This window comes from Paenibacillus silvestris, assembly GCF_009882985.1.
Taxonomy (GTDB): Bacteria; Bacillota; Bacilli; order Paenibacillales; family NBRC-103111; genus Paenibacillus_E; species Paenibacillus_E silvestris.
Window position 1 is genome coordinate 182,348 of the sequence record NZ_WTUZ01000014.1, and the last position, 57,671, is coordinate 240,018.

At 48.1% G+C, this 57,671-nt stretch carries 54 protein-coding genes and 1 riboswitch (2 of these 55 running past the window's edge); of the genes, 21 read left to right on the plus strand and 33 right to left on the minus strand.

What is annotated here, in order from left to right:
• A protein-coding gene (locus GQF01_RS10695) for an S-layer homology domain-containing protein (RefSeq protein WP_161406767.1) crosses the window boundary here: on the plus strand, positions 1 to 678 show its final stretch. 927 nt of this gene lie to the left of the window's left edge; the window shows 678 of its 1,605 coding nt (coding positions 928-1,605); its start codon lies off the left edge, out of view; it ends in the stop codon at positions 676 to 678.
• 164 nt (positions 679 to 842) lie between these two features.
• Complete coding sequence (locus GQF01_RS10700; protein WP_161406768.1) at positions 843 to 1,319, plus strand: hypothetical protein; 477 nt, start codon at positions 843 to 845, stop codon at positions 1,317 to 1,319.
• Positions 1,320 to 1,329: 10 nt separating this feature from the next.
• Here the strand turns inward: GQF01_RS10700 and GQF01_RS10705 are convergent, their stop codons facing one another.
• The 4 genes from GQF01_RS10705 to GQF01_RS10720 all read right to left on the minus strand — a co-directional run bounded on the left by GQF01_RS10705 (position 1,330) and on the right by GQF01_RS10720 (position 5,893).
• Positions 1,330 to 2,127, minus strand: a complete 798-nt coding sequence (locus tag GQF01_RS10705; protein WP_161406769.1) for an energy-coupling factor transporter transmembrane component T family protein — start codon at positions 2,125 to 2,127, stop codon at positions 1,330 to 1,332.
• Complete coding sequence (locus GQF01_RS10710; protein ID WP_407945401.1) at positions 2,118 to 3,584, minus strand: ABC transporter ATP-binding protein; 1,467 nt, start codon at positions 3,582 to 3,584, stop codon at positions 2,118 to 2,120. Before GQF01_RS10710 ends, GQF01_RS10705 begins: the two co-directional genes overlap by 10 nt.
• A gap of 5 nt (positions 3,585 to 3,589) precedes the next feature.
• On the minus strand, positions 3,590 to 4,186 hold the full coding sequence (locus GQF01_RS10715; RefSeq protein ID WP_161406771.1) for an ECF transporter S component: 597 nt from the start codon (positions 4,184 to 4,186) through the stop codon (positions 3,590 to 3,592).
• A 99-nt stretch (positions 4,187 to 4,285) separates the two neighbouring features.
• Positions 4,286 to 4,395: riboswitch (TPP riboswitch) on the minus strand.
• A gap of 52 nt (positions 4,396 to 4,447) precedes the next feature.
• On the minus strand, positions 4,448 to 5,893 hold the full coding sequence (locus tag GQF01_RS10720; RefSeq protein WP_161406772.1) for a methyl-accepting chemotaxis protein: 1,446 nt from the start codon (positions 5,891 to 5,893) through the stop codon (positions 4,448 to 4,450).
• 185 nt (positions 5,894 to 6,078) lie between these two features.
• Between GQF01_RS10720 and GQF01_RS10725 the strand changes: the two genes are divergently transcribed.
• The gene (locus GQF01_RS10725) at positions 6,079 to 6,810 is read left to right on the plus strand and encodes a DUF3105 domain-containing protein (RefSeq protein WP_161406773.1); all 732 of its coding nucleotides are present in this window, start codon (positions 6,079 to 6,081) and stop codon (positions 6,808 to 6,810) included.
• A 20-nt stretch (positions 6,811 to 6,830) separates the two neighbouring features.
• Here GQF01_RS10725 and GQF01_RS10730 read toward each other — a convergent pair whose 3' ends face one another.
• The gene (locus GQF01_RS10730) at positions 6,831 to 7,613 is read right to left on the minus strand and encodes an AraC family transcriptional regulator (protein WP_161406774.1); all 783 of its coding nucleotides are present in this window, start codon (positions 7,611 to 7,613) and stop codon (positions 6,831 to 6,833) included.
• 119 nt (positions 7,614 to 7,732) lie between these two features.
• Between GQF01_RS10730 and pyk the strand changes: the two genes are divergently transcribed.
• The 3 genes from pyk to GQF01_RS10745 all read left to right on the plus strand — a co-directional run bounded on the left by pyk (position 7,733) and on the right by GQF01_RS10745 (position 10,419).
• A complete protein-coding gene (pyk, locus tag GQF01_RS10735) occupies positions 7,733 to 9,145 on the plus strand; it encodes a pyruvate kinase (protein WP_161406775.1) in 1,413 nt (470 codons plus the stop codon).
• A 124-nt stretch (positions 9,146 to 9,269) separates the two neighbouring features.
• Positions 9,270 to 10,226 (plus strand): UV DNA damage repair endonuclease UvsE, encoded by a 957-nt coding sequence (gene uvsE, locus GQF01_RS10740; RefSeq protein ID WP_161406776.1) that lies wholly within the window; start codon positions 9,270 to 9,272, stop codon positions 10,224 to 10,226.
• On the plus strand, positions 10,204 to 10,419 hold the full coding sequence (locus tag GQF01_RS10745) for a hypothetical protein (protein ID WP_161406777.1): 216 nt from the start codon (positions 10,204 to 10,206) through the stop codon (positions 10,417 to 10,419). Before uvsE ends, GQF01_RS10745 begins: the two co-directional genes overlap by 23 nt.
• A 417-nt stretch (positions 10,420 to 10,836) precedes the next feature.
• On the opposite strand, the gene GQF01_RS10750 is transcribed toward GQF01_RS10745, so the two are convergent.
• The gene (locus GQF01_RS10750; protein ID WP_161406778.1) at positions 10,837 to 11,712 is read right to left on the minus strand and encodes a YihY/virulence factor BrkB family protein; all 876 of its coding nucleotides are present in this window, start codon (positions 11,710 to 11,712) and stop codon (positions 10,837 to 10,839) included.
• A 78-nt stretch (positions 11,713 to 11,790) separates the two neighbouring features.
• Between GQF01_RS10750 and GQF01_RS10755 the strand changes: the two genes are divergently transcribed.
• Together GQF01_RS10755 and GQF01_RS10760 are read left to right on the plus strand one after the other, a co-directional pair.
• Positions 11,791 to 14,103 (plus strand): UvrD-helicase domain-containing protein, encoded by a 2,313-nt coding sequence (locus GQF01_RS10755; protein WP_161406779.1) that lies wholly within the window; start codon positions 11,791 to 11,793, stop codon positions 14,101 to 14,103.
• A gap of 64 nt (positions 14,104 to 14,167) precedes the next feature.
• Positions 14,168 to 15,070, plus strand: a complete 903-nt coding sequence (locus tag GQF01_RS10760; RefSeq protein WP_161406780.1) for a manganese catalase family protein — start codon at positions 14,168 to 14,170, stop codon at positions 15,068 to 15,070.
• Positions 15,071 to 15,115: 45 nt separating this feature from the next.
• Here GQF01_RS10760 and tpx read toward each other — a convergent pair whose 3' ends face one another.
• The 3 genes from tpx to trxB form a co-directional block, all read right to left on the minus strand.
• Positions 15,116 to 15,652: a thiol peroxidase gene (gene tpx / locus GQF01_RS10765; RefSeq protein WP_161406781.1), complete on the minus strand. Its 537-nt coding sequence runs from the start codon at positions 15,650 to 15,652 to the stop codon at positions 15,116 to 15,118.
• A 65-nt stretch (positions 15,653 to 15,717) separates the two neighbouring features.
• On the minus strand, positions 15,718 to 16,029 hold the full coding sequence (gene trxA / locus GQF01_RS10770; protein ID WP_161406782.1) for a thioredoxin: 312 nt from the start codon (positions 16,027 to 16,029) through the stop codon (positions 15,718 to 15,720).
• Positions 16,030 to 16,060: 31 nt separating this feature from the next.
• A complete protein-coding gene (gene trxB, locus GQF01_RS10775; protein ID WP_161406783.1) occupies positions 16,061 to 17,005 on the minus strand; it encodes a thioredoxin-disulfide reductase in 945 nt (314 codons plus the stop codon).
• Between the two features lie 366 nt (positions 17,006 to 17,371).
• On the opposite strand from trxB, the gene GQF01_RS10780 reads away from it, so the two are divergent.
• A complete protein-coding gene (locus GQF01_RS10780; protein ID WP_161406784.1) occupies positions 17,372 to 18,304 on the plus strand; it encodes a peptidyl-prolyl cis-trans isomerase in 933 nt (310 codons plus the stop codon).
• A gap of 197 nt (positions 18,305 to 18,501) precedes the next feature.
• Here GQF01_RS10780 and pdaA read toward each other — a convergent pair whose 3' ends face one another.
• From pdaA to GQF01_RS10800, 4 genes are all read right to left on the minus strand, one after another.
• The gene (pdaA, locus tag GQF01_RS10785; protein ID WP_161406785.1) at positions 18,502 to 19,272 is read right to left on the minus strand and encodes a delta-lactam-biosynthetic de-N-acetylase; all 771 of its coding nucleotides are present in this window, start codon (positions 19,270 to 19,272) and stop codon (positions 18,502 to 18,504) included.
• A gap of 137 nt (positions 19,273 to 19,409) precedes the next feature.
• The gene (locus tag GQF01_RS10790; protein WP_161406786.1) at positions 19,410 to 20,528 is read right to left on the minus strand and encodes an HD-GYP domain-containing protein; all 1,119 of its coding nucleotides are present in this window, start codon (positions 20,526 to 20,528) and stop codon (positions 19,410 to 19,412) included.
• Complete coding sequence (locus GQF01_RS10795; protein WP_161406787.1) at positions 20,525 to 20,953, minus strand: response regulator; 429 nt, start codon at positions 20,951 to 20,953, stop codon at positions 20,525 to 20,527. Before GQF01_RS10795 ends, GQF01_RS10790 begins: the two co-directional genes overlap by 4 nt.
• Positions 20,946 to 22,499, minus strand: a complete 1,554-nt coding sequence (locus tag GQF01_RS10800) for a sensor histidine kinase (protein WP_161406788.1) — start codon at positions 22,497 to 22,499, stop codon at positions 20,946 to 20,948. Before GQF01_RS10800 ends, GQF01_RS10795 begins: the two co-directional genes overlap by 8 nt.
• 158 nt (positions 22,500 to 22,657) lie before the next feature.
• On the opposite strand from GQF01_RS10800, the gene GQF01_RS10805 reads away from it, so the two are divergent.
• Positions 22,658 to 23,299: a response regulator gene (locus GQF01_RS10805; RefSeq protein WP_161406789.1), complete on the plus strand. Its 642-nt coding sequence runs from the start codon at positions 22,658 to 22,660 to the stop codon at positions 23,297 to 23,299.
• A 54-nt stretch (positions 23,300 to 23,353) separates the two neighbouring features.
• On the opposite strand, the gene lepB is transcribed toward GQF01_RS10805, so the two are convergent.
• The 4 genes from lepB to GQF01_RS10825 all read right to left on the minus strand — a co-directional run bounded on the left by lepB (position 23,354) and on the right by GQF01_RS10825 (position 25,935).
• A complete protein-coding gene (gene lepB, locus GQF01_RS10810) occupies positions 23,354 to 23,914 on the minus strand; it encodes a signal peptidase I (RefSeq protein WP_161406790.1) in 561 nt (186 codons plus the stop codon).
• Between the two features lie 35 nt (positions 23,915 to 23,949).
• The gene (locus GQF01_RS10815) at positions 23,950 to 24,570 is read right to left on the minus strand and encodes a hypothetical protein (RefSeq protein ID WP_161406791.1); all 621 of its coding nucleotides are present in this window, start codon (positions 24,568 to 24,570) and stop codon (positions 23,950 to 23,952) included.
• 71 nt (positions 24,571 to 24,641) lie between these two features.
• Positions 24,642 to 25,415, minus strand: a complete 774-nt coding sequence (locus tag GQF01_RS10820; RefSeq protein WP_161406792.1) for a hypothetical protein — start codon at positions 25,413 to 25,415, stop codon at positions 24,642 to 24,644.
• 58 nt (positions 25,416 to 25,473) lie between these two features.
• Positions 25,474 to 25,935 (minus strand): hypothetical protein, encoded by a 462-nt coding sequence (locus GQF01_RS10825; RefSeq protein ID WP_161406793.1) that lies wholly within the window; start codon positions 25,933 to 25,935, stop codon positions 25,474 to 25,476.
• A 229-nt stretch (positions 25,936 to 26,164) separates the two neighbouring features.
• On the opposite strand from GQF01_RS10825, the gene GQF01_RS10830 reads away from it, so the two are divergent.
• The 6 genes from GQF01_RS10830 to GQF01_RS10855 all read left to right on the plus strand — a co-directional run bounded on the left by GQF01_RS10830 (position 26,165) and on the right by GQF01_RS10855 (position 31,313).
• Positions 26,165 to 26,572, plus strand: coding sequence for a DUF1761 domain-containing protein (locus tag GQF01_RS10830; protein ID WP_161406794.1), 408 nt, complete (start codon positions 26,165 to 26,167; stop codon positions 26,570 to 26,572).
• Between the two features lie 223 nt (positions 26,573 to 26,795).
• Positions 26,796 to 27,074 (plus strand): hypothetical protein, encoded by a 279-nt coding sequence (locus GQF01_RS10835; protein WP_161406795.1) that lies wholly within the window; start codon positions 26,796 to 26,798, stop codon positions 27,072 to 27,074.
• 345 nt (positions 27,075 to 27,419) lie between these two features.
• The gene (locus tag GQF01_RS10840) at positions 27,420 to 28,217 is read left to right on the plus strand and encodes an AraC family transcriptional regulator (protein ID WP_161406796.1); all 798 of its coding nucleotides are present in this window, start codon (positions 27,420 to 27,422) and stop codon (positions 28,215 to 28,217) included.
• A 108-nt stretch (positions 28,218 to 28,325) separates the two neighbouring features.
• Complete coding sequence (locus tag GQF01_RS10845) at positions 28,326 to 29,303, plus strand: ABC transporter substrate-binding protein (RefSeq protein WP_161406797.1); 978 nt, start codon at positions 28,326 to 28,328, stop codon at positions 29,301 to 29,303.
• 4 nt (positions 29,304 to 29,307) lie between these two features.
• Positions 29,308 to 30,321 (plus strand): FecCD family ABC transporter permease, encoded by a 1,014-nt coding sequence (locus GQF01_RS10850; RefSeq protein ID WP_161406798.1) that lies wholly within the window; start codon positions 29,308 to 29,310, stop codon positions 30,319 to 30,321.
• A gap of 50 nt (positions 30,322 to 30,371) precedes the next feature.
• Complete coding sequence (locus GQF01_RS10855; protein ID WP_161406858.1) at positions 30,372 to 31,313, plus strand: FecCD family ABC transporter permease; 942 nt, start codon at positions 30,372 to 30,374, stop codon at positions 31,311 to 31,313.
• 51 nt (positions 31,314 to 31,364) lie between these two features.
• Here GQF01_RS10855 and GQF01_RS10860 read toward each other — a convergent pair whose 3' ends face one another.
• The 4 genes from GQF01_RS10860 to GQF01_RS10875 form a co-directional block, all read right to left on the minus strand.
• Positions 31,365 to 34,934, minus strand: a complete 3,570-nt coding sequence (locus tag GQF01_RS10860; protein ID WP_161406799.1) for an Npt1/Npt2 family nucleotide transporter — start codon at positions 34,932 to 34,934, stop codon at positions 31,365 to 31,367.
• A gap of 151 nt (positions 34,935 to 35,085) precedes the next feature.
• Positions 35,086 to 35,526: a DUF6526 family protein gene (locus tag GQF01_RS10865; RefSeq protein ID WP_161406800.1), complete on the minus strand. Its 441-nt coding sequence runs from the start codon at positions 35,524 to 35,526 to the stop codon at positions 35,086 to 35,088.
• Positions 35,523 to 35,750, minus strand: coding sequence for a DNA-binding protein (locus GQF01_RS10870; RefSeq protein ID WP_161406859.1), 228 nt, complete (start codon positions 35,748 to 35,750; stop codon positions 35,523 to 35,525). The genes GQF01_RS10865 and GQF01_RS10870 overlap by 4 nt, the downstream gene beginning before the upstream one ends.
• Before the next feature lie 84 nt (positions 35,751 to 35,834).
• Entirely contained in the window at positions 35,835 to 36,596 is a 762-nt protein-coding gene (locus tag GQF01_RS10875) for a GTP pyrophosphokinase (protein ID WP_161406860.1), read from the minus strand.
• 228 nt (positions 36,597 to 36,824) lie between these two features.
• On the opposite strand from GQF01_RS10875, the gene GQF01_RS10880 reads away from it, so the two are divergent.
• Complete coding sequence (locus tag GQF01_RS10880) at positions 36,825 to 37,628, plus strand: hypothetical protein (RefSeq protein WP_161406801.1); 804 nt, start codon at positions 36,825 to 36,827, stop codon at positions 37,626 to 37,628.
• 42 nt (positions 37,629 to 37,670) lie between these two features.
• Here GQF01_RS10880 and GQF01_RS10885 read toward each other — a convergent pair whose 3' ends face one another.
• Positions 37,671 to 38,969: an NCS2 family permease gene (locus GQF01_RS10885; protein WP_161406802.1), complete on the minus strand. Its 1,299-nt coding sequence runs from the start codon at positions 38,967 to 38,969 to the stop codon at positions 37,671 to 37,673.
• 204 nt (positions 38,970 to 39,173) lie between these two features.
• Between GQF01_RS10885 and GQF01_RS10890 the strand changes: the two genes are divergently transcribed.
• The gene (locus GQF01_RS10890) at positions 39,174 to 39,983 is read left to right on the plus strand and encodes an MBL fold metallo-hydrolase (protein WP_161406803.1); all 810 of its coding nucleotides are present in this window, start codon (positions 39,174 to 39,176) and stop codon (positions 39,981 to 39,983) included.
• Between the two features lie 331 nt (positions 39,984 to 40,314).
• Here the strand turns inward: GQF01_RS10890 and GQF01_RS10895 are convergent, their stop codons facing one another.
• From GQF01_RS10895 to GQF01_RS10915, 5 genes are all read right to left on the minus strand, one after another.
• The gene (locus tag GQF01_RS10895; RefSeq protein WP_161406804.1) at positions 40,315 to 42,534 is read right to left on the minus strand and encodes a CocE/NonD family hydrolase; all 2,220 of its coding nucleotides are present in this window, start codon (positions 42,532 to 42,534) and stop codon (positions 40,315 to 40,317) included.
• Positions 42,535 to 42,546: 12 nt separating this feature from the next.
• Complete coding sequence (locus GQF01_RS10900) at positions 42,547 to 43,713, minus strand: dipeptidase (RefSeq protein ID WP_161406805.1); 1,167 nt, start codon at positions 43,711 to 43,713, stop codon at positions 42,547 to 42,549.
• A gap of 12 nt (positions 43,714 to 43,725) precedes the next feature.
• On the minus strand, positions 43,726 to 44,700 hold the full coding sequence (locus GQF01_RS10905) for an ornithine cyclodeaminase family protein (protein WP_161406806.1): 975 nt from the start codon (positions 44,698 to 44,700) through the stop codon (positions 43,726 to 43,728).
• A gap of 83 nt (positions 44,701 to 44,783) precedes the next feature.
• A complete protein-coding gene (locus tag GQF01_RS10910) occupies positions 44,784 to 47,438 on the minus strand; it encodes a response regulator (RefSeq protein ID WP_161406807.1) in 2,655 nt (884 codons plus the stop codon).
• A 174-nt stretch (positions 47,439 to 47,612) separates the two neighbouring features.
• Positions 47,613 to 48,104: a CcdC protein domain-containing protein gene (locus tag GQF01_RS10915; protein WP_161406808.1), complete on the minus strand. Its 492-nt coding sequence runs from the start codon at positions 48,102 to 48,104 to the stop codon at positions 47,613 to 47,615.
• A gap of 233 nt (positions 48,105 to 48,337) precedes the next feature.
• Between GQF01_RS10915 and GQF01_RS10920 the strand changes: the two genes are divergently transcribed.
• From GQF01_RS10920 to GQF01_RS10930, 3 genes are all read left to right on the plus strand, one after another.
• Positions 48,338 to 49,624, plus strand: coding sequence for an MDR family MFS transporter (locus tag GQF01_RS10920; RefSeq protein ID WP_161406809.1), 1,287 nt, complete (start codon positions 48,338 to 48,340; stop codon positions 49,622 to 49,624).
• Positions 49,625 to 49,942: 318 nt separating this feature from the next.
• Complete coding sequence (locus tag GQF01_RS10925) at positions 49,943 to 50,344, plus strand: CHRD domain-containing protein (RefSeq protein WP_328803439.1); 402 nt, start codon at positions 49,943 to 49,945, stop codon at positions 50,342 to 50,344.
• 163 nt (positions 50,345 to 50,507) lie between these two features.
• Positions 50,508 to 51,380 (plus strand): DNA-primase RepB domain-containing protein, encoded by an 873-nt coding sequence (locus GQF01_RS10930; protein ID WP_161406810.1) that lies wholly within the window; start codon positions 50,508 to 50,510, stop codon positions 51,378 to 51,380.
• Positions 51,381 to 51,444: 64 nt separating this feature from the next.
• Here GQF01_RS10930 and GQF01_RS10935 read toward each other — a convergent pair whose 3' ends face one another.
• The 6 genes from GQF01_RS10935 to GQF01_RS10960 all read right to left on the minus strand — a co-directional run.
• Positions 51,445 to 51,981 (minus strand): DUF3231 family protein, encoded by a 537-nt coding sequence (locus GQF01_RS10935; RefSeq protein WP_161406811.1) that lies wholly within the window; start codon positions 51,979 to 51,981, stop codon positions 51,445 to 51,447.
• A gap of 77 nt (positions 51,982 to 52,058) precedes the next feature.
• Positions 52,059 to 53,183, minus strand: coding sequence for a GerAB/ArcD/ProY family transporter (locus GQF01_RS10940; RefSeq protein ID WP_161406812.1), 1,125 nt, complete (start codon positions 53,181 to 53,183; stop codon positions 52,059 to 52,061).
• An 18-nt stretch (positions 53,184 to 53,201) separates the two neighbouring features.
• Positions 53,202 to 53,444 (minus strand): hypothetical protein, encoded by a 243-nt coding sequence (locus tag GQF01_RS10945; RefSeq protein WP_161406813.1) that lies wholly within the window; start codon positions 53,442 to 53,444, stop codon positions 53,202 to 53,204.
• The gene (locus GQF01_RS10950) at positions 53,445 to 54,641 is read right to left on the minus strand and encodes a Ger(x)C family spore germination protein (protein WP_328803436.1); all 1,197 of its coding nucleotides are present in this window, start codon (positions 54,639 to 54,641) and stop codon (positions 53,445 to 53,447) included.
• Positions 54,638 to 56,242, minus strand: a complete 1,605-nt coding sequence (locus tag GQF01_RS10955; protein ID WP_235959407.1) for a spore germination protein — start codon at positions 56,240 to 56,242, stop codon at positions 54,638 to 54,640. The genes GQF01_RS10950 and GQF01_RS10955 overlap by 4 nt, the downstream gene beginning before the upstream one ends.
• Before the next feature lie 734 nt (positions 56,243 to 56,976).
• Positions 56,977 to 57,671, minus strand: partial view of a 5'-methylthioadenosine/S-adenosylhomocysteine nucleosidase gene (locus GQF01_RS10960; RefSeq protein WP_235959426.1) — the 3' portion only. It continues 118 nt past the right edge of the window; 695 of the gene's 813 nt are visible here — the last part of the coding sequence; its start codon lies beyond the right edge, outside the window; the stop codon is at positions 56,977 to 56,979.

Sequence of the window (57,671 nt, forward strand, 5' to 3'; positions counted from 1 at the left end):
TTAGCTTCCGTAATCGATAGCGGATTAACAAGCTCAGCAACAGGAACGATCACTCCGGCAATTGCCGAAGATCCTACAAAAAGTAAATTTGCCAAAGAAATTGAAATTCAAGTTAAAGACGATAACGGCGACATTATAGCAACTCCGGGCATTGTTCAATCTGTGTTCTCGTCTAACACAGGCGTTGCAAAAGTAGATGTTACAGCTGACCATCATGCATACGTCATCGGCAACAAAGCTGGAACGGCAGATATTAGCGTGTCTGTTCAAATTGGGAACGGTGATGTTAAACAGTTACATGTAACAGTCACAGTTACCAGTGACGCAGTGAATGCGAAAGAGATTAAAGCCGACGAAACTTCCATTACGAAAGAAATGACGGGTGATGTTGGTTCCGAGAAAGCTGAAATTGATCCATATACGGAAATGGATCTTTCTGTGACAGACAATTATGGCATTACTTATGAAAATACAGAGATTGCCGATTATAACTTTGCTCTAGGTACACTTTTTATAACCAATGATGTAAAAGGTAATGGTGTCGACCCTGTAGGTACTGTCAAGGTTGGAACAGATGGTAAAGTTCAAGTTGAAGGAAAAGTAGCATCCTTTGAATTAACAGCAGTAACCCCATCCGGTCAAAAAGCAACAAGTTTTGTAACAATGACACGCAGATAAGCCATGTACTAGAGCTCAAGAGAGCTACAGGCCACCTTAAGTAGTTAATCTACTTAGGGTGGCCTTTTTTTGCATTCAGCGCGGCTCATGCACCAAGATGCCCATTTTACATATATTGCTAATGCGCACTCATGCCTAATCTCCCATGAAAAGGGGTTCGTCCCATGTATAACTACCCTGGTTATTACTTTCATCAACAGCCCTTGTATCCTCATTCACCGACTGTATCCGCTCCTTCCTATTATCGTGCTTATGGCTTATATGAGCATCAAGATCAGCCAGAAATTTGGGCAGGTTGGGAGCAGCATTACCCCCATTTCAACAAGCATTCGACCATACCCCGTGATTATCCAACCGTTGATTCTAAAATACTTTCCAACTCGATTGTGTCGTCTAATCATCTGCTCAAGGACGCTTCCCTTCTCACTCAAAAGCTAGCTGAACCCGCCATCGCTCGCGAGCTAATGACACATGCTCAGCAGGGAAATCAAAAAGAAGTGGATCGTATTGTCCACTCCTTCGGCTGCAAATCTATGATTGTAACCAGCTACTCACCAAGCTCTGTTAAGTTCACAATTGAACCTGGAGCAAATGACATTCCTTGCTGTGAGGTTACTCTATTGCTCAAATGGGGGCAATAGGCTGCTTCGTCTATCGTACGTCAAAGGCCTGCCAAATGGGTAACGCCGTCCCCGCCCAATGCGCGAATACAGCAAGAAGAAGCCAGTAAACCATAAAATAAATATCTAACTTGGAATAACTGGATTGATAGTAATAAGTCCGTTTGGTATGTGTGGAAAAACGCTTCGCTTCCATCGCCACGGCTGTTCGGTGAGCGCGGCGGATGCTCTGGGCAAGGAGTGGAATGGCATACATGCGCAGCGTTGTGTACCAGTCTGTAAGCCAGTTGCGCTTTCTTTTCCTGCCCCGTACCTTGAGCGCATAGCGCAAGGTTTGGAATTCCTCCAGCATAAGCGGCATCATGCGCAGAGCGGCAAGGAAGCTGTAGGCGTACTTCGGCGCCACTTTCCACTGCTGCATCAGCGCATAAAATAAGGCAACCGGCCGGGTCGTCAAGCTGAACAACAGTCCGACCGCCGCGACCTGCAGGCCTCGGAAGCCCAGATGCAGGCCACGATAGAAGCTTTCTTCCGTGATTCGGATGAATCCGAAGCGAAACCACTCCGTGTCCCCGCTTCCGAACATCATCATCCCTGCCGCAGAGGAGATGAAGATGAGCAGGAACGGCGAAGCATACAGCAGCAAACGCCGCAGCGGCTGGCCTGAAAAAAAGAACAGCAGCACCAGCGCTCCCGCTGTTAAATACATCATTGTATTCAGATTATGCGTGAATACAACAAGAACAAACAGAAGCAGGGATAGGACAAGCTTCACTCCTGGATTGACCCGATGCAGCCAGGTTTCACGGTACGTGAACGTTATTTGCATACCACCCTCGCTCCCTCCCTGGTGTGTGCTGCGAAAGTCGCAGACTGTTCCCTCACATGGCCGGCTTCAACCTGCCAAACGCGCGTGGCGCAGCGTTTGACGATCTCCTCATCGTGCGTCACCATCACGATGACGGTCCCGCTTGCGCGCAGCCGTTCCAGCTGCTCCAGCATGCGCATCGTACCGCGTGCGTCGAGCCCGAAGGTGGGTTCATCCAGCAGCAGGATACGCGGTCTGCGAACCATCGCAGAAGCTACGCTCAAGCGGCGCTTTTGGCCCATCGAGAGCTGGAACGGATGCCGCTTGCGCAGCGCGAGCAGATCGTACTGCCACAGCAGTTCCTCAAGAAGCGCCTGCTGTGCGCCCCTCCCCTCCTCCGCCTCCGGCAAGGAGTAGAGCAGCTCTTCCTCCACCGAATTCGTGACGAATTGAAATTCGGGATTCTGAAACACGAAGCCTACTTGCTCCGCAAGCTGCTCGATTTTGGTGCCCTTCACCCCCTCGATCCAGCAGCTGCCCTTGGTCGGGATGAGCCGCATAATGGCGAGCAGGAGTGAGCTTTTGCCTGCACCATTAGCGCCGATGATCGTGATCCAGTCACCAGGATAAACGCTCAAGTTATCCACAGAGGTCTTGATCTGTCCGCCGCGAAGTCCGGTGAAATCCCGAAAGCTCATGATTGGCTGCCGATTGTCAGCCGTATCATTGCCACTTAAGCGCTCGATATGGCTATCGTCCCAGACGCCCGGGTACCAAATGCCATAGTCGGCTAGCTGCTTTTTGTACCCTTCGAACACGGCTTGTGGTGAGCCATCAGCCAGTATTTCGCCATCTGGAGAGATCACAATTAGACGATCGATGAGATCGAGAATACCGCTGATTTTGTGCTCCACAATGACTAATGTTTTGTCAGCGCTTATGGACCGGATCGTATCCCATACAAGCGCCGTTCCCTCTTCATCTAACAGCGCCGTAGGCTCATCCAGAAAAAGAACTTCAGGCTCCAAGGCGAGGACACTTGCAATCGCCAACCGCTGTTTCATCCCCTGAGACAGTTGGTTGATTAAGGTATGAGCATCTTCGAGCTGTAGTCCCACTAAGCTCAGATAGTGCGCAATGCGGGCGGGCATTTCCTCACGAGGGACTTGCCTATTTTCCAAAACAAAAGCAACTTCCTCATCCACATAAGGCATGCAGAACTGAGCATCTGGATCTTGAAACACATAGCCCCAGCGACTTGGTGTGACAAGCTTATCCGCCTTAAGTGGAATCTCGATGATATCGGGGACAATCCCGCTTAGCACTTGCAGCAGCGTCGATTTACCGCAGCCGCCTGGCCCGAGCAGCAACACTTTTTCCCCCGGCATCACCGAAAAGGAAACCCCTTGAAATAACAGGGGAACCTCTTCACCAGGATATTTTAACCGCAGGTTGGTAACGCCAATTTCCTCGCTCATACCCATTACCCCAGTACGTCGTAATCTTTCTTAGAAACGGGGCGAACCAAATTAAGCACTCCGGTACGAGCCAATGCTTTGGCCAAGTAATAGGCGAATACGCCAGCGATGATGGCAGAACCAGCGAGACGAAGTCCAATAAATAAGCAATAATTCCAGAACGTTAACTGATCAATATAGCCATAATATTTATCTACAAACAGCGAAAGCACGGCAGACGCGAAGGACGCAAGCACCGTTACACCCACATTCGCCCGACGATACAGGAAAAGTGCGAAAATGAGCTCTGCTCCAAGTCCTTGAAGGATACCATAAGCAAGTGTCGATACCCCCCATGAACCTCCAAAAAGCGCTTCAATCGTCGCGGCTGCTACTTCAGCCAATAAGGCGACACCTGGTTTACGAATAACCAGAAAAGCAAATGTAGCCGCCATGAACCACATGCCGTAGCTTAACTGCTCAGCGTGCAGACCAATCGGTTTTAGAAGATCGTACATCGGACCCCATATGCGGTAAATCACCCCAAATACCGCTGCGATCACGATCGTAACCAAGATATCGGTCAATTTTAATCCTTTTGCTCCTGTTTCTTTTTGTGCCATTTCTTCTTCCCACTCCTTTTCCTAGATACAATTTGTAAAATGAGATAGACGAACACGACAAAAAAAGCCTACCGGGATGCGGCAGGCATAAAATTAGTGCAGAAAGGCACTCCAATTCTCTACGCTGGCATTACCCAGATCAGATTAACGGTCAGTGGCATAGGGCCACTATCTCAGCCTGACTTCATCAAGCACCCGTGTTGCTATTCATTTGGCTTAACTGTATCGGATTAACCGATATTTGGCAATGCCTTTGCGAAATTATTTTTCAATCAAAAGCTTTAGATCCAGCGTCAATCCGTATAACTGGCGGATGCTGTCAACAATATCTTCCACTCGCTTCTGCTGAACCTCTGCGCTAGCGAGCACTTGCTGCACGGATGCGGCCGACTCTTCGGTGATCGCTGCGACGGATGTCATTTCCTCAGCAACCTTCTGGGACGACATTTGCAATTGTTGATTCATGCGCTGCAAGTTCTCCGCTTGCTCCATGACTTCCGCAGTATTCGTGTTAATCACTTCGAATAGTTGATCAACGCTTTCCGCTGATTTTTTACCCGATTCTACGGCTATCTTACCAACGGCCACTTTCTCTACCGCTGTTTCGACCTTTTGCTGAATGGAGCCCAGAATCTCTGAAATATCCGTTGAAGCCACGTGTGCGTTCTGCGCAAGCTTCCGAATCTCGCCAGCAACTACGGCAAATCCTTTGCCATGTTCCCCAGCACGAGCAGCCTCGATGGAAGCATTGAGGGAGAGCAGATTCGTCTGATTAGCAATGTCGGCAATCGTCGTCACGATATTTCCGATTTTCACATTTTCTTCGTTCACTTCATTCATGATGTTCGACGTTTCCGTTACGATGACGGTAATGTCCTTGATTTTATGCGTCAGATCTTCCATTTGATTCTTGCCTTCATTCGTCATGCGGGCAGTATCCCGGGACCTGCTGCTCATCGTATCCGATGCGGAAGAGGTCATCTCCACCGTCTCATTCACTTCTTGGATTGCCGTTGTAATGTCTGTGATGGAGGTTGCTTGCGACTCAATACCGATTGAGATCTCTTGGAAAGCCGCTACAACTTCTTCCGTGATTCTGCCGGTAACGGAGGCATTTTCATGAAGTGTATTGCTGGAAGTTCCTAGTACTTCTGTTGTCGTACGGACACCTGTCAATACCTCTTCTGTCTTCATCCGCGACACTTCAGATTCACGAGCACTCTGTGCTACACGGCTTAATAATCTGCTTCCTATCTGACCTTGACCAATAAGCGTCATAATGATTAGCACATAAAAAGCATTGATCGCGATGTAGTCAATAGGACCTGACAACGTGGAACAGAAGTAATTCAAATTAACGATTCCGATCACGCCATTAAGCAGCAGCGGCCTGTAATCCATATACAAGGAGACAAGCGCTAAACTTAGGTACAAGATAAGCATGCTGGATAAAGCGACATTATGTGTCATAAAGAAGTACGAAATCACATTAAGGCCTATTGCAATGACATACTTGGTATAAGTGACCCCGATTTTCCTCCAGATCAGCAGCGTGCACAATAACGCGATAGGAGCCCCAAAAGCGAGCAGCGTCATTACTACTCCCATGGACCTATAGGAAGCTCCCATTCCTAATACCAAACAAGCCCACAATAGCTTCACCATTAATCCGTTTCTTTTATGTAGTTCTAGCAACTGTGCTGTCATCTGGTCATCCCCCATTTTTTCTACAAAAATAGACATTTTGCTACATGATTCAACAGGTATAAGGGAAAATCCTCCTTTTTTAAAGCTGAAATCGGGAACTTCACAAAGAATTTGACTTCTTGTCTCTATCGAAACTACAATATGTAGTGTATGAAGGAATATAAACGTAAAGGAGCTCATATCAAATGGACAATTCCAACATTCAGAATGGATCGGATCTTACAGCGATTTTGCTTTATATAGGGGCAGCCCTTTTCATTTTGGCCATCTTTGGTTATGTATTTGCCGCTAAGACGAATAAAGCGAACACGAGCAAGCTGAAGAAAGCGGAGAAACAAGCCCTCCACAAAAAGCACAAGACTTGGCTGATTCTCTCCCATACGTTAATTATTTTGGCAGTCTGCTCTTTGGGAACTTCCCTGATCCAGTCCTCATCCAACAAATATAGCGTAGATAAGCTTAACTATAATGCGCCCATCGAGGTCATTACGGATAAAGATTACGGGCGTGGTCATGATGAGGGGATGTTAACCTACGAGATGAAAATTCCAACCTCAGGCACGCACAGTCCGCATGACTTGAAGTTCGGATTTTACAAGGAAAGACCGACGTATGCGATGCTTGTCCATAATTTGGAGCATGGAGATATCATTATCTATTACCACCCCGATGCGCCTCAAGAGCTCAAGGACCGCCTCGAATATTTAAGCAAATTCAAACAAGCCGGCGCTGGTGTGCTTGCTGTACCTAATCCAGATGTGCCCAGCGATAAAGAGGTTGTCGTAACCGCTTGGACGAAGACGATGCAGCTTCCGAAGTTTGACGAAGCCAGTGTCGGCACTTTTATTTACCAGAATATTGATAAAGGTCCTGAGAAGATCCCACCTGAAGTGCGCCGTGGCGGCGGAACTATGTAAATACGGAGGACCAATTCCCTTTACTTACGTACATTCTCGCGATCAGAGACCAAGTCAGTCGGCACTAATCCCGTTAATCTTTTGAACACACGATAAAAATAAGATGGGTCATTGTACCCGATGAAATCGGATATTTCCGTCACCGTCAATGCCGAATGCCTGAGCATATATATGGCCGTTTTGATCCTTGCAGCATGCACGTATTCACTGATCGTCTGGCCGGTTACTTTGCGAAAAAGGGTTGCCGCGTAGTTCGCTGATCTACTAATGCAAGTACCCAACTCCTCCTTGGTGACATGCTCCCGGTAGTGGTTCTGGATGTAGCTCTTCATATGCTCAACCAGTTGGAGTGTAGCACTCGTGGCAGCCTCCTGATCCCACTCTCTATGCAAATAAACGAACAGCTCTGTTAGCAGCGCTTCACACAGCGTCTGATAATAGGGCTGTTTGTCTTGCCATTGCTGATGGATATGCCGCAGACGATCGAGAATCAGTTCGTATTTACTTGTGGATCGGCTTGCGGCTCTGGCTAGTTTGAAAAGCGGGAAAGAGGCTTGAACGGTTCCTGGATCAAATTGAACGACATATTTTTCGTGCAGCATGGTTGGAACACTTCGCCCATAAAAGGGAATACTGCTCGGGATGAGCAGCCATTGCCCCTTCTCCAGCACTTGCTTTTTTTCCTCGATCCAATACACACAGCGGCCGTAAGTAACAAGTACAAGCGTCCAATCCTGGCAACCCTCCTGCCATTCCCCATACCAATTGCTGCTTTTATCAAACGTGTAACTCGTTACCTTCATTTTCCACCGCCTGAATACTATAATTCATATAGCATACTATAATTCATAGAGTTTTGTCGAAAAAAGGCATATAATGAAGCCAAAATTGATTCGTCCACAATGAAAGGAAGTCCTGAACAATGCGTAAAACGAAAATCATTTGTACCATGGGACCTGCTTGCGATTCGATCCCTACTCTGAAGGAATTAATTCGCTCTGGTATGAGCGTTGCCCGATTAAATATGGCGCACGGCGATTTGGATGAGCACCGCGGCCGCATTCAGCGCGTACGTCAAGCAGCTCAAGAGTTAGGTGTTGTCGTTCCGATTCTGATGGATATCAAAGGACCGGAAATCCGCATCGGGCAATTGAAAGATGCTTCTTATGATTTGAAAACCGGTGATCGCATCGTCTTGACGACGGAGCAAATCATTGGCGACGGCAACCGTGTTTCCGTGAATTACCCAGGTCTCCCGCAGGACGTTAAGCCAGGCAATCTCGTTCTCATCGATGACGGCTCCATTGAGCTTCGTGTTGAATCCATCGATGGCACAGAAGTGATCTGCAGCGTCTTGAACCAAAGCGTTCTGAAGCAGCGCAAAGGTGTGAACTTGCCAGGTGTGCGCACATCTCTACCGGGTGTAACAGAGCGTGACGTGATGCACATTAAATTCGGTGTGGAAGAAAATATCTCTATCGTCGCGATGTCCTTCGTCCGTAACGGTAACGACGTTCAGGAAGTTCGCGGAATTCTAGAACAGCATGGTGCAGGCAATACGCCGATTATCTCAAAAATTGAGAACGAAGAAGGCATGACGAACTTCGCATCCATTCTTGAGGCGTCTGACGGTATCATGGTTGCGCGCGGTGATCTTGGCGTAGAAATTCCCACAGAAGAAGTACCGATCGCGCAAAAAGATATGATCCGTGCTTGTAATCTAGCTGGCAAGCCAGTTATTACAGCAACGCAAATGCTTGACTCCATGCAGCGTAACCCGCGTCCGACGCGCGCCGAAGTGAGCGATGTCGCGAACGCTGTACTTGACGGCAGTGACATGGTCATGCTCTCCGGCGAAACCGCCGCGGGCAAATATCCCATCGAGTCCGTGACGATGATGGCGACAATTGCCGAGCGCGTTGAGCAAACGATGGAGCGCAGCTCCATGATCGATGCACAGCTGCAATCGAACAACGAAGTGACGGAAGTGCTGTGCCAAGCCGTTGTATCCTCCGCGAATAAGCTGAAGGCTGCGGCGATTCTGACACCGACAGAGAGCGGCTTCACGGCACGGATGATCGCCAAGTATCGTCCGGAAGCACCGATTATCGCGGTGACATCCAACGAGTACGCGATCAATCTGCTTAGCATGGTACAAGGCGTAATCCCGATCCATGGGGAGTTCTGTGACTCTACTGATGCGATGATTCGCTCGGCTATCGGACATGCTGAAACACTCGGCTATGTGAAAAAAGGCGACCTCACTGTCGTTTCCGCTGGTGTGCCTGTAGGAAAATCAGGAACTACCAACCTGTTGAAGGTTGAACGGGTTTAAATAAACCAAATCGGATTAAGATAAAGACGCCTTAAGGGGTGTCTTTTCTTGCTTTTATGCCTTAAAATATCTGCCAGAGGGCACATTAACGGTAACTTTATAAGTGCTTTTAACGGGAGGTTCTATGATTATCCGACTCGGATTCGTATCGATTGCACTCGCGATTTTTAATAATACACCTAGCTCGACGTTTACGTATAAGCTGTTCTCCCAGCGTCCGCGTGAGGAAGCCACGCAGCGTGCGATTGCTATTGGACGCAAGAATCTCGAGGCAACGCAGCGCATCCTCTTTTACAATGCCGCTCATGGCATTCGCTTGTTTCGTCTCTCTTCGTCGCTCATTCCGCTAGCCACTCATCCGGATGTGCAAATCGACGTGGCCAGCGAATACAAAGACGAGCTTAAGAAGCTCGGCGACTTTGCTCAGGCGCACGACATTCGCCTCAGCATGCATCCCAACCAGTTCACGCTGCTGAACGGGAGTGACTCGGTCGTTGCTGCTGCGATTCAAGATTTGCGCTACCACGCAGCGATTCTCGATGGGATGGGGCTTGATGAATCGGCCATCATCAATATCCACGTCGGAGGCGTGTACGGTGACAAAGCAGCCGCGACAGAGCGGCTGTTCACGAAGACGCCCGAGGTGCCGGATCATATCATGCGACGGCTGACTTTTGAAAATGACGACAAAACCTACACGCTAGAGGAAACCCTCGCCGTAAGCCAGAGGCTGGAGCGTCCCTGCATGCTGGATTTGCATCATGATTGGTGCAACCCTTCGGAGGCAACGCCTCAGGAGCTGCTCCCGCAGATCGCGAAGACTTGGGGCGATATCCCCATGAAAATCCATGTTTCATCTCCGAAGTCCCCTAAAGATACGAAGGAGTTTCGTTCCCATGCTGACTACATTGAGCCGGAGCAGCTGGTCGCTTTTCTCAAAAGCTGCAAGGAAGCAGGACTCGAACGCATCGACGTCATGATTGAGGCGAAGATGAAGGATCTATCCTTGTTCCGGTTGGCGGAGCAGTTAGGCAAGATTCGTGGCATTAAGCGGATTGATGGCGGAATTTTGGAGTGGTAGAGGTGGAAGAGACGGAAAGACGGTAGAACTAAGCGGGTTCCGCTCGGTTTTGCCGTCTTTTTATGAAAGCGAGGCTTTGGCCCAGTGGGGCTGGCTGCTGAACAAATTGATTACTAGTATTAACGCCGATTACTACCGTTATTTTCCTCGCTTGATCCAATTTAGCGCAAGTAGATGGAATTTCTACCGCTAATTACTCCGAATCCGCCAAATTTGCCCAAACACCGATGAATTAGAGGTAGTTTTTCCAGTTATATCCTCCAGTAGAGCGTCGCAGCTCTGATTAACTGGAGATTTTCCAGTTATTTCTGCGGGATGAGGTGGGGGCGGCGCGCTGTAGGGCGCGGCAGGGCACGGCGGAAGTGCGACAAGGCGTGGAATGGCGCGGCAGGGCACGGCGGGAGGTGCGGCGAAGTGGAGCTTCAGCCTTGAATGCCGCAGAAACTGCGCGCTCGTGAAAGCTGAGCGGCCGAAATTTCACCGCATAACCTATCTTGCTCATCCTTCCGTTTATTTCCACTCAGCTAACCTGCTTATCCTTCAGCTCATCTCCACCCCGCTTATCCCCCTTATCCCCCTTATCCTGCTTATCCTGCTTATCCTGCTTATCCTACTCATCCTTCCCCTTATCTCCACCCTGCTTATCCTGCTTATCCAGTGAAACCGTGTGAATATGCTCCTGCATCTTCACATGCTTCAGGGCATTAATCTCTCCCCCGATAATAATAAGCAGAGCGGAAATATAGAACCATGTCATGAGGACAATGATCCCCCCGACACTGCCGTAAGTGGCGCTATAATTCGTAAAATTATTCACATAGAAAGAGAAACCCAGCCCAGTCCCCTGCCAGCCCAGGGAGGCGAACAAGGCGCCGGGGAGCACACTTTTACACGTCAGACAGGTGTTCGGAGCTATGTAATAAATGCCTGTGAAAACGATGAACAAGATGATGAAGTTCACGACCCAACGGAGATTATTCCAAATGTCCACCTTCGTTGTCGCCAGATGAACATGCGCTTGAACCCAGTCGCCGATCCAATGACCGAATACACTCAGAAGCAGCGCAGAAGCAATTACAATAAGCATGCCCAGCGTCAGCATGACGGCCAGAAAACGCGAGTGAATGAAGCTTTTGCGCTCCGGCAAGCCGTAGGCTTTGTTCACGGCTATCACGATGGCGTTCATCGCCGCACTAGCGCTCACTAAGGCGAGGATGATCCCGAAGGACAACGTCCCTCCTCTTTTTACATCGAGCAGATTGCTTAAGGTATCTTCCAGCCAGCTGGAGACAGCACCCGGTATGTAGTCCCTGATCAGCGTCACGACATCATCAGATGAGAATGGCAGGTACCCGAGCAAACTCAGAATAAAGAGCAGAAACGGGAACAGCGACAGCAGGAAATAGTAGGCACACTGCGCAGCCAGCCCCGTTGCATCGTGCTTTTGGAATTGGTGCCAGAGCAATTTTAAGTTAGATATAACCATCGGCGGAGTTATCCTTTCATTGCTCAAGAATTGTGATAAAATAGGTAGTTCAGTCCTGCAAGGAACAGGTGATTACCAATGAACTCTCTTTCTATTTACCCTACTCCAATAAGCTCTAAACTGGCCACTGAGCAAAAGGTTCCGCATGCGCAGATGGCACGGTTAACGAATAGTTCAGATTTTGTGCCCGACGAGGATCGGGATGCTTATTTTTTTCGCGATTTAGAACGCCATCGCATTTTGCTGAATCAAGCGCAGGTACAGGCTGTGCGCCATTTCAAAGGCCCTCTTCTCACGTTAGCGGGAGCAGGTTCTGGGAAAACAACGGTGCTGGTATGCCGAGTCGCTTATTTGCTGCGCGTCCACCGGGTGCACCCGTCGAATGTGCTGCTGATTACTTTTTCGAAAAAAGCCGCCGAAGAAATGCGGGAGCGCCTCGCCACCCTCCCAGGTCTTGATACGAGTATAACCAACTCGATGCAAGTGAGGACGTTCCATGCCTTCTGTCTCCGCTTGCTGCGGATGAACGGTTTCAATCAGGAGATTCTGAGCGACGGCCGATTCCAACAGATTGTTTTCAAACGTATCATGCTGAGCATGGGACTCCAGGATACCTACCAGCCTGAGGTTCTCATCTCCATCCTTTCCTCCTACAAAATGCAGCTCATCGAAGTCAGCGACCTTTCCGAAGATACGGAAGAAGATCAGGAGATGAAGCGTATTTTCCTGCAATATGAGCAGTGGAAAATGGAGCAGATGAAGATCGATTTTGACGATATTTTAATTCTCGCGTACCAGTTGCTGAAAGATAATGGTGATATCCTGCGCTCGCTGGAGCGAAAGTTTTCTTACATCAGCGTCGATGAATTTCAGGATACGAACACCGTACAGTATGAGATTATTAAAATGATAGCTCAAAATCATCAGAATCTGATGGTTGTCGGTGATGATGACCAGACGATTTATTCGTTTAATGGCGCTCGGAATGAATTTATTTTACAATTTCACGAACAGTATCCTACAGCGACAACAGTCACGCTTGATATTAACTATCGATCCACCTCAAGCATCGTTGGGCTAGGCAATGCTATCATTAAGCATAACGTTAAGCGCAAAAACAAGACGCTGCTCGCCACCAAGCAAAGTGAAACGAAACCGCTCTATGTAAGGCCTGCCAGCAGCGACGAAGAGGCGGATTGGTTAATCAATGATATACGGGTCAAAGTCGCCGAAGGTGGCTGTGCGTATGGGGATTTCGCCATTCTGTACCGGACGCAAAGCAACAGCAGGGCTATTATTGAGCAGTTGATTCTGCATAACTTGCCTTTTGTCGACTATGGCAGCACCGATTCTTTCTATGAACAATGGATGGTAAAGCCGATTATCGATCATCTTCGGATTGCTCATGAGCGCCGCAATTTTGAAGCGATAGAGGGTGTCCTACCTTCATTATATATAGGGCGTGACCAAGGCATGCGAATTATTCAAGAGCAGGAAGCGATTCAGGCTAAAAAGTGGCCGCTCATCCACCTCTTGGGCTTGCCGCAGCTGAAGGATTTTCAGAAAGAGAAGCTCAAAAGCCGCATCCGTCTCATCAAAACGCTCGCCGAAATGAAGCCGTTGGCAGCCATCCAGGCGATCCGCAAAGATTTCTACGACGCCTTCTTGGAGACGAATAAGCGCAGCAAGCTTACGCATCACCGGGAAATGCTCAAGGAGACGCTGGACGAGCTCGAATCCTCTGCCAAGCGTTTTGATTCGGTGGAGCAGTTCCTTTATTTTATCCATGAAGTCGCAATAAAACGCACCGAAATGAGCGCACTGCAAAAAGGCCATGCTGCGAACCGCGTTTCGCTCATGACGATTCACAAATCGAAAGGCCTCGAGTTCAAGGTGGTCTACTTGCTCTGTGCGATTGAGGGCAACATGCCGCATAGCTCGGCACTGGAGGCGAACCAGCTGAACGATGTTCAGCTGGCTGGTGTCACCGCGCGCGACAAAACCGCCGCCGCGCTTGAAGAAGAACGGCGACTCGCCTACGTCGCCGTCACGCGCGCCAAGGCCGAGCTGCTGATCAGCTCGCCGGCGTATTATCGCGGGAAGAAGGCGGAGCCTTCCCGCTTCCTGCTGTCCGCGTTCCCTGGCGCGGACGTGACCGACAGCCGCAAGCCTGCGGCGGCGGCTCCGACTAAGACAGCCGCGCCGCGAACGGCAGCTGCTGCGAAGCCGACCGCGACGGAGCTCGTCGCGGCGTGGGTTTGCGGCCAGGCCGGCTGCAAAGCCTGGTCGCGCATTTCTTCGCCGCAGGAATCGCGGCGAACGGCGAAGGCGTGCCCCTTGTGCGGCGAGGCCATGGTCAAGGGCAGCAGGCTCGTCCCGCTCGCCCGCTAGTAGCATGATTTGCTCCAAGCTTGGGTAGAATACATCCGTATCTGACCAGTTGGAGGGGATCATTTTGATCAAAAGATTCAATCGCTTAGCCATTGAACTGCCGCAGCCGACAACCGCCGATCCGAACGCAGCCGCTGCTGTGCAGGAGCTGCTGGGCGGGAAATTCGGCGAAATGTCCACGCTGAACAATTACATGTTCCAGTCGTTTAATTTCAAGAATAAGACAAAGTTGAAACCTTTTTATGATCTTGTTTCTAGTATTACAGCTGAAGAATTCGGCCATGTCGAGCTCGTTACCCACGCGATTAATCTGTGCTTAGCAGGCGCAACGAAACCCGGCGATCCCGATTCAACGCCTTTGGGGGCTGCCAAGGATGTGCGCAATACGCAGCATTTCATCTTTGCCGGTCAAAATGCGCTCCCCGTGGACTCCATGGGCAAAGCTTGGACCGGCGAGAATGTGTTCAACAGCGGCAATCTCATCCTAGATTTGCTGCATAACTTCTTCTTGGAGTGCGGAGCCCGCACGCACAAGATGCGCGTCTACGAAATGACCAGTCACCCCGTTGCTCGCGCTATGATCGGCTACTTGCTGGTTCGAGGAGGCGTGCATGTGGTTGCTTACGCCAAAGCGCTTGAAGTGGCTACTGGCGCTGACGTGACCAAGCTTATCCCCATTCCGAGTCTGGATAACCGAGCCTTCAATGAGACTCGCAAATATGAGGAAAAAGGGGTTCACCGGGTCTTGTATCGCTTCAGCGATGAGGACTATCGGGACCTGGAGCAGATCTGGAAAGGCGTTCATCCCGAGGATGGCGGCGAGCTGATCGTCAAGGAAGGCATCCCGGAAGGAGGTCCGATTCCAGAGTACGCCGATACACCGGAAGAGTTCGCCCCTGGCATATTCCCTGAAGATTTCATGAAAATTGCCGCTAGGCTCCAGCAGTCTGCCGGCATTCACGTATAAACGAAAAAGGACGAAGCAGAATGAATCTGCTTCGTCCTTTTTTGTTTATACAAGCTCTCTCAACGCTTCAAGTGCCGCGTCATAATTCGGATGCTCTTTCATTTCGCTCAAATATTCAACATAACGAACGGTATTGTCAGCATCTACAAGGAAAATAGCCCGTTGATCAAGCTGAATTTCTTTAATCAATACGCCATACGCTTGACCAAAGTTATGATGTTTGTAATCAGAAAGTGTAATGACTTTATCAATACCGGCAGCCCCACAGAAACGGCTTTGTGCAAAAGGAAGATCCACCGAAATCGTAAGGATAACAACATTATCCCCAAGTTTGTCTGCTTCCACATTAAACCGACGCGTTTGCGCATCGCAAGTTGCTGTGTCAACGGAAGGAACAACGGAAGGAACAACGGAAATCAGCTTAATTTTGCCTGCATAATCCGCTAGACTCACTTCTGTCATAAGATCTTTATTCACCTTGAAATCGGGTGCTTGATCGCCAACTTTAATTTCTGGGCCAAGCAGGGTTACGGGATTTCCTCCAACTGTTGCTACTCCTGTGCGCTCTTGTACTTGTGTCATTGTAGTGCCTCCTGATTAATTTAGTAGTTTGGTCGTTTATATGTTCTGGTGCTGGAAAAAGGTGATTAAGCTTGCTCGATGACTGCTTTAAGTTTCTCTTTGGGTTGCACGCCTACTAGCTGATCCACTACTTGCCCGTCTTTGAAAACCAGCAAAGTTGGAATGCTCATAACGTTATATTTAGCAGCGGACTCCGGATTGTCGTCCACGTTGATTTTTACAATTTTGGCTTTGTCGCCAACCTCGGCAGAAAGTTCATCCAGGATCGGAGCGATCATTTTACAAGGGCCGCACCATGGTGCCCAGAAATCGACGAGAACTGTTCCACTACTTGTTTCGCTTTGAAAGGTGCTATCTGAAATTTGGTTAACTGACATGATAAATTCCTCCTAGAATTTGAATTTGAGTTTATTGGCTGGTTACAAGCGCAGCATGTTCTGAAATATAACGTTCAGCATCCAGCGCAGCCATAGCGCCGCTTCCTGCCGATGTGATCGCTTGTCTGTAAATGTGATCTTGCACGTCACCACAGGCGAATACGCCTGGTACTCCTGTTTTGGACGTTCCCGGAATGACTTGCAGGTAACCGAGCTCATCGGTTGGCAATTGTCCACCTAAGAAGCCTGTATTTGGCGTATGCCCAATTGCTAGGAAAATGCCATCTGCCTCAAGAAACTCTTCCTCGCCAGTCTCATTATTTCGTACTTTGAGCCCTTTTACACCCAGCGGTCCAGCTTCAACTTCCAGCGGTGTACGGTTCAGGCTCCAGGCCACTTTGTCATTGCCGCGAGCGTGATCTTGCATGATTTTCGATGCTTTCAGATCATCACGACGATGCACGACGCGTACTTCAGAAGCGAATCTAGTCAAAAATTGTGCCTCTTCCATCGCGGTATCCCCGCCGCCAATCACGATAATTTTCTTATTCCTGAAGAAAAATCCATCACAAGTTGCGCAAGTGCTGACGCCTTTTCCGATATTCTCGGATTCCCCAGGGATACCTAGCTTTTTAGCTGAAGCGCCTGTGGAAATAACGATGGAGTCCGCGGTCAACTGACCTCCGCCTTCCAGAAATAACGTGAATGGCCGTTTCGACATATCCACTTCTGTTACGCGTCCTGACTGAATTTTGGCGCCGAAGCGCAGCGCCTGCTTCCTCATGTTGTCCATGAGTTCAGGACCCATAATCCCGTCGGGGAATCCTGGAAAGTTATCCACTTCTGTTGTCGTGGTTAATTGGCCGCCAGGCTGAATGCCTTCAATGACAAGCGGCTCGATGCTCGCTCTAGCTAAATATATGGCAGCTGTTAATCCCGCTGGGCCTGTTCCGATGATGATCGCTTTGTGGTGCATACAAATGCCTCCTTATTGATCGTTGTTTGTTAATTTTAGTTGTTAAGTTGTTAAGTTGTTAAGTTGTTAAGTTGTTAAGTTTCTGTTGTTTATTCTTGATTTCTCACCACTGTTTTGTTAGCAAATTAATTTGATGCAAACCTTATGAATGAATCATACCAACTCCACTTAACTTTGTCAACAATTAAATTGCACACAAATTAAAATGAAGTGTTAGTATCTTGGACGATCCAATGTTAGCCCCTACTGCTTCCATAATCCGGCTAAGCCTTCATGAAACTTTCAGTTAGACTTCATCTAAGCTTCAGATTTCGTAGGCATAATAAGAGCATGTCATCCAGAGACACATATTCGAAGGGAGCAACTATGAATAATACACAGCTACGGTCAAATCCCACATGGAAATGGGTATCAGCTATCCTGCTGATCTGCCTTATCGCATATATTGCCTTCTACCCACCGACGAAGCAAACAGCGAAAGGTGGTGCAGGTGCGGTCGAGCCCGTCGCCAAAGTCAATGGTGTCAGCATCAACTCTGATCAGTTATATCAGGCCATGCTCACCAGCGGTGGTGCGCAGACGTTAGATTCCATGATCTCTGAAGAGCTCATTAATCAGGAGGGCCAAAAGGCAGGCGTAACCGTCACCGACGAAGATATTGAGAAAGAAATTGCCAATGTCAAAGGCTCCTATGGCTCTGACGCTGAATTCGAGCAAGCTCTTACCTCTTACGGTATGACCATAGACGATCTTAAGAAAAGTATGAAATCGCAAGTCCTTTTGAAAAAGATATTAACACCTCAAATCACGATTACAGACGATGAGATCAAGAAATATTACGATGAAAACCTCGAAACCTTGAAGGTTCCAGAGCAAGTTCAGGCCTCCCACATCTCCGTTGCGACGAAAGAAGAGGCAGATGCCATTGTGGCTGATTTGAAAAATGGCGCTGATTTTGCCGCGTTAGCTAAAAGCAAATCTTTGGACACGGCAACCAAAGATAATGCCGGTTCACTTGGTTACATCGCTAGCGGTAACATGGACGAGGCTTTCGACACCGCGGCTTTTGCTCTAAAAGCGGGAGAAACCAGCGGCGCTGTTAAGACGAGCACAGGTTACGACATCATTAAAGTAACGGATCGCAAAGCAGCCTCCACGCCTACCATGGAGGAGAAAAAAGAAGATATTAAGTCATCGATCACGACTCAGAAGTTGGCTTCCCTCTCGACGACATGGCTGGAGGATAAGAAATCCCAGTCGACGGTTGAGAACTATTTGAGCAAGGGTGCGGGAGCTTAAGATAAGAGAGTTTAAAATTTACGGTAAGGCAGCAGTAGGAAAAACTACCGCTAATTTAAGCGAATCGAGAGCTGCATCGCGGTTAGAAGCAGTTATTCTATCTAATCTTCCACCCATTCAACCGTGGAGCCAGTGGCGGCTGCCTCCACCAACAACACAAAAAAGGATGCCCCTACCCCAGGGCATCCTTTTTCCTATTACGGCGTACGAGTTCCCATCTCGTCCAAACTCTTAAACTGATAGCCCTGACTTCTGGCGTCGTCAATGATTTTGGCGAGAGCTTCCGTGTTATCCTTAGACACGGAATGCAGCAGAATCACCGCGCCAGGGTGCAGCTGCGCCATCACATTCCGATACGCATACTCCCAGCCCTTCTGCTGCTTGGGCTCCCAGTCGCGGTATGCAATGGACCAGAACACGTTCGTGTAGCCAAGCTGCTGGCTGACAGCTAACGACTGGCCGTTGAAGATGCCCCGCGGTGTCCGCAAATAACGCATCTCCTTCTGCCCCGTGACGGCGCTGACGCCATCTCTTACTTGGTCGAGCTCTTTCTTGATGCGCTCAGCTGAGATTTGACTCATGTCCGGATGACTCCAAGAATGGTTGCCAATCAGATGGCCCTCTTGCGCCATGCGCTTCAGGAGTTCCGGCTCTGTTTTGATATAGTGGCCTGTCACAAAAAAGATGGCTGGCACTTGCTTTTCTTTTAGCACATCCAAAATTCTGCCGGTATACCCCTGCTCATACCCATTATCGAACGTCAGGTACAATTCTTTGACCGCTAGATCGCCTGTAAAAATAGCCCCATGCTGCTTCAACAGATTCTTGAAGCCTTCTTCATCAATGGAAGGACGCTGTCCGTTGGTGCTCTTTTTGAAGCCGAAATGATAAGAACCGTCAGCGGATACGAGCAGGGTCTGTCCGAACAGCATCGCAATCACGACGGTAAGGATACGGATGTAATTCATGGTACAGGTTCACTCCTTGCCTTCTGTGGTTGAGTTAAGCCTTCATAGACTGTTACTAATATTCCACAGGAAAGGCTAGAGTAGGCGCACTTGGATCAGGGTAATATTGGATATTAGGCGCAGCTAAGCTACTGGCTTCAATCGATTACTTTTCCGAAAATCTCTACGATATCTGCGCGGAACGAATGCCCCGCCAGCTTCTGGATTTCTGCATAGGCCTCCCGCTGAGACATCTCCTGCCTGTAAGAGCGCGCCGTCGTTAGCGCCAAGAATACTTCCACTAATCCAAGCATCTGCGACAGCAGCGGGATCTGATCTCCTGCAAGCCGATAGGGGTAGCCAGTGCCGTCCACTTTTTCATGATGATACAGGAAAGCCTTCTCCACCTCCCCAAAATCCGGGATGCCCTCACATAATTCCTTGGCCATATAGCAGTGCTCCTGAACAACTTCGTATTCGAACTCAGACAGCTTGCCTTCCTTTTCGAACATATAATCCGGAAGCTTGACCCTACTGACAAAATGCAGAAGCGACAACAGATCAATCTCCCACTCCTGCACGCGCATTTCTCCATAAGCCTTCACCAGCGATTTGAGGAGCATGCTCATTTCTCCAATTTCTTTGCGCGACGTCTGGGTTTTTCGTTCTCCAACGGGAATAAAGCTCTGCAGAAGATTAATCACCTGCTGTTTCTGCTGCTGGAACGCCAAAGCTTCAACACGCTTTGTATACTGTTTACGTGAAATAAGAATGATACCGCCAAGAATCGTACTTCCTAATGTATAGGCACCTCTGGTTATTGCAGCAATCATTGGCGAAATGTCCCCAACAATAACAGATGCAGGTCCAAATATAGAAAGGAGCACGACATACATCATAATAATGAGGCAGCCGTATACATATATTTTGGAATCTACCAGCAAACTAAGCAGAATGGGACAAAAAGCAATCGACACCCACATATGCCACAAAGACAAAGGGTTGTACAGCGTAGTCACGATAACAACAACGAAGATGATGATCGGCGATATGAGCTTCGTATATGCGTTTTCTTTGGGCAGATTCCTCTGAATCACGAGAATTCCCCAAGCGAAAAGGGACACGGTAAGCGAGGTTACCATATAAAGATACGATTCTGAGTCTCTGCTAACGAGCCAATAGAATGTTCCACCAATCGTGCATACCGAAGCCATGCTGGCGATAATGAACATCATCAGTTGATCGATTGGCTGATTCTCGAGGCGCTGCAAGTTCATATGAGTGAACTCCTTTTTGAGGCGGGATAGGTTCCGTATTCTTTGCTTTGGAAATAAGATATTCCTTTCATGACCTCATCAATCGTGGACAAGATGACCTCAGGGCTCGTATCCTTCATTAAATAACCATCCACGCCTGCTTGGAAGGCACGATAAATATCTTCACTTTCATCAAATGCGGTTAAGATAATGATTTTAATCTGCGGATATAGCCTCTTAAGTGACTTCGCCCCTTCGATGATTGGTATGCCGGGCATCTTGAGATCAGTCAGCAGCAAATCCGGTACTAAAGATAGGGACTGCTCAATCGCTTCATTACCATTGGCAGCCACGCCTGTTACCGCATAAGCTCCACAACTATTAAGCAGCATTTGAAGACCTGCCCTTACAATGGAGCTGTCATCCGCAATAATGACCTTATACATACGCTGTACTCCTTTCACGTGGTATGCATGCGGTAACTGTTGTGCCCGCGGCCTCCTCAGATTGAAATGAGATTGTCCCATTCAAAGCTCGAATTCGGCTCTCCATACCCCCTAATCCAAGCCTTCCTTCTTGATGCATATCCACGGTCTTCATTCCGATTCCATCATCCTTAATCATAACCGTCCATTGTACACTCGTAACTTCAATCGTTACGTGAAGATGTTTGGCTTTCGCGTGTTTGATCACGTTGTTGGCTGCTTCCTCCACCAAGTGATAGATCGCGCCTTCGACATCCACCTGTTCCTGCGAAACCCAACCGATATGTTCAAATATCGGCTTCACCCCTGTGTTTTCTGTAATACGATGCAGGAGTTTATCAATGGCGTAATGGAGATTAATCGTTCTCTTTTCATCTTTAAGCTCTATAATGAATTGCCGGATATTGCGGTGGCTTTCTTTCACCTTTTTCTCGACCTCGGTTACGTAAGGGAGCATTTCTTCGCGTGCATGTGCAGGTAGTGCATTCTTCAATTGAAACAGCTGTATTGAGATGAAAAATAGCTCTTGCGTGATGCCGTCATGGATGTTCTGGGCAATCGTCCCCCGCTCTATCGCGACCGCTGCTTCTTCTGCTTCCCGCAGCTCCTCGCTACTAAAATGAATAGCTTCGAGCCTCATAAGAATGAATTGGATATATATTTTGTGCAAGATAGACAATTCATTTTTCTCAGCCTTCACTAATAGCCAACCATAGGACTCCCCGCTGCGATCGAGCAGTGTCTGGATGTACAGCGACTCTAGTTCACCTGTTGGTGATGGCAATTGGGCGTACATCCTCTGACCGTTCAGAAAGGCATTTTGCTTCATGTAGTTCGTGAAGTAAGTGCGCTTCCAACTATGTACTTTCTCGTTCTGTCTATCGCTTTCCATACAAAGAATGACTTCGCGCTCATCCAAAACTTTCTTCAGCAGCCCTTCTATATAAGGAATGCTCCCTTGGTTCCTCGGCTGCCGCGCCATAAAACGAGACGAATAGATCATCACCAGCTTGCGGTATTGTTTACGCACTACTTGTAGGATGTAGTTCGCAGAACTTATCAAACCGAAGTACCCTAACACAATAAAGCTATAGTCAAAATGGTTCAGGAGATACATATAAGCAGCACGCTCAGAAGTCGCTGCAAAGATGATCGGGAGGAAAAGAGCATAACAGAACGAGATTGCATAAAGCCTTCGCCATGTCACAAACCGTTTAACCATTAAGAGCCCGGTAAAACAGTAGATTAGGAACGGTGAGGACAAGCCCCCTGTTAACCAAAGCAAATAAACCCCGAAACCAATATCAACGAAAGATGCGGCTATAGCCGCTTTTTGACCCATTTTAAACAGATGTAACAGGCTGTAAGCCGTATGAAAAAGAACCGCAGCTAACAACAAACCTGGCGTTACGTTGCCCGATTTGGTATAGATCAAGAGACCCACCAACAGCAGCACCCATCTGCCCCCAAAAAATACATATAAACTAGATTTATTAGATAAAACCATCCTAAAATACCCCTAAACTTTATGAATTCTTAATGGTCTTTCGACTATTTTTGTTATACAATGAATCAGTCGCCTACAATAATAGGTAATAAGCACTAGGATTTAATACCTAGTTTCAGTATATCATAGATCGCAACACTTTGGAGGGAACCCGATCGATGAATATGATTATCCTTGATGACCACCCGCTTGTTCGCAAAGGCATTTGTACCATTGTTTCATCTGGTCAATCCATGAATATTGTTGGGGAAGCAGCCAATACGCAGGAGGCTCTACGGCTTCTGGATCAGACAAACCCCGATCTTGTGCTCGTAGATTTGAATTTGGGAAATGAGAACGGAATCGATTTTATTCAAGAGGCGCGCAGGGCAGGACATGCTTGTAAATATATAATCTTAACTTCATCTATCACTCAAAGTGAGCTTCATCTCGCACAGTCCCTGCAGATTGATGGCGTCTGTTTAAAGGAAGCGTTTCCAGAAGATTTGTTGTACGGGATTGAGGTTGTAGCTCGTGGTCGTAAGTACTACGATCCGGTGTTGATGGGGTCCATCATGGACCATAAGTCGGGCAGAGAAAAGCAGGAGTTGTCTGAGCTGACTCCCAAAGAGCTAGAAGTCTTGATGTCGCTAGGGAAAGGCCGCTCAAACAAAGAAATTGCAAACGCCCTCTACATCACAGAGTTCACCGTCAAAAAGCACGTGAGTCAGGTTCTAGCCAAGTTAGAACTAGCCGATCGGACGCAAGCCGCCTTATATGCCTTGTCCAAAGGATTGGTTCAATTCGAAATGCAGCGATAATCGCCTGCACATAAGAAAGATCCGCTGGGATAACCCGCCGGATCTTTTTTGGCTTTACAGGTCAAGAGGCTCTGCAATTTGATGCATGGGCAGCAAGGAAAAGACAGCATAACCCTTCACATCTTTGATGTGTACAGGACCCAGAGAGGGATCACGGCTATCCTTACTTTCACCCAGGTTCCGATTGTCTCCGACCACGAATAGATGGCCGCTTGGAATCGTCTGTACGTCCATATTCTCCGACTTACCGGCTGTATACAGCTCAGGCAGCGGTTTTTCGTTGACGTAGATAACACCATCCCGAATGAATACGCGATCGCCTTGTACGGCAATGACACGTTTGATAATGCTGAATTCTAACCGTTCATCCTTGATAACAACCACATCGCCGTACTTCGGCGTTTTAAAAAATAGCGATACTTTATTCATTAGCAAAATATTGCCGCTTTCCAGCGTCGGATTCATAGAATTCCCGGAGACCCTCGTGAGCCCTATCATGTTATTTATCAATATAAAGGCTAACGAGAGTAGTAAAAAGAATCGCACCCAACCCCAGAATTCACTTTTGTGCTTCGTCGCTGCTGACTTCTTACGTTCCAAAACCCCAACTGTCATGATGCTTTCCCACCCTCGCTAGCTCTAACGCTAAATTATGATTGATTGTACGTGACATGACTTACACTCGCATCTGATTGCTGCCCATATACATCCTTAATAACCGTCGGCGGTGGCGCCGTAGGTGGTTGCGCAGGCGGCAACACAGGCGGTGGCGTCGGTACCAAAATGACAGGCGGACTCTGTGTGAACACCATAGCTGGCGGTACATAACTAGCCGCTAATGTGTCCATGGCACCCTTGGCGCTGTCGAGAATGGATTGCAGCTTATTCAAAATTTGTATGCGATCCTGCTCAGTTTTCACATCGGTGGCAGCAAGCAGACTTTGCGCATGCTGCTCAAGTGCCTGCAGATGAAGCTGTTTCTGTTTATCTGTGTAGGATTCAAGGCTTCTAGTGGATGCTTCAAGTCGAAGCTGCAATTCTTTCTTTAACAATTCCTTCTGCGCATCGGTCTCTGATTTCATGGATTGATCCAGGCCTTGGATCACTTGCTCGGTTTTCTTGTTGAACCAAGAAGCCATAGCACCGGCAATATCCATATCCGCATAAGAAATTCCGGCGGATGCCGTGAGAACGACAGTTAAAGAAACAATTCCGGCTGCGACCATCCGCTTGGATTTCACCTTATGTTTCTTTTCATTTCTGCTCATCATGTTCATTCCTCCCTTATCTCAAAGTAAGCGTAAGGCCCCGAAGCCGGGGCCAGTCCGCTTAAGGCATTTTATTATTTCAAACCGTTAAGTACGATGTTCTCAAGAGCTGTTTTGCCAGAAGCTTCAAGCGCGTCGCCTTTGTTCGTGATTGTTTTGATGTTAGCTGCTTCCAGATCATCAGCAAGCTTCTGAAGCTCTGCTAATTTAGCTGCAATTTTAGCAGTTAAGTTGTCTTTAATCTCTTGAGATGCTGCCGTTCTTTCTTGGCTCAACAAACTGTTCAGTTCCGTTTTTGTCGTTTCGATTTTCGTAGTCAACGTCGCTGCTGCTTGCGTTTGCGTAGCAGCAACATCGCTCTCTAGAGCTTTCAAGGATTTGCTACCTTGCTCGTTTACATCGTGGGTGATGTCTAATTTACCGACAAAACCAAGAGCATCGATAACGCCATTGTTAATGGTATTGGCATCATTTACAACTTTGTCGTACTCGCCAGGCATGCTAGCTACAATGCTTCCTTTTTTCGTGTCAATGGCATTGGAGTACGTTGTTACTTGACCGTTGATAGCACCTTGCGTTTGCGTTGTTTCGGTTGTACCCGCTGTTTTTACATCATTAACAGCACCTTTGTTGATCGCTTTGTAGTCTGCAACCAACTTATCGTTATTGGAAGCAACGAAACTCGCTACATCTCCAGCAACCAAAGCTTTCGTTACTTTCGTTGCACTGTTGTACCAGCTTTGAAGCTGACCGCCAGCATCTGTTGCTGCAAAAGCTGTCCCCATACCTGCTACTAATCCTGTCGCGATAACCCCAACTGCCAATTTACTTTTCAATGCTTTCATCATTCATCAATCTCCCTTGTTTTATCTTTTTATTTGTTGAATCATAATTCACAATGACGGACTACTTCACGGGTGATAACGTTAATTCCTTAAGCACCTCGACGGCCAATTGATCCACTTCAAGGTCAAACTTCTTGTTCGTAGCAAGAACATACTTGTCGAACTGAGTCGGCCCTACTGTTTTCGCCAATTCTTCCGCTGTGCTTTCGATCTGACTGACGTAATCTCGGTTAATCGCCTCTACACGATTCTTCGCATGTTGCGCCTCGACATCCTGAACCTGCATCAAGCTGTCAATTCTACTTGAGAGCACCTCATCCACCGAAGCTTTCATGGCCATCTTGCTTTCGTTCAAACCTCGAATTGCTTTGCTATACACTTCATTCTTGCCCAGCTGGAAATTTGCTTTGTACCAGCTTTGCAATGGGACACTCGCATCCGAGTAGGCATATGCCGTACCCATGATGAGGAAAGTCGAGAGGCTCAATGAACCGATCATCACTTTGCGTTTTAAACGGATCATCTCGCTGCCCTGCCTCCTTCTTGTTCTGCACTTGCTTACAAACTTATTGTAGCTCAGCATACAGTTTGCGCCTTCCCACACAAGAGTAGTTTATTACTGCTACCTTAGAGGGGGATGTATGGTATACTTTCGTACCAGATCAACTAGAAACGTCATTTACAAGAACACAGCACCACGATACAATTCATCTGTAAACGATATAACATACATCAGCTCTGGGGGTCTTATCTTGAATTTATTAGAAGTGAACTATCTCGCTGTGCTTGTCGCTACAGTGGTCACTATGGTGCTCGGTTTTCTGTGGTATTCACCCGTTCTATTCGGTCGTGCATGGGCCAAGCTGCGTCATGTAAAAATGGAAGAGATGTCCGGAGGAGGTCCGCTCACCTACATCCTTACCGCCTTAACAGCTCTTGGCGGCTCCTTTATTCTTGCTCTTCTGTTGACAATGGGCGATGCGACCACTTGGGTAACAGGGCTTGCGGTAGGTGCGTTGATTGGCCTGAGCATCTCTCTGAAAATCGGCATGAACTACCTGTTCGAAAATGCCAAGCTCCCGCTGTACTTCATTACTGTCGGCTATCACCTGGTTGCCTACCTCATTGGCGGCATCATCATAGGCGCTTGGCAGGGCTAGGAAACCATCACAAAGAGCCATCCCAAAAAGATCTTGCTTGCAAGATTTTGGGATCGCTCTTTTTTGCTTTCTTCGGTGATTCAATCACACCTAACCTGTGTAATAAGGTAAGTCCCCAAGCCAGATCGCGAACTCCTGCATATACTGGAGCAGGACCCTTTGGGGACACAACCTCCAGCTGACGGGGCAGCTGGACTATAACCTATGTACGGTGGTATCTATAATGAAAAAACAATTTATAGCTGCAAAATATGACCTGCTCCACGTTCTTGGGCTAGCTTCCGAGGAAGACATCTACAACGCCCAATATAATGGGCTGTCACTAGCCGATATCGCTGAGGCGAATAAGGTCGATGTTCAAAAAGTAATTGATCTTCAGCTCGCAGAGCTCATTGAACAGCTTGATGCGCGCCTGTCCAGCGGCAGTATCACGCCTGAGCAGTACTATGCTCAGCAAGCCGAGCTGCCCGAAATTATTATGAAAAGCGTCTACGCATTATAAGGTGGGTAAATACCCACGATCCGCGCTAGCTGTTTGGCAAGTAATTCCAAGCAGGTGCTAGTGAGAGGGGCTGTCTCGAAAGTAGAGTCTTCTACTTTTGAGATAGTCTTTTTTTGTATTCACCGGGTAACAAGCAGCCTAGTTAAAGTCCCACACCACGACCAACAGCAGCTCATCCGCCAGTCTCCCAAGTAGCCACTTTTCTGTAAAGGACTCAGGAGCCGTTATTCTGCCAAATTCCGACTGGAACCCTCATCGTTTTGCATATTTTCTCCACTTGTTGCAAACCACTTTCTGTGTCACTATCAAAGAAAAGCATGTCTAGGATTGGAAAGGATTCCGATTATGAATTTTCAACAGCTCATCCCCCTCGTCCCGCTTATCGAGCAGATCGAGACACATAGCTCCTCCCTTACACTTGGATGTCCAGCTGACAGGTACCAGCTTATTATTGTACGGCGCGGCCATATAACGCTGCATCAGAATAACCAGGAACCACTGGTTTGTTCGCAAGCCTATGCTTGCCATCCCGAGCATGGCCCCTACGCCATACAGGTTCCCAAAACCAAAACAGCCGAATACATCGTAATCACCTACCGGATGATACCTGAAGGTTACCCCTGGTCCCTTCATGGCCCTCTCACTACTTTAAGTGAAATCAAAATTCACTATATGTTGGACGAGCTGCTTCGAACTACGGAGGAGATCCACCCGCTGTCGGATGAGGAAATAGCTGCTCAAACAATTCGAAAGCGCATGATGCTTGAGCGCATTCTTTTCATTTATCTCTATGAATCCCATTTAACGCAGGACAAAAAGTCATCTAGCGAATCCATTGAGGAGATTCTTTCCTATATGAACGAACACTACATGCTGGAGCTTTCGCTTCCGATGCTGGCTAGACGTGCGGGTATGAGCGTTGGCTATTTTACGGTTCTATTCAAAAAACAAACCGGCATGACGATGATGAATTACTTGTACACCCTGCGCATTGAGAAAGCGAAACAGATGTTTCTTCACACCGATTTACTCGCCAAAGAAGTAGCAGGACGTGTCGGATTCATCGACTATTTCCATTTCAGCAAAGTGTTCAAAAAGAAGACCGGCACCTCCCCGTCGGAATTTGTCGCGAACCAAAATTAATCTAATAATCAGACATGCTGATTATTCAAATTAGACATGTCCTTACGCGGAAATTGAGCGTATTATTTCAAATGAGAATAATAATCATTGTCATGGGGGAGTCAACAAATGAAACACTATTTTACCCGTTTTAGCCTGATCGCACTGATCACCGTGTTTGCACTAAGCCTAGCAGCTTGTGGCAAATCGACGAATACCCAGCCCGCAGCTACAGCATCCACAGCACCAGCTGCAAGCCAGCAACCAGCCGCGCAAGCAAACGGTAAAATTACTGTGCAGGATGCTACAGGAACACTAGAACTACCTAAGAAACCAGAACGCATCGTTGCTATGGAATTCGGATTCACTGACATCCTTGTCACACTTGGCGTACAGCCAGTTGGGGTTGCGGATGATGACAGCCCGGATCTTTTGATGGACTCTGTCAAAGCCCAACTCAAAACCTACAAGTCCGTAGGTTCCCGTTACGAGCCAAACATCGAACTCATTGCCTCACTGAAACCAGATTTGATCATCGCTGACATCAACAAGCATAAGAATGCTATTGCCCAACTAAAAGGCATTGCGCCTGTTCTCGTATTGGATGATTTCCAAGCCGACTACAATCAAATGCTGAAAAACGTAGGCATCATCGCCAAAGCTGTCGGTAAAGAAGAGGAAGGCAAGAAACGTCTGGCAGAACACCAAGCTAAAGTTGATGCGGTGAAAAAGAAACTAACCGCTACAAATCTTCGTGTACTTCCAGCTGTTGTGAATCCCAAAGGATTCTTCGCACACTCCGATCACGCTTACAGCGGTTCTTTCCTAGCCATGCTTGGTTATACAGATCCAGTAAAAAATGCTGCTGCTTACCCGCAAATTACACTTGAGCAGCTGGTGGAAGCCAATCCGCAAGTTCTGTTCCTGATGCCAACTGAGAAAGAAACGATTGTTAAACAATGGGAAACAAATCCGCTTTGGCAGAAGATTGACGCTGTAGCGAATAAGAAAGTATATACGGTAGAGCGTCGTGACTGGTCTCTATCGCGCGGATTCCTTGGATCCGAGAAAATTCTTGATGATGTAATGAAGAATCTGGGGCAATAGTCCAATGAAGCCTATAACTGAGAAGCAGAGCCAGAAATGGCCTCTGCTCTTCCTATTTTCTGCCGCTGTTCTCGTGATGTTGATCGGCGTGATTTGCAATTTGAAATGGGGCCAAGCTTATATCTCTTGGCGTACTTTGTTCGAAGCTGTGACTTATCAGGGCAGCGATAAGGCCCATCTGTATATCCAAACGCTTCGTCTACCGCGCGCCATCATGGCGTGTATCGTTGGGATGCAGCTCGCTTTGGCCGGCATGTTGACCCAGATCACAACCAAAAACCCTCTGGCCTCCCCGCATATATTCGGGATTAATGCCGGTGCGGCGCTAGCCGTTGTGATCGGGCTTGTCGCTTTGCCACATTTCGGCAACTTCGGACTTATCGGCTTTGCCTTTGTTGGAGCTGCTCTAAGCGCTCTGCTGATCTGGTCGTTAGCAGGCGGAGGACGCCAGCAGTATGTGCGTCTAGCATTAGCCGGAATCACTATCCACTTCCTCATGTCCTCATTGACGGAAGGTTTCATTATTATGAATCAGCATGCCACGGACAGCATGATTTTCTGGCTGGTCGGCTCCCTGAATCTGGCGGGTTGGTCGGATGTGCAGATCATCTTGCCTTTCTTCATAGGCGGGATGGTGCTGTTCACCCTCATGCTGCCAGCGTTCAAGCTGCTGCTGCTTGATGACGACATTGCGGCAGGCCTAGGCCAGCGCGTAAATATCGTGCGTGGCGTCAGCATGGTACTTGTTCTCATTCTCGCCGGCTCTGCCGTAGCCCTATGCGGCCCGATCGGCTTCATTTGTCTGCTTGTTCCGCACATTGCTCGCGCTATGATTGGGCCAAACTTGCCTATTCTAGGGCCAATGACCGCCCTGCTCGGTGGAATCCTGCTCGTCTATGCCGACTTTCTCAGCCGGTTCATCGCTTTCCCCTTCGAATCACCGGTGGGCATCGTAACCGCAGTGATTGGAGCACCATATTTCATTTACTTGGCCCGCAAGCAAGGAGGTGCGAAGTGAGAAAATTCACGCACACTTCTGCCCTCTCTCTGATAGTCGCTCTGGTTATCATGGTTGTATTAACAGCCCTTTATGTTCATGTAGGCGCTGTGCGTATTCCGTTTGGCGAGGTATGGTCCGGGTTAACGGATGCACAAAGCCAGTCATACTTCATCGTGCATCAAGTCCGCTTGCCCCGCGTCCTCGTCGCGATACTAGCGGGATTCGGATTAGCCGTCGGCGGCGTCATTCTGCAAGGTCTAGTGCGAAATCCGCTGGCCAGCCCAGACGTCGTGGGGATTACGAAAGGGGCCGGCTTCATGGCAGCTGCGGTGATCTTTCTGTTCCCCAAATCGCCAAGCTACGTCTTGCCGATTGCCGCTTTCACCGGCGCCTTCCTGGCCTTCCTGCTCCTGCTGCTCCTCAGCCGCCGGTTAACACTTAGCCCCTCCACGTTAGCCTTGGTGGGCGTAGCGATTGGTACTGTGTTCCAAGCCGGCATACAGTACTTGATTGTCAGGCATCCCAGCGATATCAACATGGCGCTGCTCTGGCTCTCCGGCAGCTTATGGAGCCGCAGCTGGCACGATGTCTACACACTGCTGCCGTGGATCGCAGTGCTCCTGCCCATCGTGTGGGCGAATTCTGCCAAGCTGAATGTGTTTCTGCTTGGCGACGACATCACCGCCTCGCTGGGCCTTAACATCGCGAAGCAGCGCTTCCTGCTGCTGCTGCTTGCCGTTGCACTGGCCGGCATCTCGGTGTCGGCCGTGGGCGCGATCGGCTTCATCGGCCTGATCGCCCCGCACATCGCGCGCAGGCTCGTCGGCAGCCGGCACCAGTGGCTGATCCCGCTGGCGGCTGTCATCGGCGCAGATCTGATGCTGCTCGGCGACCTGCTTGGCCGCATCATTATCCTCCCGCGCGAGGTGCCTGTAGGGATCATGACGGCTGTCATCGGCGCGCCGTATTTTATTTACCTGCTGCGCAAGGAACGTCTGCGCAACAAATAAAGGGGCTCTCCCAGAAGGTCAGAGATGACCTTTCTGGGAAGCCCCTTTGCTTTAATTCATGCCCCGCAGCCGTTCGGCAATCACTCGCATCATGCTGCGCAAAACGTCGATGTTCTGAAAGCAGAAGGTCATCACTTGATCCCGATGGAGCTGCAGCAGTAAGGTTGGTTCCTTCGCCGTGCAGTCCGCCGAACGAGGTCCGCTGTCGATAATGGCCATCTCGCCGAAGAAATCGCCTTCCCGAAGAACGGCGTACTCATCGCTGCCTCGATGCACACGAATGCTGCCTTCGATAATGCCATACATGGTATCTCCGAAGTCGCCCGTATGACAAATCGCTTCTCCCGCTTCATAGGCCACCTCGTCTACCATTTGGGCTAACCAGATGAAGTCATCCTGCGCCAAATGCTGGAACAGTTCAATCTTCTGCAGCACCAAGATTCGCCGCAACAGAGCCTCATCCCGTGTCAACTCTTGAGCCGGCTTGGCCCCAACGGAATGTGCTTGCGCTGCCGCAGCAACCTCGTCCCGCATAAGCTTAACATCCGAGGATGAATCCGCCGCGGACACCCGCGCTAGTTCAGTCCTCAGTCTGCGAGAAAGCAGCTTCATCATTTCTACCGCAATGCTCGTCTGATCGAAAATCATATCATAGAAGGCAGTTGAATCCAGCCGCCACAGATGAACATCCTCTTCAGCGCGAATCGTCGCGGTACGCGGACCCTGGCTGAGTACCGCCATTTCGCCGAAACAATCGCCCTGCTTCAGATCACCTAGCCGCTGCTCGCCTCGATAAACGCCTGCCTTCCCCCGCTGCATGATCATCAGAGAATCACCTGAATCCCCTTCCTGGATCATAACGCTTCCTTGCGCAAAACTCAGCTTGTCTAAACGCTGGGCTATGTGCGAGAGATCTCGGCTTGTCATTCCTTTGAAAAGAGTCACATGCCGCAACAGCTGAACGCGGTCCATGAAATCATCCTCTTGTGCAGCAGAGTTATCCACAGAGGTTCTTGCGAGAAACTTTATGTTTTGCGTCAGCCAGGCATCCTGCCCGCTCGCAAGCCAGTCAAGATGTTCTTGGAAGGTGCCACTCCCCCCACTGCTACGCACCAGTCCGCGCGATGCCGCCATGAACTTAGCCATCTCCGTGCGCAACGCGCCCTGCAGGGTTTGATCCATAACCTCTTCCGCATTCGCCTGCTGGCGCGAGTCTCCTTCTGACCAATCGATGAATACAGCCTTCATCGTTTGCTCCTCATAGATGAAGGACAATAACTGGAAGACGCGCTTGCTAATCGCCTCTCGAATTTCCTTTATCATTTCTTCGATGCTGCCATAACCATCTTCGCCGATGACATGAGCACCGTGTTCAGCGAACTGTCCGTACAACTGCAATTCGAGAAAAATATAGGATTCTACTCTCTTGTTATCCACTTGAGGCAATCTACGATGCATACGCAGGAGCGATTCCAGCATGCGATCCCGCATCTCATACCCAGCTTCCTCATAGGAATTAAACAAGAGATCGAAGGCGGACTGTGTCCCGATTTGTTCAAGTACGGCAGGCATATATAGCCCCACATCCTGCCGCTCCAAATACGGCGCCAACTGCGGCAGCACATCCTCCTCATCATAGGCCGCTAGGGCCTGAGTGGCGTACCGCCGGGTTTGGCTATCTTTTAACATGGTAATGATCGGTACAATTAATGGCGGTACATGAAGCATCGCGGCCGATTCCAACGCGCGGATTCTGACCTGAGAACTACGATCTTGCAAAAGCGAAATAAGCGGCTTATAGAAGTTTTTCACGCGAATTTGCCCGAATAAAGCAGCCATAGCAATACGTTCTTCCTCTTTCCCGCTTTCCATCATGGCTTTCAGCTTGCCTACCGCTCGGAACATGCCCTCGATGCTGTAATATTTCACTAGACCGGCAATAGCTGCAGCCTGTACTTCCACTTCGGGGACTTCCAGCTGCGCCGTAACTTCATCCAGATAAGCTTCATTGGCATAAGCAGCAAGTGCTAGCAAAGCTTTCGCTTTTACCTGATCCGGAGACTCCGCCGTTAACGCCAGCTCATGCAAGGTGGGCTGCAGGCCTTCGGGCATCATTTGCTCCACATAAGATAGGACTTCTATCTGCATCTCAGGCATCGGGTGATGGAGCAAGCCAGCCAGATGAGGCGTTAAGTCGAAGCCCTCCATTTTACGCAAAAGACCAAAAGCATATAAAGCTTGCTGCTTGTCCGGGCTGGACAGCGCATCGATTAGCATCTTCCGGCTCACCGCATCCATCAGATTCAGCTCGACCTTTTGCAGATCGTCTCCTCCTGTTTTCAGATTAGCGAGAAGGGTGTGCAGATACGCTTTTTTCACCTTAATCCCAGCTAGAATGCCTACAACAAGAAGCGCCAGTACAATGTAACTGAGCTGTTCAGGAGCTAGTAGACGCGAAACGATCAGTAAGCAGATGGCTGCTAACCCTTTGGCCCCATTGCGGACGATCCCGTCCAGGAAGCTTTTGGCCTTGCCTCGCCATTCCGGTGGAACAGGGAACATCACCAATTGGCTAACCGAAGAATAGAGCGTGTCCCCGACAACCTTATCGCTTCCCTTCACGACGACGGCCATTGCGAGAACCGGAAGCGCTAGAATCCCCAAGCTGCCTGCTAATAGCGTAATAGGAAAAATGAGCAGTGCCGTCATAACACCAAAACGCGTCAAAATGCGTCCTGAAACAAATAACTGAAAACCTAGTGCAATCAAACCAGAGAACCCATAGAAGCTCCCCATGAATCCCGCAAGAGCCTCATTCTGCAACGTGCCTCTTAAAATAACTTTGAATTGATAGTCGATTAAAGTCAGGGATAAGACCAGTGCTGCCGATAGGATCGCGACATATTTCAGATGCGGCACACTGGCAAAAAGCCCCGACTTCCGCTGCACGTTTTGCTTCGGTGAAATGGTTCTAGGCTGTGCGGGCTTGCTTTCGACCGTATCTTTTGCCGTCTTAATAATTAAAAATACAGCAGCCAACCCCAGCAGTTGCAAGCCTGCATAGAAGTAAATCAGATTCGCCGTGCCGACGAGCGGAACGAGCGCTTTTAACCCGAAACCGCTGAGAATGCCGCCCGTAATTCCTCCGCTCCCCACGATTCCGATCATCTGCTTCGCTTTCCGCTGGTCCATCACAGATGTGGCGAACTGCCAGAAACAAACAATCATTAGGAAATTGAACACATCATATCCGATGTATATGACCGGGAACACCCAGCGCAGCTCCAGGCCGACGCCAAATCTAGACACCAGAACGAGCAAGGAAATCAGCGGAATCAAGCACTTCATGAGGCTTTCCAACCGCACCTTGGGTGAGTATCGTTGAAAAAGGATGCCGGCCGTAATCATGACAATGGCTTGTGGCAAGTACATGATAGATAAGTAGGAGTTATCGAATCGACTTAAAAATAACGTATCTGCCGCCGTTCTTCCAATCGTGGAAGCGGATACGACACAGAAAAGATAGCCGAATAGAAGGAAAACTTTTCTATACTCTTTGGTATCCCCTGCAAACTTATGTATGAAAGATTGGTACAATTTATTTGATAGCTTACTAGTCATGATACACCTCATGTATGGGGACGTTTTTCAAATTCACATACATGAAGTGTACCAGAAGTCCTAGGATAAAATAACTATTTTTTCGGCTTTAACAGATATTTTTCAACAAAAAAAGACATATCCCAGAGGGAAATGCCTTTTCTTTGACAACCTATATGCGATATCCGTCATTTCTCCAGCTCTTGATGGATTTCTTAATCGCATCCGATGACCATTGCCCGTCAGCCGCTTTCTCACAAAGAGCAGGAAACTCTTCGTCGGAGGCAAAGCGCAACGCAGCAATCTGACTAACCGTTAGTCTCGAATCCAGCAGCTTATGAGTCAAAACATAGTGCCTGAGGTTCTCTTCTGCACGAATCGCACGATCCTGTGCTTTCAATGGATAGGAACGAATCAGCAGGAATACAATGACCACAATGATAGAAATGAGTAGAAAAAGAAACGAAGGCAGCAATTGATCCCCAAGTTGTACGGATCTAATTAGCTCTACGATCGAAGTAACCAATAGTACTAACGCTAGCAAAGAGAATACAAAGTGAAATAATGGATGCATTCTGCGGTGATTCGCATACGTTTGTTCGCCGTTATTCATGATTTCCTCACAATCTCATCAATCTCGCTTTTCAATAGCAAGTAGCGATGAACACTCCTCATAATTGGCACTTTGGTTAAATTGTTTTTGTCTACATACTGCTTCATCTGATCTTTGGTGAGACCTAACGATTTCCCAGCTTCCATCACCGTTAATACAACTTCATTACTCGTCGCGTTAAACGTTGATTTCACTTTTTGATTCCAATCTTCAAATACCTGCATGTCCGAAGCAACACCCTTCTGTTCCAATCCTTTCATTATAGCACAGAAGTGCTCAGACACAGCATCCATTTGTAGGATACGATCTTACCTGCCGTCATCATCATTCAAAAGCTCCAGCAACGCCTGTGGCAAAGCAAACTGCTGGTTGTTAATGACAATCTTGTTAAGCGCGTCGCTGGCCAAGATGTCGGGCGTCTGCTCTTCTTTGATCTCTTCAATTTCGGCATGCAGACGTTCCATTTGCAGATCTAGCGCAGCTGCAGCGACAGCCGCTTGTTTAAGCTCCTCCAACAATCGAGCAGGTACAGTTTGGTTGCCTTCATTGAACTTATAAAATATCTTATGCTCCAAGCTGGCCCAAAAGTCCATCGCAATTGTACGAATTTGAACTTCGATGCACACACTTTCCTGGCGGTCCGTCAGATGCACCGGCACTTCTACCAGCAAATGAAGACTTTGATAGCCATTCGGCTTGGGATGCTTGATGTAATCCTTCTCACCCAGCACCTTCAAGTCACTTTGGTTTTTGAGCATGTTGGAGATCGCATAAATGTCGGAGACAAACGAGCATGTAATACGCATACCGGCAATATCCTTAACACATGCTTTAATGCCGTCAAAAGACATGTCTCCTCCCTTCCTGCTGAGCTTATGAAAAATGCTCTCCGGCGACTTCAAGCGGGACTTGGTATGCTCGATAGGATTATATTCATGCAGCATCTCGAATTCCTGCACTAAGATTTCTACGCGTGTTTCCATGGCGTCCAATGCGAATTTGTACGTCATCATAAATCTTGTAATTTCGTGCTTAAATCGTTTCAAATCATTCATAGAAAGTTGATTCATCATGGCGGTTCCATCCTTTGGTCGTGGTTATTTTACCAGTCTTAACTAGTGTAAGGTACGAATGCTCCATGAGCAAATTTGGCGTTCGTATTGACACTTTGCGAGTTCGCTTGATATAGTACATCTATCATATTTCGAGCGAAAACTTTACGTGGAAGCACCCGTAGGATAAGGCCTAGTCCTTTTCTTGCAGGTGCTTTTTTGTGTTTCCTCGAAAATAAAGGAGGCTTGTATCTGAAAATATTCACTTCGCTTCTCGCCGCTTTGTTCCTATTCTCAGCCCTTTCCGGGCAGGCATCAGCGGCAGCTCCATTCAACTTCACTGCTGGACTCTTGGACAAAACGTTAGCCGCTTCGAGTCAATCTCAGGCTAATCGTATTCACTCTTTGCAAGGCGAGCTGCTCACCCTTCAGAAGCAAGAACAAGAGTTGGATCAATCAATTACGCTGCAACATAACCAAAATAAAGAGGCACTGGCAGCGCTAAGCAAGCAGTCTAAAGCAATCGACGCGGCCCAATTAGCCAATCTGGAAGAGGAAGTTAAACGAACGAAGGAGCGCTACAAACCATTATTATCCCGTTACACCGCAATTAATAAACAAATCGAAGACGTTCGGCCGCTCAAAATCAAAAGCCTGAACGCCATGCTGCGCCTTCAGGCCACAGCATTGAAACTTCCTGCTCAGCTAGCGCGCGCAGATATTCAATCGAAAGAGAAAGCCCATCAAGCTGCCAAGGATAAAGCCTCCAAAGCAGCGAAGAACCTACGTGGCCGTCTCGAAGACATCGATCCGATGAACGTGCAAATTAAGGCCAAGATGAGCGCTGCCCATTCATCCCGCAAAAGCTTGTCCCCGTTATGGAGCGCTTTTAAGAAAAGCGCGAAAAAAGGAGATGCGATCGGTGTCCAAAGCACCCTCAGCTCCATGGTAACCCTTCTGCGTCAGATCCATGACGAGAAGCAGCGAATCTACAAGCTGGAAACCTCCGTCCGCGATAAACTAGCCGCTATTAAAGAAGACACCGGCTAGGGTGCCTTCTGTTACATTTTGTTTTTGAAAATTCCGTACGATTCAATGGGTGAAAAACACAATCTGAATAAAGAACAACACGGCAAATACGTAAAAAATAGGATGAACATCCCTGCTTTTTCCGCGGAGCAGCTTTAATACGGGATAGACGATAAATCCGATGCCAATTCCAGTTGCGATACTATACGTTAATGGCATCAATACCACGATTAGAAAAGCTGGGAAGGCTTCCTCCAGATCCTGCCACTCTATTTTGCGCAGCACATTCATCATTAGGAAGCCTACAATAATTAGCGCAGGGGCGGTAATGGCCGGAATGCTGGCAAGCACGGCAATGATTGGCGAGAAAAACAGCGTTAAGGCCAGCAAAACGCAGACAGTGATCGCCGTTAGACCCGTTCTCCCGCCAACAGCGACACCAGAACTGGACTCAATATAAGCGGAGGTTGGGCTCGTTCCAAGCAAGGCGCCTGTCGAGGTTCCTATCGCATCAGCCAACAGTGCGCCTCTCGATCGCGGGAACTTATTGTCCTTGAGAAGCCCTGCTTGCTCGGCGACCCCAAGCATCGTCCCCGTTGTATCAAACAACGTAATTAGCAAAAATGTAAAGATGACAGCATACATCCCGCCAGAAAAAACACCGTTGATATCTAACTGAAAAGCCGTGGCAGAAAGCCCTGTCGGCGCTGAAACGAATGTCTCCGGCATCGCCAGCAATCCCATAAGCCAGGCCAATACAGCAGTAATTAACATGCCGAAGAACAAAAAGCCGCGCACCTGATAAGCCATCAGGATAAGCGAAGCAATAAGACCAATAATCGTCAATGCCGTCATAGGTTCTCTAAGATCACCTAATGTCAGCAGTGTTGCGGGAGAAGCTACGATGACTTTCGCATTTTGCAAACCAATAAATGTGATGAACAAACCAATACCCGCTGTGATGGCATGCTTCAAACTTGTAGGAATCGCGTCCAGCAGCATATATCGGAAAGAAGTTAACGATAACACGATGAATAAGGCTCCTGCGACAAAAACAGCGCCAAGCGCAGTCTGCCAGCTCACACCGCTTCCTCCCACGACGCTAAAAGCAAAGTATGCATTCAGCCCCATGCCAGGCGCAAGCACGATTGGGTAGTTCGCAAATAGACCCATGATCAGCGTCGCCACAATACTTGCCAGCACCGTTGCAATGAATACCCCGTGGAAATCCATTCCTGCCTTGCTTAGAATCCCTGGATTCACAATGACAATATAGACCATTGTCAGAAACGTCGTGACCCCCGCCATGAGTTCCGTCGGCACCGTTGTGCCCCGTTCTTTCAACTTAAATAACGTGTTCATTGCTGCTTACCTCCAACCAACGGGATTTGTTTTTTTATTCTTCCCTTTGTTTGGAACCTTAGTAATCATTTTTCTCCATTGACAGCGCTGCCAAGCGGGGATACAATTGGCACTAAACAACAAGAAGACAACAACATTCATGCAATAAACAACATTAAACTGTAACGAAACAACAACAGTCTTGGCGCCAAGGAGGACTCATCCATGAAGGTTCATTTTCTGGGAACAGCAGCATTTGAGGGCATACCCTCGCTGTTCTGCCAATGCCTCACCTGCAAGCAAGCCCGCGAACGCGGAGGGAAGAATAGGCGTTCCCGCACCTCGGTCATGTTTGACCACGACTTGAAGGTCGATTTCCCACCCGATACTTTGATGCATTCCTTTCAGTATGGACTCGATATGAACAGCGTAAAAGATCTGCTCATCACCCATTCGCACTCTGATCATCTTTACGCTGAGGATATGGCTATTCGCGCAAAAGGGTATGCCCAGTCAGGTGAAGAAGCCATGCATGTTTACGGACATGACCTTCCTTTCCGCCTTATCTTTCAAGCGCTGAATGGATTAGAACACAACTATAAGTTCCATCGTGTCATCCCGTTTCAGCCTGTCCAGACACAAACGGCCACGATCGTTCCGCTGCTGGCGGATCACGATTCCCTTGAAACCTGCTTACTTTATGCTATCGAGAAAAACGGAAAAACAGTCTTGTATGGCAACGACAGCGGGTGGTTTCCGGATGAAACGTGGGCTTGGCTGAAGGATAAGCAGTTCGATCTGGTCATTCTGGAATGCACAACGGGCCGAGTGGGTCACAGGAACAACCATATGAACGTGGATGCTGTGCTCGAGACGAAAACATGGATGGACGAAGTCGGAGCATTGAAGCCGGGAGCCAAAGTGTTCGTGACGCATTTCTCTCATAATGCGGGGCTGCTGCATGAGGATTTGGTTGACATTTTCGGGCCTCATGGGATTGAGGTTGCTTATGATGGTTTGATTGTGGAGCTGTAGCGAGTATTCGATTTTCCTTCGAATTAAAAAATCCTGACGGGTCATCAGACCCCGTCAGGATTCGGTGTTTGCTTCTTTCCACTCCCCCACCATCCCCTCACGCTATTCACCATACTGCTAAAGCACACTGAACAGTGTAAGGGAACTATGTTCCCCTATATAGGAGGAAAACGAGCTGTTTCCTCTGGAAGCGGAACTACAGGGTCTAATTTAGACCCCATGACGCGTTTTCCAGGTGCAATCGGCTAGATAGCGGATCCCAGTTCCTCTTACCGTGGAAAATGCGGATTTTCAGGGAGATAGCGGACTGTACTTCTCTAAACACCCTCGCTTATGTAATAATCGGCAGCTTCACATGACTAGGATACTCTTCCGAATGGTAAATCGTTTGCTGCACGATCACTGGCTTCGGATCCTCATAGGGATTGACGCCAGTATTCGTGTTCGGAAACGCGATGAACTTGCTCGATGATGTAACCGTGAACCGCAACTGGTGACCTTGGCGGAACGTGTGAGCGATATTTTGCATGAATATCGCGTACTTTTCCACCTTGCCAGGCGTAAGCAGCTCTGGCGCATCCAATCCTCCTCGGTACTTCGCCCGGACGATGTAATTGGAGAGCTTGATTGAATTGCCCTGCGCATCAACATCGCTTAAAGTAACGACCCAGTCGGTATCGACTCCGGTGCTCGCCGCATACAATTCACAAGCTAGCTCGCCCGCTACGGTTAAATCACTCTCCAGCACAGCACTAGTGTACACGAGAATATCACTGCGCAGCTCATGTTTGCGCATATTCTCCGGTTCTCTTTCGCCGCTGTCGGCTATAGGATCCTCTGGGTTATACACGTACGTATCCGTAGGACTATGCCGAGGAGGCGCCTCCATCAGCACGCCATCTCCATGACTGGAGTTCGCACGACCATGACTTCCCAAATAAAAATTCCTAACTTCGGCTTCCACAGGTGTCCAATCCCCAGACGTTCGCCATTCGTTGCTTCCAACAACGTAATACTTCGCCCTTGGCTCTTGATCGATGCCGTTCGGCAGCCCTTTGAGGAACCTGTCGAACCAGCGCAGCACGTTGACGTCATAATCGTAAACAACCGCATCGTTGCTGAAGCTGGTACCGAGTAGATCTCTTGCTCGGTTAGGGCCGTGTTCCCACGGTCCGAGCCATATCTTCCGGTTGGGAACGTCGTGCTTGGTCAGCATGCTCCATGTCTCCGAGACGCCTGCGCTATCTCCGTCGTACCAACCGGAAATGACAAACATCGGCACCTTGACCTGGTCGCCACGCTCCGTAAAGGTGCAGTTCCTCCAGAAATCATCATACTCCGGATGTTCACTCCACAGATCCCAAGGCCCAGAGGCTCTGCCAATCATCTGCTGGGGGATCTCCCTGATTGGTCTGGCATCCACGGCTTTCTCCGGATCAACGGTTTTACCTGCAAAAATATCAAAGTCCGTCCTCGTTCCAACGGACTGTGCAAGCGTCCAGCAGAGCAATGGCCAAGAGCAAACGGTTCCGCCTTTGCGCACTGTATCCACGAACGGTGAGCCCACGTTCACTTCGTTGACGACCGCCTTCAGATTCGGGTGTCCACTTGTCGATGCTGCGGTCACAACATATCCGAGGTAGGAGGCCCCCCACATGCCGACATTGCCATTTGACCACTCCTGCGACACGATCCAGTCGATCGTATCGGCACTGTCGTCGCGCTCGTAGTAGAATGGAACCAGCTCTCCCTCGGAGTCCGCGCGCCCTCTAACATCCTGATTGACGACAGCGTACCCTTTGTTCGCCCAACGCTTGAAAAACTCTTTTCGCAAGTTGCGATCATAGCAAGTTCGAATGAGTATGGTTGGCAGTCCCTGCGCCGATTGAACTCCCTCAGGCAGGTACACGTCCGTTGCCAAACGCACACCATCCCGCATCGGGACGAGGAAGGTACCTAGATCATTCACGCCGAACTCCGGCTTGGAGAGGAGCGGATCTTCGTACACCACAAGCGGAGTCAACGCTTCGTACCCCTCTGCTACGAGCACCTCCATCCCGTACCGGTTCGGTGCCACGAACGCGATGATGCGCCCATCCACAGTCACGATGTCGAGCGCCGTATCCTTCCGCATCGCCCAAACCTGAGATGTCATCTCTTTCCCTGGTCCTCCTGGCTCTCCTGGCTCTCCTGGCTCTCCTGGCTCTCCCAGCACTCCCGGTCCTCCCGGCTCTCCCACTCGTACAGCTTCCCCCACCTGCCCCGCCACGAAAGCCGTATAACGAACATGCCGTGCATAAAGATCACCATTGCCGAGCGTTACCTCGTCTCCCTGCCAAACAGCAATAGCATAATGTGCCAAGGACGTCTTTATTTTAGCGAAAGGCAGTATGTACGGTGTCCTCTCCTGCAGGACATTCTCCTGCATTTGGGTTCTCCTGCGTGCGTCCACCTTGGCATGCATAATCCCGTTTTCGGCAAAACGGATTTTCCCCTCATACACGCCAGCACAATACAAATTAAACGTCGTTGACTGAAAATATGTGCTCATCCCCGTTAACTCCTATCCCCAGACTTGTTCAAAAACACGCAGCCAGTTGCCGCCCATAATCTTCTGAATGTCCTCATCGCTATATCCTCTTGCTACCAGGCCGCGTGTGAAGTTGATGAAGTAACTGTACTTCTCCAGCCCCTTCACTGTCTCCGTCGACGGGCCGTCCCCTTTGGCAAAGCCAATTCTCGGGGCAATATGCTCTTTAAAATACACCAGAGACCATTCCACATCGCTCATCGGCCAATCCGTTCCAATGCCCACATGATCAACCCCGACCAGCCGAACCACATAGTCGATATGATCAAGTACATGCTCGATTGTCGTCTCCTTCGGGTCTTCATAGACGAACCACGGCATTGCAAAGATGCCAATGACACCGCCGGTTCCAGCAATCGCGCGGAGCTCCTCATCACTTTTGCAGCGCATATGGCCAAATAGCGCCTCGACGCCTGTATGAGAAGCGATGACCGGCGCTGTCGAAAGCCGGCAAGCATCCAGCGTCGTTTGCTTGCCGCAGTGGCTCGTGTCGACGATGATGCCAAGTTCGTTCATTCTGCTAATGAAGCGCGTGCCGAAGTTGCTTACACCGCCGTTCGCCTGCTCCGCACAGCCCGAAGCAATGTAATTCTGGTTGTTGTACGTAAGCTGCAAAACACGCAGACCGAAATGATAAAGCGCGTCCAGCAAGGCAAGATTTTTGCCTAATCCGTCCGTCTCCTGCGCGGTTACGATGCCCGCTTTCCTATTGCTGCTTTTGGCGGCGCGGATATCTTCCGCTTTCAGCACTTTGACCATCCAATCCATCGCGTCGAATTGACGCTGTATTTCGCCCATGCTGGTCACAATGCTCTCTATATTGGATACGTCCAATTGGCGGTTGCCCGCCGTAATGCCAGAACGATACCACTCCTCCTTGAAAGCCGGGAGCTCTCCGCGAACCGCCATATCATGAATGATTTTGCTTGGCATGCCGCTGTACACCATCGGTTCATCCCGGTAAGGCTCGCAGGCTTCACGGATGTTTTCGGAGATATGCGCAGGGATCGCTTGGGGCGACAAAGGCCCTTGAAAGAGCAAATCAATAATAATGCTGCTCTCGTGAAGCCGGCTCGCACGGTCCTCCTGCTCTGATGTTAAGTGAAAAGGATACAGTCCATCCGTGAGATTCATCTTCATCTATCATCGCTCCTAAAATGCAATTTGTGTGCCTTTCTTCCTGCGAACCGCTTCTTGAACAATATAATGAGCAGCTGCCAGATCCTCACAGGCAAGCCCCAATGATTTAAAAAGTGTAATCGCTGCGCTCGAACTCCTGCCTGGTTTAAGCCCCACCACTAATTCTCCGATTTCGCCTAAAATGTGCCCCTCCCCGATCGCCCCTTCGCTCAGGGGAATCAAGTAATCCCCCGCTTCGTTCACGGCGGACTCTCGGCGATCAACGAACAACTCCGCTTGACGCACGAGTTCGGTATCCAGCTCTCTGTCCTTTGCCCGGCAGGCACCGACAGCGTTGATGTGAGCGCCTTCCTTGATCCACGCTCCTTGCACAATAGGTATCGTTGCCGCCGTCACCGTACAAATAATATCCGCATCCCGCACCGCGTCCTCCGCGGAAGATGCGACCTCGACAGGAAGGTTGTACCGCCCTTCCGTCTCCTCCTTCAACTTCTGGGCATGGGCCGGGTTCGGTCCCCATACCTTGATCCGCTCGATCGGACGAACCATACTCATCGCCTCGATGTGAGTTCTGGCTTGCTCGCCTGTTCCGATCAGCGCTAGCGTGCTCGCTTCTGGTCTCGCCAGCAGCTTAGTAGCCACCGCACTGACAGCCGCTGTGCGGATCGCGGTGATTTTGGTGCCATCAACAATTGCTTCCAATTGACCATTGGTTGAATTGAACAAAGAAACAAACCCTTGATGCGAAGGCATCCCCTTGGCATGATTATCCGGCATCACCGTAATCACTTTGGCCCCCACTCGCTCTTCCCGCTTCAAGTATGCTGGCATGAGTCCCATAACATGACTCCCCTGCAGCGGAACAACACTTCTTAGCGATTGAATGGCCTGTCCATTCGTCAAGTCTGCCAATACAGCCTGCATGATTTCAATACAAGCTGACATGGACAGCAATTCCAGAACCTCGCGTTGATTGATGACTAGCATATCTGAATGATCACCCGCTTCGTTAGTACTTGCCTTTTAATTATAGCAAAACACACGCCAGATGGCTTGGAGAGCAGCATGTTCTATTTCACGTCCGGCCCGTCTGCCATCTCCGTAGAAGCCGCGATTTGCTTGTACCCTTTCACCGTTGAAGTCTGAATCAGCCGCTGCAGCAAACCAAACAGCTGAATGGGATCGAAAGGTTTCGTTATATAACCGTTCATACCCGCTTCAAGCACTTCATCCTTCACGCCTTTCATAGCATCCGCCGTCATCGCAATAATCGGAATATCTTTCGCATGCTCCAGCTGACGGATGTGTTTCGTCGCCTCATAGCCGCCCATCACAGGCATTTGCAAATCCATCAGAATCGCATCATAACGCCTCAGCTTTACACGAGAGACAGCCTCCAGACCATTTTCAGCCACATCGACGACGACCCCAACTTCTTTCAGCATTTCCGTAGCAACTAATTGATTGATTTCATTATCTTCCACTAGTAAAACACTTGCATACTGCAGCGCTTTGAAACGCTCCGACTTCTCAGGATCGGGTCCTGTCACTTGCTTGGCAACAAAATGCTGTTGAAACAAGCTAATAAGCTCGTTATACAATTGCGACTGGCTGATCGGGTAATACAACACCTTATCTATGGCTTGCGAACGAACACGCGTTTGCAGCTCAGGTTCATGATACGCGGTAACCATCACGATGACCTGCATCGGTGAGGAGAATTCGAGTTGCAGGCGTTCAGCAAGCGGAACAGCAACAGAATCCCTCAGCTTCCAATCTACGATAACCAAATCATAGCGGCCATTGCGATAAATTTGTTCAATTGCCCCGCTCTCGGAATCTGCCGTGTTGACAATGAACTGGAACTGTTCAAGCTGCTGTTTGAGCACTAGCTGCATGTCCGCTTCATCACAAACTAACAGCGCTCTAAGTAGTTTCAACTTTGAGTCTTGGTTCTTTGACGTGAGCCGCGATCCCGTGCTATGGCCGAAATTCGCTGTAAAGGAGAACGAACTGCCCTGTCCAGCTTGACTCTCTACACCTATGGCTCCGCCCATCAGCTCGACCAGATTCTTACTAATCACAAGACCAAGCCCTGTCCCGCCGTACTTCCGGGTTGTTGACATATCTGCCTGTGTAAAATGGTGGAACAGCTGCTCCTGCTGTTCTTCCGTAATGCCAATTCCTGTATCACGGACCGTAAATCCGAGCGTGACGCCCCTTTCGCTTTTGGATAAAAGGCAGATTTCAAAAGTGATCTCTCCCTGTTCCGTGAATTTCACCGCATTATTCGACAGGTTGATCAAAATTTGATTTAATCGGAATGGGTCGCCAATCAGCATTTGCGGAACTTCATGATGAATGGAGAAATGCAGCTTCAATCCTTTGTCATAAGCCTTCATCCCAATCAGATTGGAAATCTGGTTCAGCACATCGTATAGGTCGAAATCAACTTGCTCGATGACCAGCTTTTTTGCTTCTATTTTTGAGAAGTCCAGGACGTCATTGATGAGTGCGATCAAATTTTTGGCTGAGATAATCGTTTTATCTACATAGACCTGCTGCTGTTCGGAAAGCTCCGTTTGCTGAAGCAAATAACTTAAACCCGTCACCGCATTGAGCGGCGTGCGGATTTCGTGGCTCATATTGGCCAGAAACTCGCCTTTCGCGCGATTCGCGGACTCGGCCATCTCTTTGGCTTCCGCCAGCTCCGACGTGCGGGCCTCCACCAGCTCTTCGAGGTGGCCTTTGTATTGGTGTAGTGCCTTCTCTTGCTGCCTAAGCTCGGTAATATCATGGCCAGTTCCCGTTACTTCCACGATCTCTTTGTTCCGATTGAAAATCGGTGAAATGGTGTAGTGCATACATTTATTTTCACCACAGGGCATGAGGCCTTCCGCTTCGAAAGACTTGGATTCCTTGGTGCCCAGCACTTCGTTAAGCGCTTGCAGCCACTGTCCGCGAACCTTCTCGGATGCCATCAAGTCCAGCATATTTCGCCCGAGCAAGTCATGCTCTCTCCTTTTCAAAAAATATGACATCTTGTTATTAACCTGCGTAATCGTCCCGTCGAGGTCGCAGCAATAGACAAGATCAGGGGAATTCTGCACCAGCGTCCGATACCGGTTCTCGCTCTCGCGCAGCTTGATCTCCGTCTCGAAGCTTCTGATTTCGTAAGCGATCAAAGAGTAGTAAAGTGGAATGGCTATCGTATAAAAAATCACATAACTGATTGAAAAGTCTGTTAGAAAATAATTCATCGTTTCCGGCGGCGCGAGCAGCGACCAGCCTACCGTGTGAAGGCCGATAACCAGCCCTAAGAGCCAGCCATATCTCTCCATGAGCTTTCTATTGGTAACACTCCACTGATGAACCGCAATGCTGATCAACATCGTTGTCACGAGAGAGCCTAGCGGAAAAAGCAGTTGTCCCCCAAGGCTGATGCGATAAGCGCCAATCATCAGAGTTGTGAGGATAGCAGATAGAGGACCGCCAAAAACAGCCGAAAATATAACGCTTACAAATCGGACATCCATATGCAATCCGTAAGCAACATTTAGAGGGATTTGCATAATGATCAGACCGAAGATTCCAAAAGCGATTCCGAAAATGACCGACTGCGCTCTTTTGGAGCATTTGACATAGTAGGGGTACAGCCATCTTAATAAAAAAACAAAAGTCACGATTAATGCACTGCATTGTGCAAAATAGAACAGAAATTTCATGTGACACCTCACCCGTTTATCTACTCGCTGCGAAAAAAAATTGTCATATCTTGTCTAATATATATTACAACATTACATGCCGATCTTCTACTGATATATCGTGAGCAACCTACCTTTTCGCCAAAATAAAAAAGCCCCAAGCTGCTAGCAGCCCAGGCACTCTTCTGTCACGATTTAGTTCACACTAGCTTTGCGGTATTTCATGAAACTGCCAATGCGCCAAACTGAAATATATAGGTAAGCCATTAGCATGGTAAGAAGCGTAAACTCCGTATAATCCAGCCCTTTGAAATATTGCGAAAGCGCGATGCGAATAACCAATACAGCAATGATGACATACTTGAAATTCTTATTTGGCTTGGAGTAAACATAACCGTCCTCCCGCTTCTCATAACCGGTATGATACAGCATAATACTGCCCAGCCCCATGCCAAGCAGCATGGCGCACAACATCTCCCAGATCACGGGTAAATGAAAAGGATGATCCGGAATTTGCGTTAGCGAGTAGATGGAAAAACCAAAGAGAATAGGAAGTATAATGACCGGAGTTAGAATTCCAATCCCTTTATTTTTGATCGGACGTGTTTTGCCTCGGGTTCTGAGCCAGATTATCAGTATAATGACCAGTGCGCCAATGCCATATCCGACCAACGTTTCAGCATTCATGATAAAAGTTCCTCCTGTTGCTGCTTTTTTATATAAGTATACACGATCTATCACAGAATTCATTCAGACGTGGGGCATATTCCTTCTCGGTCTACAGACCGATACGAGGTCCTTGCAAAAAGCCGTCATTCGACGTCAATAATCCGATTATCCGCATGTTCTTCCTTCGTTTTGTTTATTTAGCAAGAATGGTAGTATGTAAGTAAACACTAACAACTAGAGGTAACAGCCAGATGAGAATGAGAGATTGGGATATTAATTTAAAAATCCGCCTTGGCGGAGAGACCGCTTTTAATGTTATTTTTTGGACCTTTTTTCCGTTTCTATCGATCTATTTTGCGAACTCCTTCGGCAAAGGCTGGACGGGCGTTCTCCTGATCTTGTCACAAACGTTGTCCGTTTTCGCCAACCTAATGGGCGGCTACTGCGCTGACCGTTTCGGACGCAAACGGATGATGGTCCTTGCGGCGTGCGGACAAGGCATCGGGTACGGCATCTTCGCTCTTGCCGCTTCTCCTCTAATCGCGATGCCCGTTCTTGGCTTCATCGGATTCAGCTTGGCCAGCATGTGCGGTTCCATCTATTGGCCTGCCAGCCAAGCGATGGTCGCCGATGTTGTCAAGGAGGAGCACCGCTCCAGCGTCTTCGCCATCTTCTATACCGCAGCGAATGTGTCTGTCGTTGTCGGCCCACTGCTCGGATCTATCACATACGATGATAATCCGTACATCGTGCTTTTCGCTGCTTCGGTTTTCTGTCTTCTCCTCTCATTGACGATGAGCCGCACCTTACACGAAACGCTGCCGGACAAGCTTGCCCAGCGCAACCGCTCCGAAGCCGGTGAGCCCTGGTACCGGTTCCTTGCCGCGCAGCTGCGCGACTATAAGATCATTGCTGCTGACCGCGTCTTCCTGCTATTCATCCTCGCGGGTGTGCTGCTGTCTCAGACCTTCATGCAGCTGGATTTGCTGTTCCCTGTTTTCATGGAGGAAACCGTGAAGTTATCGACGATCTTCTCCTACGGCGACTGGAACCTGCAGTTATCCGGCAAGCAGTTGTTCGGCCTGATTGTATCAGAGAACGGACTGTTCGTAGCCCTATTTACCGTGCTTGTTACCAAGTGGATGCTCGCTTATCGTGACCGCTACGTATTCATTGGCGGTGCGCTTTTCTATGCGATTGGCATCGTCATGTTCGGCCACATGTCCACCTTCTGGGGATTCACCCTCGCGATCGCCGTGTTCACGCTGGCTGAGCTTATGTCGGCTGGCCCTCAGCAAGCTTTCGTCTCGCGGCTGGCTCCCGAGCATATGCGCGGCCAGTATTTTGCCGCTGGCAGCTTGCGCTATACGCTTGGGCGCACCTTAGCGCCGCTATCGATCCCGATCTCTTCCTGGATCGGCTTCACATGGACATTCATCCTGCTAGCGGGGATCGCTGTTATTTCCGCGGTCCTGTACAACATCATGTTCAACTTGTATGACCGTCAGAGTGCTGTTTCTAGCGGAGAATTCCGCTAGGATTTTATTTAACGGAACTGGAGTCCGCTAATTGAAGGAAATGGAGTCATTTCCTTCTCTAGCGGAACTACAGGGTCTTATCTATGCTTGGAGCTGTAATTTTCAGGAAAAACAGCGAAATAGGGGATCACAGTTCCCTTCTAGAAGCCGAAGTGCTATTTCACGCCAAAATAACGGACTATAGTTCCCCTGGCCCCCTACTCCCCCTCCCTCGCACGATGAAATTCTTGTCCTCTAGGCCTATTCATAAGCAAATCTCTCAATCTATGAATACATAGAAGTATTACTAGATAAGGAGAGTGAAGACCTATTCCTACTATATACAAAGCCTTTCTAAACGGTAGAAACGAAGTCCCCCCCGTACAAACTGCAGCCACCGGAGATGCCATATTCGAGCTGAACAGCAGCGGAACCCAGTTAAGATTTGCCTTGATCATACGCAATATTTCTCGTGCCACCCAAGGCTATATTCATGTTGGACTAACAGGTCGAGGCGGTCCCGTAGCTATATTCCTATTTGGACCCAATAAATTCGGTATTTCCGTCCGACGAGGTGTCATTCGAGGCACTTTGACGAATCAAGATTTAGTCGGTCCCCTGCAAGGCAAGACGCTTAGAGACTTAATCACGGAATTCGAAGACGGCAATGCCTATGTCAACGTGCACACCGCCCGGAATCCGGAAGGTGAAGTTCGCGGTCAAGTTAAACCGTCCTCATGATGTGTGAAAAGGCACCCTTACGGGTGTCTTTCTCTTTGCAAACACCCCTATGCCCATGAAAATAGGTTCCAAGGTTTACACTAGTTCGGTCCTCTCAGAATATGAATGTTTAGAATACCAATCACGTACGTGACAGTCATCTAGACAAAGGGGATGTGGCCTGATGAAAAAAAGATCTACTCTTTATTCTTCTCTGGTTAAGCGAAGTTCCAGCCATATGCATCATTTCGTTCATAGACTTTGCCGCAAAGGGGATGAGCAACTTCACTTCATCTTAGTCAACGATGCTGAGCGCACGAAACAGAACCAGGCGAAATCCGCACATTCTGCGCACTCTTTGAATTCATCTGGCGATAAAAAGGCCGTCTTGCTCCATAAGCCCCTTTTACTATTGGAAAAACAAGTCCCTCGAATCGAGCTGCTTTCCAAAGGCAACAAATCCGTCCATTTACTCAGTCAAAATGCTAAGGGCTACGCGATATTCATGGAAATTAACCGCAGGGATGAAAAAACGCGCGAAATCAAAGACATCAGAGCACAGTTTATTGATGTTGATCTTAATAAAATATCTGAACAATTCCCAACCAAAGAACAATTAAAAGAACGCATCCAACAACTCAAAGAAAGCCCCTTGGAGCGGATACAATCCATTGAAATCAAAAAAGGAAAGCAAGGGCAGTACCTGCTTAAAGCTCATCGCTCCGAGGATCGAGTTGCTCTATTGAAAAAGAGCTTCCTGAAAAAGCACTGGCATCAGATCAAACATGCGATGATCGTTGAAACCAAAAACGGCTATCACATCTATTGGGTCATTCAAGGCGGTTCCGTAAGTAAATTCGTTCCTATCCAAAAAGCGCTGGCCAGCAAATTTGGGTCAGACCCTATGATTACGAACCTAACGAGAGTCATGCGAATCCCTGGCTTTTATCATATGAAGAATCCGGATAAGCCTTACCTAGTCAAAGTCATCCATTCAGGAAGAAAGCAACCTTTTACCCAAGAGGAACTTATCCACACACTACTGTTGAAACCATAAGCCACTGCAAAAAAGCACCCTTTACAGGTGCTTTTTCTTAATGTAGCAGGGCGCCGCGGCCTCTTCATGCTTCCGGTCTAACGTACGGCGGCGGAGCCAGCAACCAGCCTTTGCTCATCAGCATATCCTTAAATGTTATCGAGAAAATTAACTTTTTCATCTGAAACTTGGCAAACATCATGGCCACATCCGGCCGTACGGCTTCTGTCAGCCCTCGACAAGCATAATTGATTCCCAATACTAAATTGAAGCTGAGAAGATTCGCTATTTCCTCATCTGACAACTTCGACCCCTTCGGAATATCTCGAAAATCGCCAACCGGTTTATCCGGAGATGCCGCTGGCAGCGGGACACCTTCCACTCTCAGAAATTCAGTCAGGTCCTCAAGTATCGGCCGGTGCACATCATTAATGACCTCTCGCAGCTTCTCTTTCAATTCAGGATCCTCCGTAATATTAAAAGATACCTGCTCACCGCGCATCGTTTGATCGGTTGCATTGTAGTAAAACCACAGATTCATGACTTCTCCTACATTTAAAGGAGGCTTTTCGCCATCCAGAAACGGCTTGATCGTATCGCCGAGTACCTCCAAGATATTCATATTTCTCAACTCCTTTGCTAATAGCGTACCCATTGCCATCTATTTTATAAGGGTGATCTTGGAAGCGGCCTAGACATTCACCATGACGATTGGTTAACTAGTGCCCTCAACTTCTTTTTTCGCACAGCATAGATACCTAATAGACATAAGGGGACGACCAGACTCATCGCGATATCATATAAAGCCCAATAGTGAATGGCTATATTCGAAAAGAACTGTGAGCTAGGTATCGAGATAAAAATAGAAGCAAAACTAATCATCCCAATAGGCAAGGTCAAAATTTTATAATCTTTCAGTTTCAACATTTGGGCAATCCCTATATTTAACGCATAGAAGTATAACGTTGTCTTGATGTAGGTCGTAATAATCCATGTAAAGGCAATAATTGCTTCCAATCTTTCGGCAATATTACGGATACTTACCTGTTGAGCTAATGCAAAACTGGAATAATACGTATTAGCGGTTCTATATTCGCCTAGTACAAGAATACTTTGAGTCAAAATAATATTTATGACTATGCCACCAAGAAGAGCGCCCACAACAAAATTTCTTTTCACTTTCTTATGTTCTTTCACATGAGGCATGATCACGAGAAGACAAAAGATTTCCATATACGGAAAACTCCCGGCATTCAATGACCCCCAGATCACTGGCTTCATCCCATTCTCCAATATGGGGCGCATGCGCTCCATGTCCATTTGAGTAGCTAATAGTATCATTAATACGAGAAGCATCAGGATCACCCATGGAAAAAAGATTTCAGCCGCTCGAATGATGGAATCGATCCCCAATCGAACTGCAAAAACCATGATCACAAAAAACATAATTTCAATGGACTCGATGGGTGTTTCCGGCATATTATCCGTTGCCATAAAGTCGCCAATCTGCCAGGAAACACACATCTCTGTAAAGAAAAAATAGATCAAGAATGTCAAGTTGATGAAAAATCCAAGCCACTTCCCTGCAATAAGCGTCGTATATTGAATGAGTGAAAGGTTAGGAAAGAGTCCGGCCATATAAGAGAAAAACCAGACAACGAGTAGACCAAAAACCAGTCCGATCCATGCCGATAACCAAGCATCCTGATGTGAGATAGCAGCTACCCCCGAAGGTAAGATCAGGATGGAATCGCCTAGAGTTAGTACGATAACGATGATGGTAAACTGACGAATACTTATCGATCCTTTTTCCAACTTCAGCATAATTGCCCACCTCTGCGATTATTTCAATAAACTTTCCATGGCTTCACTAACCGGTTTAAAAATAAAAACCATTGCTTGCAGCGGATTTGGGAGAGGGAGGCGCAGAACGTGTGCTACGTTCAGGCCTACGCCGCAAAACAATAGTAAACTGAAACTCCATGCCTCCTTCAGCATTTTTTTTCGCCATAACGGAAGGAATTCAACCCAGAAAATAACGATCGAAACGGCAATCACAGCTGTTACCGCCAGCATCATATCCATTTACTCCTTGATGTCATTGATGAAAGAGTTTCCTACTTTCGCCAAACGTCTTATTTTCACATCTGCCTTAACATCCACTTGAAGATCTACAAAAGCCTTTTCCCAATTATCTTTAATCCCTTTCCAGCCCTTAGGATCATCGCGATGAATGAGATCACCGAACCCGAAGACGTCATACTTAATCTGCTTCTGAGCCTTGTGGACTGAAGTCAGAATTAATTCTTCCAATTGCTCATTGGCAGATTTCTCAAGCTTATCCATGATTCCCATGTCCATTAGATCGATTTGGCACTCTACAGTACCCACATTCATTTCAGCATGAATGTTCGCTTCAATCCACGGTTTCCCGAGTTCGACTCCCCCCTTTGCTTCGGTCTTAGTACGAATAATCTCCAACGATATCTGTCCGCCTCCCGGGCAGGTCACGACTCCAACCGTATTATTCACGTTATCATTCAAATAGTTATAGGCTTTGCTGTCATTCTCGCTCAACCAACCTGCCAGTTTATCTTTTTTGAAGTAAGCCAGTCCCGCATATTTCAATTTCGAAGGCGGATTAATTTGTTCCGTGTTTGCTTTGCTTTCAACAATCTCCTCAGGGCCTGTCACCTCAATCGTCGTCAATACGGGACTTCTCCCCTCTGTGACAAGATCCAGAATGACCTCATCCAGTTTAACCACTCGGGTTGGCGCCCAAAAGCGTTCAGAGGTAAGTAAGGAGAAAAACATACGGTTGGCTGGAACTTTTTCAAGCGGTGTTGCCACCTTAAGGACATCTTCTGCGGATAAGTGTTTGGCAACGACGATGAAGAAATCAGTCCTTGGCTCGTGATCGCGATTCAGGAAATCCAAGGGCGAAGCTATTCCTTCGCGAGCCAAGTCCTCTCCCAGAACCAGTACACGCAAATGGGCGAGATAGATTTTCCGGGGGGCCGTTGTCGTCATTCGTCTCAATGCTTCGAAAACTGACTTCCCTTCCGCTTTAAGCATGGTTACCGCCATGCCCTCCGATTTGCCAGTGCTTGCTACATTGCTCGGCACAACAATTTGTGCGGATACTAGATACTGGTCACCAACTTTATCAATCCCTAGTGCCACTGCCAAAGCAATACTGTTCAGCTCCCTACTATTCCAACAGCCGCTTACAAGGATCAACAGCAGTATGGATAGCATTAAGCCGGGTAATTTCCTTATCACGAAACCTCCTCCCTTATTGAAGGTTCTTCTTGGTTAATAGGCATTTCATTTTGGTTACGGCTGATAACGTAGGGACGAGCTCCCATCATCCATCGCGGTAGTCTGAAAAGCGTGTCTTTCTGATCCGATAGATGAAACGGTGCAAAAGAACTCATATAAGGGACACCGAATGATTTTAATGTACATAGATGAAGAACGATAATGATAAAACCAACAATAATGCCGAATAATCCGAACGTGCCTCCTAACACCATCAAAGGAAAACGAAGAATACGGATCGAGATAGACATATTGTAAGCTGGAAATACAAAACTGGACATTGCTGTTATCGATACAACAATCACCATAGCCGCCGAAACAATTCCCGCTTCCACAGCAGCTTGACCGATAACCAAAGTACCGACAATTGAAATCGCTGAACCTACCGCCCTCGGCATCCGGATGCCAGCCTCCCTTAGAATTTCAAAGGTAACTTCCATCATTAAGGCTTCAATAAAGGCTGGAAAAGGCACACCCTCACGTTGGGACACCAAACTGATTAGCAAGTTGGTCGGAATCATTTCTTGATGAAATGTGGTAATCGCCACATAGAGTGAAGGTCCGCTTAATGCAATAAAGAAGCACAGGTACCGAATCATTCTAATTAACGTGCTAATATCCCAGCGATGGTAATAATCCTCGGCCGATTGGAAATATTGTACGAAGAGTGCAGGGACCATGAGAACAAACGGCGTGCCATCCACTAGAATCGCTACGCGCCCCTCCAATAAACCGGAGGCAATGCTATCAGGACGTTCGGAGTTCGTAATGGTGGGGAAAGGCGTCCATGTCTCATCCTGGATGTATTCTTCAATGTAGCCGCTTTCCAAGATCCCATTTATATCAATTCTATCTAGGCGTCTACGCAATTCGGCAACCACACTGTCATCTGCTACACCCTTCAAATACATGACCGTAACCCGTGTGCGAGTTACGCTGCCGATCTCTCTGGACTCCGTCCACAGTCTGTAATCTTTGATTTTACGCCGGATCATAGCGATGTTCGTTTTAAGTGATTCCGTAAACCCCTCGCGCGGACCCCGGATCAGCGATTGTGCAGACGGTTCTTCTACACCACGGTATTCCCCACCGCCCGTAGAGGCTATGATGGCCCGACTCGTGTTTTCCATAAAAATGACACTATCCCCAGACAAGACTGCCAACAGAAGCGTTTCATAATCTGCTGCCTCGGATACACTTTCAACCGTCAATACGGTCTCCTTTAACATGCCTATGGGGTCAGGATGCCCCAACAGTTCCACAGCTAATTCAGCTGAACGTCGTGTTCCCGACATCAAAGGTTCCAAAATGTGCTCATCTATTATCTTCTTATCCACCATACCTTCTGTGTACACAACAGCCATTCGAATCGAGCTATCTGCAATGAGGAACTCTTTGATGACAAGGTCAGGACTATTGCCTACCATCTCTTTCATTATGGATACATTTTGCGACAAGTTGTTTGATACAGTCATTCTAACTTGTGGTTTATCTGTTTGACCGGAAGCTTGCGTGCTTTGTCCACCCAGATGCTCCGAAAATATTTTCCTAAAGAAATTCATGTTAGCCCCCTTCTGCGATCCACAAATAAATGCACAATAACTACATACTTGACCTAAAATAGTGCAGCTGTCATCGCCCAAGAGCAAAGGCCCAGCTGAACCAAGTGCATATTGGGCAAAAATCCTACAAATCACAGAGGAGGGTCTTTTTTTATTTCCACGTGGCTATCAACGCTATATGAATGGTCGATTTTTTGATAATAGATGGAAAATATGGCGTTGTTCGAGTAATTTTTAATCGCTGGAGCAAATTAAAGATAGAAACTCCTGTTAAATTTCGGGAATTCCGTACTTTGCATGGTTATTCATTGAAATTAGCGGGAGAAATTCCATTTAACTAGCCTAAAATCCCGATGCGCTATGGATTAACGGTAGTTTTTCCAGCTAATTATCTGTGCAGCCACTGCGCCTAACTTCTAACCTCCAATATGGTCATACCTAACCACATCTTACCGCCTCTGCACATCACTACCGTTATGAATACTCCAGTCGAGGTTAATCGTAGTTAAGTTTCCCCAATATTGGAAATGAAATTCAATATATTTGAGAGGCCTCAGCGCCTGCACGAAAAAACGCGAAATTACAGGCTAATTCACATACTCTTTCATTGGCGTAACCTCCTCGTTGTTCAAGGTCCTTAGCCATATATGGCTCAATGGAGGAGGGCCTATCCTTGGGAAAAGAAAAAAGACACCCTTTGGGGTGTCTTTTGGGGAGACTTCGATACAACACGATTATTTCTTCGGCAGTGTAGTAATATATTTTTTAACTACTTCGTACACATACTCCTGGCATCCCTCTGCTGTACTCGGATCATATTTTCCGCCATTTGTTTTATTATTAGAAAGAACACGAATACCCAGGAATGGCACACCATACGAATTAGCAATTTGCGCGGCCGAGGCACCTTCCATTTCCTCCACGGACGTACCAAACTTGTCATGCAACCATTTGATTCGATCAACCTCGTTATTCCAGAAATCCCCTGAACCTATGGTACCTTCAACAACCTTACCTTTCTTATACATATCCTTAACGGCGTTCGCTGCTGCCAGTAGACTTTTGTCTCCCTCATAGTAACGAGGTTTCTCTGCGTTTGGATCTTCCCCTGCACTTCCTTCAGAAGCCATCAAATCCATAGGTTTCCATATCGTTGGATCAATCCCCTGATTCGCACCCTTGTCTCCAGCTTTAAATGAACCGATGTTGGTCGTTCTCTGTCCTAGAACGATATCAAAAACATTTAAATTCGGATCATGTCCCCCTGATGTACCTTGGTTAATAATAGCTACAGGGTTATACTTTTCGATAGCCAATGCAGTAGCAGCAGCCGTATTCTCCATTCCCTTTCCTGTTTTTGCAACGATGACAGGATAATTATCTACAGTTCCTTTATAGAACACAAAGCTTCCCGACTTTTCTTCCTTAA

Excerpts from the sequence above, each read along its gene's own strand:
- GQF01_RS10940 (WP_161406812.1), bottom strand. The coding sequence starts at position 53,183 with ATGCTGAAGTTGGAAAAAGGATCGATAAGTATTCGTCAGTTTACCATC.
- GQF01_RS10835 (WP_161406795.1), top strand. The coding sequence starts at position 26,796 with ATGAAAAAACAATTTATAGCTGCAAAATATGACCTGCTCCACGTTCTT.
- GQF01_RS10840 (WP_161406796.1), top strand. The coding sequence starts at position 27,420 with ATGAATTTTCAACAGCTCATCCCCCTCGTCCCGCTTATCGAGCAGATC.
- tpx (WP_161406781.1), bottom strand. The coding sequence starts at position 15,652 with ATGACACAAGTACAAGAGCGCACAGGAGTAGCAACAGTTGGAGGAAAT.
- GQF01_RS10725 (WP_161406773.1), top strand. The coding sequence starts at position 6,079 with ATGGACAATTCCAACATTCAGAATGGATCGGATCTTACAGCGATTTTG.
- GQF01_RS10705 (WP_161406769.1), bottom strand. The coding sequence starts at position 2,127 with ATGCAAATAACGTTCACGTACCGTGAAACCTGGCTGCATCGGGTCAAT.
- GQF01_RS10850 (WP_161406798.1), top strand. The coding sequence starts at position 29,308 with ATGAAGCCTATAACTGAGAAGCAGAGCCAGAAATGGCCTCTGCTCTTC.
- GQF01_RS10875 (WP_161406860.1), bottom strand. The coding sequence starts at position 36,596 with ATGAATCAACTTTCTATGAATGATTTGAAACGATTTAAGCACGAAATT.
- GQF01_RS10710 (WP_407945401.1), bottom strand. The coding sequence starts at position 3,584 with ATGAGCGAGGAAATTGGCGTTACCAACCTGCGGTTAAAATATCCTGGT.
- GQF01_RS10755 (WP_161406779.1), top strand. The coding sequence starts at position 11,791 with ATGAACTCTCTTTCTATTTACCCTACTCCAATAAGCTCTAAACTGGCC.
- GQF01_RS10945 (WP_161406813.1), bottom strand. The coding sequence starts at position 53,444 with ATGGATATGATGCTGGCGGTAACAGCTGTGATTGCCGTTTCGATCGTT.
- GQF01_RS10885 (WP_161406802.1), bottom strand. The coding sequence starts at position 38,969 with ATGAACACGTTATTTAAGTTGAAAGAACGGGGCACAACGGTGCCGACG.
- GQF01_RS10815 (WP_161406791.1), bottom strand. The coding sequence starts at position 24,570 with ATGATGAGCAGAAATGAAAAGAAACATAAGGTGAAATCCAAGCGGATG.
- GQF01_RS10800 (WP_161406788.1), bottom strand. The coding sequence starts at position 22,499 with ATGGTTTTATCTAATAAATCTAGTTTATATGTATTTTTTGGGGGCAGA.
- GQF01_RS10720 (WP_161406772.1), bottom strand. The coding sequence starts at position 5,893 with ATGACAGCACAGTTGCTAGAACTACATAAAAGAAACGGATTAATGGTG.
- GQF01_RS10930 (WP_161406810.1), top strand. The coding sequence starts at position 50,508 with ATGAAAAAAAGATCTACTCTTTATTCTTCTCTGGTTAAGCGAAGTTCC.
- GQF01_RS10865 (WP_161406800.1), bottom strand. The coding sequence starts at position 35,526 with ATGAATAACGGCGAACAAACGTATGCGAATCACCGCAGAATGCATCCA.
- GQF01_RS10900 (WP_161406805.1), bottom strand. The coding sequence starts at position 43,713 with ATGAAGATGAATCTCACGGATGGACTGTATCCTTTTCACTTAACATCA.
- GQF01_RS10890 (WP_161406803.1), top strand. The coding sequence starts at position 39,174 with ATGAAGGTTCATTTTCTGGGAACAGCAGCATTTGAGGGCATACCCTCG.
- GQF01_RS10895 (WP_161406804.1), bottom strand. The coding sequence starts at position 42,534 with ATGAGCACATATTTTCAGTCAACGACGTTTAATTTGTATTGTGCTGGC.
- GQF01_RS10790 (WP_161406786.1), bottom strand. The coding sequence starts at position 20,528 with ATGAACTTGCAGCGCCTCGAGAATCAGCCAATCGATCAACTGATGATG.
- GQF01_RS10805 (WP_161406789.1), top strand. The coding sequence starts at position 22,658 with ATGAATATGATTATCCTTGATGACCACCCGCTTGTTCGCAAAGGCATT.
- GQF01_RS10915 (WP_161406808.1), bottom strand. The coding sequence starts at position 48,104 with ATGAATGCTGAAACGTTGGTCGGATATGGCATTGGCGCACTGGTCATT.
- trxA (WP_161406782.1), bottom strand. The coding sequence starts at position 16,029 with ATGTCAGTTAACCAAATTTCAGATAGCACCTTTCAAAGCGAAACAAGT.
- GQF01_RS10905 (WP_161406806.1), bottom strand. The coding sequence starts at position 44,700 with ATGCTAGTCATCAATCAACGCGAGGTTCTGGAATTGCTGTCCATGTCA.
- GQF01_RS10935 (WP_161406811.1), bottom strand. The coding sequence starts at position 51,981 with ATGAATATCTTGGAGGTACTCGGCGATACGATCAAGCCGTTTCTGGAT.
- GQF01_RS10870 (WP_161406859.1), bottom strand. The coding sequence starts at position 35,750 with ATGCAGGTATTTGAAGATTGGAATCAAAAAGTGAAATCAACGTTTAAC.
- GQF01_RS10820 (WP_161406792.1), bottom strand. The coding sequence starts at position 25,415 with ATGATGAAAGCATTGAAAAGTAAATTGGCAGTTGGGGTTATCGCGACA.
- GQF01_RS10910 (WP_161406807.1), bottom strand. The coding sequence starts at position 47,438 with ATGAAATTTCTGTTCTATTTTGCACAATGCAGTGCATTAATCGTGACT.
- pyk (WP_161406775.1), top strand. The coding sequence starts at position 7,733 with ATGCGTAAAACGAAAATCATTTGTACCATGGGACCTGCTTGCGATTCG.
- lepB (WP_161406790.1), bottom strand. The coding sequence starts at position 23,914 with ATGACAGTTGGGGTTTTGGAACGTAAGAAGTCAGCAGCGACGAAGCAC.
- GQF01_RS10750 (WP_161406778.1), bottom strand. The coding sequence starts at position 11,712 with ATGGTTATATCTAACTTAAAATTGCTCTGGCACCAATTCCAAAAGCAC.
- GQF01_RS10920 (WP_161406809.1), top strand. The coding sequence starts at position 48,338 with ATGAGAATGAGAGATTGGGATATTAATTTAAAAATCCGCCTTGGCGGA.
- pdaA (WP_161406785.1), bottom strand. The coding sequence starts at position 19,272 with ATGAATTACATCCGTATCCTTACCGTCGTGATTGCGATGCTGTTCGGA.
- GQF01_RS10855 (WP_161406858.1), top strand. The coding sequence starts at position 30,372 with ATGGTTGTATTAACAGCCCTTTATGTTCATGTAGGCGCTGTGCGTATT.
- GQF01_RS10955 (WP_235959407.1), bottom strand. The coding sequence starts at position 56,242 with ATGAATTTCTTTAGGAAAATATTTTCGGAGCATCTGGGTGGACAAAGC.
- trxB (WP_161406783.1), bottom strand. The coding sequence starts at position 17,005 with ATGCACCACAAAGCGATCATCATCGGAACAGGCCCAGCGGGATTAACA.
- GQF01_RS10745 (WP_161406777.1), top strand. The coding sequence starts at position 10,204 with ATGGCGGAATTTTGGAGTGGTAGAGGTGGAAGAGACGGAAAGACGGTA.
- GQF01_RS10845 (WP_161406797.1), top strand. The coding sequence starts at position 28,326 with ATGAAACACTATTTTACCCGTTTTAGCCTGATCGCACTGATCACCGTG.
- GQF01_RS10780 (WP_161406784.1), top strand. The coding sequence starts at position 17,372 with ATGAATAATACACAGCTACGGTCAAATCCCACATGGAAATGGGTATCA.
- GQF01_RS10860 (WP_161406799.1), bottom strand. The coding sequence starts at position 34,934 with ATGACTAGTAAGCTATCAAATAAATTGTACCAATCTTTCATACATAAG.
- GQF01_RS10700 (WP_161406768.1), top strand. The coding sequence starts at position 843 with ATGTATAACTACCCTGGTTATTACTTTCATCAACAGCCCTTGTATCCT.
- GQF01_RS10715 (WP_161406771.1), bottom strand. The coding sequence starts at position 4,186 with ATGGCACAAAAAGAAACAGGAGCAAAAGGATTAAAATTGACCGATATC.
- GQF01_RS10825 (WP_161406793.1), bottom strand. The coding sequence starts at position 25,935 with ATGATCCGTTTAAAACGCAAAGTGATGATCGGTTCATTGAGCCTCTCG.
- GQF01_RS10795 (WP_161406787.1), bottom strand. The coding sequence starts at position 20,953 with ATGTATAAGGTCATTATTGCGGATGACAGCTCCATTGTAAGGGCAGGT.
- GQF01_RS10730 (WP_161406774.1), bottom strand. The coding sequence starts at position 7,613 with ATGAAGGTAACGAGTTACACGTTTGATAAAAGCAGCAATTGGTATGGG.
- uvsE (WP_161406776.1), top strand. The coding sequence starts at position 9,270 with ATGATTATCCGACTCGGATTCGTATCGATTGCACTCGCGATTTTTAAT.